This window comes from Terribacillus sp. AE2B 122 (genome assembly GCF_902497585.1).
GTDB classification, from domain to species: Bacteria; Bacillota; Bacilli; order Bacillales; family Amphibacillaceae; genus Terribacillus; species Terribacillus saccharophilus_A.
Map to the genome: position 1 here is coordinate 4,074 of NZ_LR700953.1, position 50,972 is coordinate 55,045.

Genomic DNA, 50,972 nt, shown 5'->3' on the forward strand with positions numbered 1-50,972 from the left:
TATATCCTGTCGTTTAACACCTGCATCAATAGCTATTTGGATACTTTCCTCCAGATCAGCAATCATATCCGGAAGCAAATCATTATAATGCGCTTCTTCCCGATTGTGCATTAAAATGATTGGAACGCCCAAACGCGCTGCTACATTCGCCATATCAGCGTCATACTTTGCTCCCCATATATCATTAATAATCGATGCACCCGCTTCGATAGCTGCTTCTGCTGTTTTCGCCTTGTAGGTATCAATAGAAATCGGTAAATCTACCACTTCTCTAATGGCCTGTATTGCTGGAACGACGCGCGCGATTTCTTCATCGGCTGATACAGACTCATACCCTGGCCGAGTCGACTCCCCGCCAATATCCAAAATATCCGCTCCCTCGGATGCAAGCTTTTGCGCTTGTTTAACAGCAGCTTCTACATTTGTATAACTGCCTCCATCTGAAAAGGAATCAGGCGTCACGTTAATAATCCCCATTACAAGCGTTTGCTTAGAAAGATCATATTCTTTATTGCCTATCATGCGCTTCATATAACGTCAACCTCTCGTTCAATCTATCTCTATAGTGTACACGAATCCATGCATAAAAAAACACCCCTGCTATGATAGGCAGGGGCATTCTGTTCAATTAGTCTTCGAATTGGTAAAGTGGAGTAGAAAGGTAGCGCTCACCGTTACTCGGAACAACAGCTAATACTTTTTTACCTGCTCCAAGCTCTTTTGCAACCTTCTTGGCAGCAAAGATGGCAGCTCCTGTAGAAACCCCGCCTAGCAAGCCTTCCTTGGCAGCTGTTTCTCTGGCAGTAGCATACGCTTCATCATTCTCTACTTGAATGATTTCAGAATAAATATCCGTATCCAGGATTGTTGGAACAAAACCCGCACCAATACCTTGAATTTTATGCGGTCCTGGCTTTCCGCCTGATAGAACAGGAGAGCTTGCCGGTTCAACCGCGATGATGCGGATATCTTTATTCAATTCTTTCAGAACTTGACCTACCCCTGTAATTGTACCGCCTGTCCCGATTCCTGCTACAAACGCATCAAGGTCGCCTCCGAATTCAGCTGCAATCTCCTTACCTGTCGTACGTGCATGAATGGCAGGGTTAGCTTCGTTCTTAAACTGCTGGGGCATGAAATAGCCATGTTCCTTTTGCAATTCTTCCGCCTTCTGAATGGCACCTTTCATTCCTTCTGCTCCTGGAGTTAACACTAGTTGAGCTCCATAGGCACGAAGCAGGTTACGTCTTTCCATACTCATCGTATCCGGCATAACAAGAATCGCTTTATAACCTTTGATAGCTGCTACTAGAGCAAGGCCGATTCCTGTATTACCACTTGTCGGTTCGATGATTGTATCCCCTAGCTTCAAACTGCCGTTTTCTTCTGCATCTTCAATCATTGCAAGTGCAATCCGATCCTTAACAGATCCGCCTGGATTCTGGAATTCCAGCTTTACATAAATCTCAGCACTATCACTGTCCGCAGTACGATTAAGCTTAACGATTGGTGTGTTTCCGATCAATTCAGAAATGGATGATGCAATTGCCATGATTATTCCCCCTAATTCCCACTATTTTAATTGGATTTATTTAACTGTAAGCAAAATAATGCTAAAAGTCAATCCAAATGAGAGGGCTTCACCGAAGCAGTTCTTTTAATTCTTCTTCCGTAAACGTATACGTTTCATTACAGAAGTGGCAGTTTGCTTCCGCTCCATGGTCTTCATCGATCATTGCTTGGATCTCTTCGTTCCCAAGACTCTTAATTGCATTCTGGATACGGTCCTTGGAGCATTGGCAAGTAAAGCTAACCGGCATAGTATCGAGGAATTTAATATTTTCTTCTCCTATTAGCATCTCGAGGATTTGCTCCGGCGTTTTTCCTTCTCTGATCAATGTAGAGATCGGGGCAATAGAGCTGATCCGCTCTTCCAATTGTGTAATGATTGTATCATCAGCTCCCGGCAGCACTTGCAGAATAAATCCGCCAGCAGCAAGGATGGTATGATCTGGATTAACCAATACGCCCGCACCTACTGCAGAAGGTACCTGCTCGGAGTTGGCGAAGTAATAGGTGAAGTCGTCCCCGATCTCTCCAGAAACAATCGGCACTTGACCGGTGAACATTTCTTTCAGACCAAGATCCTTTGCTACACTCAATGTTCCGACAGTTCCTACAGCACGGGAGACATCCAGTTTTCCGATGGAGTTCAGTTCAAAGTCGACATGCGGATTCGTGATATATCCTCTCACTTCACCTTTTGCATTGCTGTCTACAATAATCGGTCCGACTGGTCCGTCACCTTCAACCTTTACCGTCAGCTTGTCTTCTCCTTTAAGCATCACGCCCATCATTGTGCTTATTGTCAACGTACGTCCAAGCGCTGCCGATGCTGTTGCCCATGTATCGTGACGGCGACGTGCTTCTTCCACTAATTCTGTCGATTGTATCGCATAAGCACGGATATTCCCGTTGAATCCTGTTGCTTTAATTAAATAATCACCCATGAGAGCAATGTCACTCCTTCTATATATACCAACCGTTATCGGCCTATTTTTTTCCACAAGGTATTGTATATCTTATCATAATCCTTCAGGTAAATCCTTTTATATGTTTACTATACCCAAACAGAGAAAAAGGCCTCCTAGAAGGAGACCTTTTCTTTTATGCTTTTGGACGATCATCTGAATCATCATTTGTTCGCGGGTTATCTTCAGGTATACCTGACTGATCCGGCGATTTGGAAACATCTTCATCGATAGCTGTGTCATCGGATGGAGTTGTTTCCTTTTCTTCCTGCGGCTGAATTGTGACAGTTACATCCTCGTCACTCTCTTTCAGCAGGCTGGTTTTCTTATCAGATTTGCTGCGTTCAGCGGCAATCTCATCCTCTGTAGGAAGGCGTCCTTTATCAAACAATGTTTGAATTTGGAAAGCATCCAATGTTTCGATCTCAAGGAGTGTTTGAGCAATAAGCTCAAGCTTCTCTTTGTTTTCAGTAAGAATCTGCTTCGCACGTGCATAACACTGATTGATGAAGTTCTGTACTTCCTGATCGATTTCATAGGCGATTGCATCACTGTATGTTTGTTCATTTTGAATGTCGCGGCCGAGGAATACATTACCGCCACTGCTAGTGAACTGCAACGGTCCGATCTTATCACTCATACCGTATTCGGTAACCATTTTACGGGCAATACCTGTTGCTCGCTGGAAGTCATTATGAGCTCCGGTACTTACTTCACCGAAGATAACCTCTTCTGCTACTCGTCCGCCGAGTAATCCGGTGATCTTATCAAGCAATTCTGGCTTGGTCATGAAATAACGGTCTTCTCTTGGAAGCATGACAGCATAACCGCCAGCTTGGCCTCGAGGAACGATGGTAACTTTATGCACCATATCTGCATCATCAAGCACCATACCGATAACAGTATGTCCGCTCTCATGGTAAGCAACGATATTACGTTCTTTCTTAGAGATAACTCGGCTTTTCTTCGCTGGACCTGCAATAACACGGTCGATCGCTTCATCAACGTCGTCCATGATAATTTCCTTACGGTCACTTCGAGCTGCTACGAGTGCAGCTTCGTTCAATAGGTTCTCCAAATCCGCACCGGAGAATCCTGGAGTACGCATCGCGATTGTACGCAGATTGACGGACTCATCAAGCGGTTTGTTACGGGCATGTACCTTCAAGACTGCTTCACGTCCGACTAGGTCAGGACGGTCAACTGTAATCTGACGGTCGAAACGGCCTGGACGAAGAAGGGCTGGATCAAGAATGTCTGCACGGTTTGTTGCAGCGATGATGATGATACCTTCATTAGCACCGAAACCATCCATTTCAACAAGCAATTGGTTCAATGTTTGCTCACGCTCATCGTGACCCCCGCCTAAACCGGCTCCACGCTGGCGTCCAACTGCATCAATCTCATCAATAAAGATGATACATGGTGCATTTTTCTTCGCGTTCTCAAACAAATCACGTACACGGGATGCTCCGACCCCTACAAACATCTCTACGAAGTCCGAACCACTTATAGAGAAGAACGGCACGCCAGCTTCTCCTGCTACCGCACGAGCAAGCAATGTTTTACCTGTACCTGGAGGTCCCACAAGAAGGACACCTTTCGGGATACGTGCTCCTACAGCGGAGAATTTGCGCGGATCTTTCAAGAAGTCGACAACTTCGACAAGCTCCTGCTTCTCTTCATCAGCTCCGGCTACATCACGGAACTTCACTTTTTTCTTCTCTTCATTGTACATCTTCGCTTTGCTCTTACCGAAGTTCATCACCCGGCTTCCTCCACCTTGTGACTGACTCATGAAGAACAAGAAGATTAGCACAAGCAGCAAGATAGGGAGAAGGGTTGTCAAAAGAGTCTGCCAGAAGCTTGGCTGCGGCTCTTCTTCTGCATTCATCTTAACGCCTTGTTCATTTGCAGTGTTGATGATTTCACTCATCAACTGTTCATTCTGAGGTACCTCAGTCTGGAACTGCGTGTTATTCTCCGTCTCGCCTCGTACCGTATAAATATTATTAGTAGGCTGGACGGTCATGCTTTGTATATCACCACTCTCAAGCGTGGTTCTAAACTTGTTAATGTCGTACTGTTCGATTTCGTTCGTCTGATTCTTGAATAAGTTGATCACACCGATAATGACTACAAATATAATTATAACCATTAAGGTATTGCGGAACACTTTGCTCATTGCCTACCTCCTCCCAAACGAGAAAACTATAGTAAATACTACCATATGCAAAACCTGCTATACAACTAAATACCCTTTACCTTATGTAAAAGGAAGATGATCCATACCGGTACCGTTTATTCAGTACGGGCGCCGCCATATACTTCCGGTTTTAAAACCCCGATATACGGCAAATTACGATACTTCTCCTGATAATCCAAACCATAGCCGACAACGAATTCATTTGGCACATGGAAACCGACCAAGTCCGCCTGGATCTTCGCCGTACGTCCTGAAGGCTTATCAAGAAGCGTGACGATTTTAATCGATTTCGCTTTCCGGTATTTGAACAAATCCACCAGATAGCTCAAAGTAAGACCACTGTCGATGATATCCTCAATGATCAAAAGATCTCTGCCTTCTACTTTTGTATCCAAGTCCTTGACGATTTTTACTTCACCAGAAGATGTCATGCCGCCGCCGTAGCTGGACACATCCATGAAATCCATCTCCAAATGTGTATCCATATGGCGGAGTACATCGGACATGAATGGAAGTGCGCCTTTCAATACACCGATAGCAAGCGGGAATGAATCTTTGTATTCCTCTGTAAGCCGCTTGCCGATCTCAGCGCATTTCGCTTCAATCTCTTCCTTCGTTATCAGTACTTTCTCAATCTCATCATGCATTGCTCGGTCCTCCTGTTTGTTCCCCTTTTTTCGCTTGGTAGCACAGACGCAAATAGCTGCCTGATTCTCCTGTTGTTCTGCCTGTTTCCCCTTTTCTTAAACCGATAAGCCATAAAATGGTGCCAGTCGCATCCTCCACAATCGGCCAGTCCCGCCTATTAACAGCCGGAATTTTTTCATCAATGAAAATATCTTTTACTTTTTTGGTCCCTCTCATTCCGCGCAGCTTCATTTTGTCGCCATTTTTCCTTGTGCGGATCTGCAAAGGCAAGGTAACATCCGCAATGGGCAATACGAAGTCGTGGAAACCGTTTTCGGTTGAGTTTGGGGTAAAAGAGGCCGTTAATAGAGATCCATCAGGTAACGTGACGCTTCCGGGAGCGTGAAATGTATAGTGGAATAAGTCCTTCTCCTCATTACGGAAAGAAACCGTCATTCGGCTATAAGACTTTGTCAGTTGTAATCCTGCCGGAAAATCTAAAGAGCTGTTTGCTTTAGAGCTAGCTATCAGTTCAAAGAACTGCGCTTCGTGTCGATGGTGCAAGTCCACCGGAAGCGCTTGATACAGATACATCAATATTAGATGATACACTCTTCTTTGTAAAGCAATCGGGTATGTAAGAAATCGTTCTATTTCAAAGGCTGCCGCCTGTTTCCCGGCATCATATTCCACCACGTCAGTAAACATCTCCGCTGCCTGTCCTTCCAGATAAGCTTCATCTGCTTTAAGCGCTTCGCTAAAGCGCTGCGCATGCTGATGGAATGTCGGAAATTCTGTTTTTATTGGGTCGAGGACACGATGCCGGAAAAAATTACGAGTGTAATCTACTGTAGCGTTAGAAGGATCGATACGATACGGTATGTCATGCTGTTCACAATATTGTTGAATTTGCACTTTGCTGCACGATAACATCGGTCGGATGAGTTCTCCGCTAGAGAACGGTCGCGTAATATCCATGCCGCTGACTGCAGCAGGATTAGATCCGCGTGCCAGCCGCATCAAAATGGTTTCTGCTTGATCGTCCCCATGATGGGCAAGGAACATAACATCTGCCTTATAACGATTCATGCATTCCTCAAAATAGCGGTAGCGCATTTCCCTCGCTGCAACCTGGGTACTTTGCTGATGCTCTTTCTTCCACCCCGGAACATCTAAAGTTACAGTTTCAGATACAAGTCCCCATTTTTCACAGGTTTCCTTCACAAACACCGTATCTAACCTAGATTCCTCACCTCGCAAACCATGGTCGACACTTAAGGCGATGATATGCCAATTTCGACGCTGCTTCTGTTCCTTTAAAAAATGGAGCAGCGCCATCGAATCCGGTCCGCCAGATACACCTACCAGGATAGTTGTACCTTCCTTCCATAAACCATGTCTGTCCATAAATGCTGTCACAGTCTGTTCCATTTACCGTCATCCTTATGTAGTTGCTGCTTTTATCGTACCACTTATGCAGCAAGACAAAAAGTTTATTGCAGCAGATAAAGCACATAGCAGGCGATACCATAGAAACTTAACACTACGCACTCCCCCAAACCCGCCTTCCGTCGATTGCTCTTCGCTACTCGGGAAGGTGTTGCTGCAGAAGCAGGAGCCTTGTTCTTCATAAGATGCTTCACCAGATCCTGTTTCATTGCAGTGGCGGTAGTATATTTGCCTGACAATGCCTTCTCCAAAATGGGCCGTAGTTTTTCAGCACGGGAGAGCGCCTTTCGTATAGTGGATTTCGGCGTATCTCCTTTTGGAAATCTTCCGCTATTCATTATTTCCAAGGCTGTCATAGCAAGAGCGAATAAATCATATGTGGGTTCTGCTTTCCTGCTTCCCATACCCCAGTGGCCACGGTCATAAAACTCGGTATATTCCTTAATTGCACGCCCTAATTGGGTTGTTCCTCCTACATCTACCCATCGGAGCCGGACAGGATTTTCACTGACTACTAGATTATCTAGCTTCAAATCACCAAAGACCCATCCTGCCTGATGGAGATAATCCAGATCCTCCAGCAAACTCAGCAGCAATACCGGAAGCCACTCCACTCCTTTTGCTTTTATGTATGTATCAAGTCTGCTTCCCTGGATATACTCCATCACATAAAAGGTATACAGCTGACCGCTTGGACTGACATAGTCATCAGTATCAAACAAACAAGGTCCTAGGAAATGTCCCTGGACCTTTTTCAGCGATTGCAGTACGTTCATTTCCATCGTCATCGAGGTACTCTTATCACTGATTTTCAAGGCGGCATCGACGCCGTTTCTTTTTGTCAGATAAACAGTGCCGATTGCTCCGCTGCCAAGTTTTCGTATCAGCGGATAGTTTCCATTATGCCATTTGCCTGTTAAACGGATACCTGCATGTAAATCAGCTGCCGAATTCTTCATATTCGCTAATCCCGTCTGTACGCTTAGGCAGTGATTGGCGGCTGAATTCATGAATTGCTTCCCGCAGCGCAGGCCCTGTCGGCGTGACTCCGCCTGTAGCAAGCTTCGGGAATACAGAAGACACGTTTTCCAGGCGCTCTGTCCACTCCATTACTTTGACAGCAGGGTCCCTTTTTCCCGGGAAACCAAGTATGGCAAATTTGTTGTTGCCAAGACGTGCATTCATACTAATCGAAAGATCGATTAAGGCTTCCTTCACGACAGGAAGCTTATGGTGCATGCTTGCACTTGTATCTACAAGTATAAGCACTTCCAGATTAGCCGTTTCACTTATCTCTTCAACGACCTCTAGTACATCCCCTCTTTTTTCCGGCGGCAAATCGTCCAATGTATTACCCGGGCCCAAGATCTGCTTTAGTTCCCGATTAACGACCCCCTCGATCGTCTGGGTCATTGCCTGTTTCGTTACCATTTGGACTGTCTCTGTCAAAGCTTGCTTATAGATTAACTGACTGACACCGCCTCCTGCTTTTGCAATATTCTCCACTTCATCAAGGCTAAGTGAATGTTCCGTATGCCCTTCCTCCAGAATACCGATTACATTTACCGTAATATGTTGGGCATTAGCCAAGGCAGCGACCGCTGCTGGGTCTTCGCCGCGGTTGGAGCATCCATCTGTGATCAGCAGGATCTGTTTCAGCGTACTCGGTTTCATCGTTATCCCTCTTCTCCATTCGTTATCTCCATCATCGACGGGAAAGAGAGATATTATACGTTCGCTATGCCTCCTTTACTTTGTTTTTATAAGTAGGAATGGACGCCCAATCCGGCATGTTGCGATCAATTGCTGCCACCATGACTGTCATATCATCCTCTATCTCTCCTGCCTGGCGAACAACCTCTTCCAGGAGCAGATCAGCCATTTCCTGCGGCACGGTAGTCTTCATTTCCTTGATCTTTCGCTTCAGCCATATATCCATGTTCTCAACGTGCCGCGGGGCTTCGAAAATTCCGTCACTCATCATGACGAGCAAGTCCCCTGGCTGGAGCTGCTCCTGGACAACGTCCACATCCAGATCCTGTACGATGCCAATTGGTAAGTTACCAGACTCTATTTTAAGGACCTGATCACCGCGCTTGATGAAGCTTGGTGTCGATCCGATTTTAAGGAATTGGACTGCTGCGTCATGCAAATCGATGACTGCCAGATCCAATGTTGCGAATATCTCTTCGTTGGAGCGAAGCGAGAGGATCGAATTGATTGATTTGATTGCCACTTCTTCTCTGATTCCTGACTGTAGAATCTGCTGAAGCAGCCGCAATGTCTCGGTGCTTTCCTCATGTGCTCTGTCTCCATTTCCCATACCATCACTAATTGCAATCGCGTACTTGCCCGCCCCTAGTTCGATCGTGGAAAAACTGTCTCCCGACACGAACCCCCCACCTTTTGCCGCATGTGCAACACCTGTATCCACAACGAATTTCTTAATAGAAGAGAACGCTAGGAAACAGGACTTATCCGGAAACGGCGCTATTTCTTCCTTCGTCACGACGACAGTCTCCCCCAGAATGTCGGATAAAATAGGGCCAATCAGCTTCTGCCCCTCGCCATGGTATCCTTGTATGGATACATGCATCTCAATATCGATGCTCCCTTTCGTCAGGGAGAATACATCCAGCTTGTCCACGACTAAGCCAGCCGCCCGCAAAGCAGCCATCATCTCTACCTCTTGATGTTCATGGTTTTCCTTTTCCTTGACGATTTCTTTTGCAAAGTCACCCATTACCTCAGATACACCGTTAAGCTGATCGGCGACAAAGCGGCGGCTTTCCTGCACTTGCCGGCGCAGCATCTGATTAGCTTGATGGAAACTCAGCTCATGCTTCATCGTTTCAATCACTTTCTTTGATTTGACACAGTGAGATTCCAGATTCCGCTCTAGCAGCTTATTCGGCGGTCCCCCGTCCTCCATATCCTCCTTAAGACTCTCCATTAATTGATAGGTGCGATCAAACTGCTGCGCCCCCCAGCAGCGATCTTTTTTAAAGCACAGCTGACAGGTCTGTTCCGTAACATTGCCAAGCAGAAAATCAGTCTCTCGATTCCGAACGTCTTCTGCTGCCCGATCAGGTGTGGCGAAGCTTTTCGCTAATGCATCGAACACATTAGAGAACTGCTGCACCCGACTAGCCGTAACATCCCGTACTTTTTGCAGATATTGCTCCTGTTCTTGGGCTTGCTCAGTAGTACCGGGAACGAAGCGGGACATACGCCGGATCCAGCTGTCCGGCGTCAAAACGAGCAACAGAATACTAATAGCCGAGGCAAGCAAGGATGGATATACCTCCTGCATGCCCTGTTCCTGCCCATACACACCGATAAGTAAAGTACCGATAACGAGACCTATGCTCACCCCGAATTTCTTCCCATCCTTTAATAAACCGCCAAGCAAACCAGCAAAGGCTAATAGACTCATCTCATAGAGGCTGGCGACATTGGCAAGACTGAGGATCAAGCCGGCAACCACACCAACAGTCGACCCCATTGCCGCACCGCCGATCAAAGCCAGCAGCAAAACAAAGTAGCGGGAGAATATCTGTTCAACACCGGCCCCTTGTATTTGCCAGCCGATCGTACCGGTCAGTACCGAGGCTAGCAAAATGATCAAGCAGACTATCTCTTCATTCTTTAATGCCGGATAATATCTTTTAATGGATAATAACGGAATGCTTTGCATAAAGATGATAAAGAGTACAGAACCAAGAATTCCTTCGACACCGATCATCATCCAGTCAAAGCTGGACAAGGTACTTTCATAAGAGAGTGCCAGCATCCTCGGGAGGGAACTTGCCAGAAAGACGAGTACAGCCATGACCCGAATTTGGTGCGGTATCTTTTTACAAAGCAGAGCTAAGAAATAAAGGACAAATGCAGCACCTGCTATATAAAGGCCATGTGACCAATGATAGGTACTCGCTCCAGCGACTGTTGCCAATGTGATCTGCATCATCCTTTTCCTTCTTGTCAGCCAGATGGATGCCAGAAATGCTACAGCGAATGGGGAAACAGTGGTCAGTACTACAGCTCGTCCAAGTAAGAAGCCTACTAAAGCCAAAAGCCATGCTTTCTCTATTAATAGAAGTTTCGCCAGATCGAACCCCTTCTTCTTCCAATTTTCCAACCGCTTCTGCTCCACTCCATAGATGCCCCATTTCTTTCTTGATACTGTCTCCATTTCATTGAACACTCCTATCCTCATATTTACCGAGGCTCTGTGTACATACTATGGTAATCCCCGGGCAAACTCTTATTTGAATATAGTCATTTAACCACATCCCGTATTCACAATTTGTCAAAAGAACCGAGTGAGACCCAAAAACATTTCGACTTAATCCCATACCTTCTCACCGGCTTCAACACAGCTTGGACAGCATAAGCTTTTTTGCGGCAATTTTCCCTGTCGTAAAAGGCTCGGGTAACGTAACTCTTGTCAGAAAACTTTTATTTTTTATGGGAAGCGTTTTCCATAAAACTTCGATATTGCTTTTTTTTCAAAGAGGAGTAGAATAGTTCCTACTGAAACAGTTCGCATGCGAACTATTTTTTTGTTGAGGGGATGACAACTTTGACTGATGAGGAAAAAATCAGCCAAGTGATCCAATCGTTTCGATGTCTGAATCAAGCCTTCCACAAGCAATTTTGGCATAATGCTGATCAATTGGGTGTGACTGTCGTTCAGCTGCACATCCTAAAAGTATTAGCGGACGAGCCTGGAACTGGCTTGAATGATCTTGCCCATAAGGTGAATGCGAGCAAGAGTACAGTAAGCGAAACGGTGGAAAGGCTTGTACAAGCTGAATTGGTGAAACGGGAGCGCTCGACACACGACCGCCGCGCAATCGTTCTGTCACTAACTCCAAAGGGACTGGAGCAGAAAAAGACAGCCTACCGAACCTATTTGCAAAGATTGGGGAACATTTCAGACTTCAGCACGGAAGAAGTTGAGACATTATTGTCTCTTCACAGCCGTTTGCTACAAAAGATAACAACTCAAGGAGATGAAACAACATGAAAGATCGTTCCGCCTATGTTAGTCCGGAAACGTTAACCAGAGGTCCGATCGTCGCCATCTTGGTTCTAGGTGCATTCGTTGCTATCCTAAACCAGACACTAATGAACATTGCATTACCTGTCATGATGGTAGATTTGGACATAGAAGAAAATTCAGCTCAGTGGCTGACAACAGCATTTATGCTCGTAAACGGTATTTTAATTCCGATTACCGCCTTCTTTATGGAAAGATTCACAACTCGTAAACTATTTATCACTGCAATGAGCCTGTTCGCAATCGGAACACTTATTTGTGGAGTAGGACCTGACTTTACAACAATCTTAATCGGCCGTATTGTACAAGCAGCCGGCGCTGGTATCATGATGCCTTTACTATTTAATACTGTATTGAGCTTGTACCCAATTGAAAAACGAGGCAGCGCAATGGGTGTCATCGGTCTAGCGATGATGTTCGCACCTGCAATCGGACCTACACTTTCTGGTTTTGTAGTCGAGCACGTATCCTGGAGATGGTTATTCTTCATTATCTTGCCAATTGCTATCATCGATATCATTCTTGCAGTATTCATCCTGCGAAATGTAACGAAAACACAGAAATCATCAGTTGATGTCTTATCCGTCATCCTGTCTACTATCGGATTCGGCGGCTTGCTGTATGGCTTTAGTGTTGCCGGAGACAAGGGCTGGGATTCCGCACCGGTTATCACTACACTTGTAGTGGGCGGTATATCCTTACTTATCTTCATCATCCGACAATTGACAATCAAAAAACCAATGCTCGAGTTCCGTGTATTCAAATACTGGATGTTCTCTCTATCGACTACAATCAACGTCGTTATTACAATGGCTATGTTTGCAGCGATGCTATTGATTCCGATTTTCACACAGAATATGCTTGGTTATTCACCGCTTAAATCAGGTCTATTGCTATTGCCTGGTGCCCTAGTTTCTGCGATCATGTCACCGATTACTGGTAAATTGTTCGATAAAATTGGTGCTCGTCCGCTTGCATTGATTGGACTATTAATTACAACAATTACAACTTACTTCCTAAGTACGTTGACTATTGATACAACTTACACGTATATGATGACTGTCTATACCTTCCGTATGATCGGTGTATCCATGGTTATGATGCCAATCATGACAGCTGGTTTGAATCAGCTTCCTAAACGTTATTACGCTCACGGTACAGCTATGGCGAACACACTTCGTCAGATGGCCGGTGCAATCGGTACTGCATTGCTAGTTACGGTGTTCTCTACTCAATCAAAAGAACACGTTACAGACATGATTACGTCTGGTACACCACAGCAGCAAGCAACATTGCTTGGTTCCATCGAAGGTATCAACGACGCCTTCTGGATTGCAACACTTATCGCAGCAGTTGGTTTCATCCTTTCCTTCTTCCTGAAAAAGGTTCGCCCTGCAGATGAGATTGAACAGGAACAATCAACAGCTACTACAACACCTGTCGGAAAACCTTCCGAAACGCATTAATAGAAAAACCTGCATCCGTGAATGGATGCAGGTTTTTTTTATATATTAGCAAGATGTTCGGAAAGGTTATAATCATGTACCTTCCACTTTTCTTCGATAAACTGAATATTACTCAAGCAAGCGTTAACTAGATGTGTGTTCTCTGTATCAATTTCTCCATTAGAAATAGTAGATAGGATTGCTGATATGACGGCCCCGTGACAAACGAGCAGCACCTTCTTATCACCATACTTCGCATTCACTTCCTGCAAAGCCAGCATAACCCGTTTCACTAAGTCATCCCATGATTCCATACCAGGGAAGTCCCAGCTAGGATACTTTGCCTCCCGCTCTGCCCGCGTCAGTCCCTCTGCCTCACCAAAACCTCTTTCGACGAAACCTTCCATCTCTACAAGCGGCAGCTGTAATGCTTCATTAAGAATATCTGCTGTTTTTCTGGCCCGTTTCATCGGACTTGCTACAATCAGGTCAAAATCACTTCCAGCAAGAAAATCACGGGTAGCCTGCGCTTGCCTGATTCCTCTTTCATTCAGCGGTATATCTGTACTTCCTTGTACTTTTCCTAGCTTATTCCAATCCGTTTCTCCATGCCTGACAAGACAAATCATCCTGATCCCCTCCCCTAATCTATAGTCCTACTATACCGTATTATTCCTGCCAGACGGTACCAATAAATTTATTGTTGACATATAGTCCAGGCTGTTGTATTATATTCCTTGTGCTTCTAAACAATTCATTTATATGGCGGTGTAGCTCAGCTGGCTAGAGCGTACGGTTCATACCCGTGAGGTCGGGGGTTCGATCCCCTCCGCCGCTATCCTTAAACAAGGAATGCAAATTGCATTCCTTGTTTTTTTGTGTATAAAAAAACGGATGCTTTTCAGCATCCGATCAATCATTTTATATCTTAAGATTTGCATTTTATCAAATCCCAATATATAGACAGCAAGTTTAACCTTTTTTAGCGCCTCTGCCACCACGTTTTGATTCTGTGTGTTTCTTAAGGGACGCTAGACGGTCCTCTGAATCCTTCAGGAAGCGATTCATTTTTGCTTCAAAATTCTCGGGGCGCTCACGATGACCACCGCCATGTCCGGAACCTCTATTGTTGTTATTACGACGTGCTGGTGGCGGATTATCTTTCGCTTTCTTGATTGAAAGTCCAATCTTTCCGTCCTTCTCATTAATAACCTTGACTGTGATCATATCACCAACAGACAAATGTTCATTAATGTCTTTCACGTAATTATCGGCAACTTCACTAATATGCACTAGACCAGTAGAACCTCCTGGCAATTCTACGAATGCTCCGAAATTAGTGATTCCCGTTACCTTACCCTGATACTTGCTGCCTACTTCAATTGACATAAAAAAAATGCTCCTCCTTAAAGTTTGAAAGAAATATACTTCTTATATATTATATAAAAGCTTGGAAAAGGGTGTCAATAAGAGGGTTCCTCTTCAGTGATTTTAAAGATGGTTTCACCGTCTTTTGAGTAGAAATAGTTCGTTCTGGCGATTTCCAGTACATAACTCTTATCGTTCAAAAGTTCGATTTCCTCCTTGAGATCCTCTTCCTTCTTTTTCAAGCTGGCTAACTCTTCCTGCTTCTCTTCATATTCTGTCTGCTTAGAAGCATAAACACCACGCTGATGAATATGATAACCTATCATTAATCCAAGCAAAACAACTGCAAAAGCGGCGAACAAGATCAAACGCCGAAAGAGTCTTTTCTGTTTTTTTCGCTGCCGTTCTGTATATGCATCGTATTGTCTCGTGTAGCTGGACTCCATCTTTGTTACATTTCGTTTCTTTCTTGCCACGCCATTTTTACCTCCTTGCTTTGCGCAGTGAATCAAGTGCTTTCTTTGCTATATTCTTCATTTTACTATAGATACCTGCTAATTTGGAGTAAATTTTTCGGTACTTTTTTGGCGTCATTCTCCACACTACACGCCCAATCAGGCGTATTGGATAGAAAAGGATTACTAGAACCAATCTTATCAATCTCCATAAAAGCGTCACTACTCCTCCTGTCAGCAGTAGGAGCCCTTGGAGCAGCAAACGGATTGGCGTCAGGATAAGAACCTGTAAAATCCGTCTGACGATCAGGATGGTCCGCCGGATGACACGGATAAGCCATTCGAGCACCCGCCGATAGCTTGTCTGGAATAAAGCTCTATATCCTGCAAAACCACATAACAAAGCTAAAAGAATATAAAAGCGCATTTCCCCCTGATTCACTTGAAACAGCAGGAAAAACAAGAGCAAAGTCTGCAGCAGCCAAAAGCCGCATTCCATGATGTAACGCATGAAGACCTGCTTCTTCCAGTGTCGTTCGAAGCGGCGGAACGTATCCATGGCTGCACCAAGATAGACCCCGCCGGCAATCATCGACACGATGGTTAGGAATTGGACCGTGAGCGTCATTTGAAGAGCTTGCTAAAGATTCCTTTAGCCTTCTCCCCATGATGCTCATCCAAATAGGATAGCTCTTGGATTTTGCCTTTGATTGATACCTTCCCCTCCTGCAGATCAAGGTTCTTCATATGCAGGTTGCTCCCGCGAATGATCATATAGCCCATCTCAGTCTGGAGCAGGAATTCTTCGCTATCGAAGCTGTCCACTTCCTTCACGCCGCTGATCTCGAGCGATTTCCGATTAAACATCTTTATATCATGATCCGCTTGGGTTTTCCGGGTTTGATCCATCATTACCGCCTCCCTTTATCCCTAACAATCTATGAAGACAGGGACAAGGTTAGAACGGGTTTATTGTACAGGCTCTTCCTTTTTCACTGTGTACAGTGTCGCAGCATCTTCCTTCTTAACTGCTTCCTTCAGCTGCTGTACCTCTATCGTAAGCAGCTTCTGACCGAAGCGGATTGCCATCTCATCTCCAACCGCTACATTCGTTGAAGCCTTCGCCTGGACGCCGTTGATCGTAATACGGCCTTGATCGGCCACTTCTTTTGCTAATGTCCGGCGTTTGATCAATCGTGAGACTTTTAGAAATTTATCTAAACGCATATTATTCACTTCCCTTATCCGTACTTTTCTTACCCTCTATTACTTGATGCAACGCAATTTCTGGATTTATTTTATAATAGCCCGCATATGAAGCAATAGCAAACAGAAGCTCTCCAACGACCTTTTCATCCACCTCTGCCTCTGAAGCTCTTCTGCTAAACTCCGCCAGCAACTGCGCTAAATTAGATGGAGAAGGTTTCCGCTTGCCCAACTCTGCTGCTTTCATTAGCTCCGGCTTCATTGATTCTTCCACTTGCTCAAAATCATTCTCTGCTTTTTCTTCCTGCTTAATAGCTTCCCAGCTCTTGCTCAGCTCTTCTTCTGTTTCCAAGACTGCCTCTCCGAAAACGTGTGGATGACGGCGAATCATCTTTTCGGTCACACTCCGAATGACGTCTTCAATAGAGAAATAGCCATCATCTTCACCGATCTGACTGTGCAGCATAACCTGGAGCAGTACATCTCCGAGTTCCTCAATAAGATTCTCATCATCTTCCTTATTGATAGCATCAATCAATTCGTAAGCCTCTTCGATCAAGTATCTCCGTAAAGATTCATGTGTTTGTTTTTGATCCCATGGACAACCGCCTGGACCTCGCAGTGTCTGGATAACCTCACGTAATCGGTAGAATTTGTGGTTCATCTCCAGGGAGACTGCTGGCGGTACATACACACTCATCAAGTTGCTGAATTCTACACTCCTGTCCAAGTCCTCCAGCATTACAGTTTTGATACTCTCATCCGAGCTGCCTACTGCATCTACAATCGTAATCGGATATTCCGGCGGTAAATCTTCCAATAACTCCAGTTTTACTTCCGAAGCTACCATTTGGTCATACACCTGACAGAAGATGAGATGTTGTCTGTATTCCAACTCATCACGTTTGAATGACGTAGCGTCGACGAACTGAAAACCATCAATCGGATCAATTCTCAGTGCAGAGAATAAATCATCTAAAAAGCTCTGTCCTCCGATAATCTTAACGTCCACTTCTTGTTGAGCCAATAGCAGCTGAACTGTCATTTCAGCCAGCATCGGATGACCAGGAACTGCATAAATCAACGAACCTTCCTCAGCTTGTCGGAATAGAGCATTTGCTATCTCTTCGTAGACCGATTGAAAATCTGGATTGTTTTCGTAAATTTCGTCATAGGAATGGAACTCTACCCCTTCTTCCTCCAGTGTTCTGACAACAGGATGATCCTTCGTTCTTACAAAGATAGGCTCACCATGTTCTTTTAATTTCTTATATATTCCTAGTGACAACTGATTTATATCGCCACCACCAAGACCGACAACTTCAATTGTATGTTTCATTTTTCTTTTCTCCCTTCCAAGCGCAGTAAGTATTTGCTAAATGGCAACGATTCTAACTCTGCCCGATTGAATGCTCCTGTCTTAATCAAGGTTATTCCATACAATAAAGCACCTACGATGACTGCAAACAATACATACGCTAATAACAAAATTCGTGTTTTCACGTGAAACAATTCGACGGCAGCTACATATAAAAGTCCGACAGCGACAAGCATAGACAGTAATCCGACAAATAGACTTTTCCATGGAAGCTGAAATAATTTAATCTCCGGCAGATGCTGTTTAAGTAAAAACATATTACACGCTAATATGCATGCCACAGTAATTACAGTCGCCAATGATGCGCCCATGATTCCATAGATCGGTACGAGCCATTCATTCAAAAACCATTTTAGAAGAAAACCGGCTGCGATTATAGCAGCTGTTTGCTTCCACTTTCCTAAAGTCTCTAACATCGAAGCTGTCGTCAATGTAAGCGAACAAACAAAGATCGTCAGCGTGAATACTTGCAAAGAATATGTACCGACATCATCCTTAAACAACAGTTCGTTGACTAGCGGAAACAGAGCGACCAATCCAGCCGTTGCTGCGATTGATAATAGGAAGCTGAGCTTCCACCCGCTATGCAGCAAATGAACAACAGCTTTCTTCTCACTTATCAGCTGTTCCTTCGTTATGGACGGCACGAATGCTAGTGCCAGAGAGGAACCGACAACGATGCCTAATTGGACTAGCGGCTGTCCTCGATCATATATCCCTTTCCATTCACGTGCTTCATCCAAATTCAAACCATGATCCAGCAATCCGGAAACAAGCGTGAAAGCATCGGCAAACTGTAATAACAGCAATAGCATATAGTTTAGACAAATAAAAAGGCCGTATACGAGGATTGTCTTAATGATATGTGCCCACGGAAGGCGCTGCTCTACCGATGAAATAATCGGCTCTTTCCTCATATAAAGGCAAAGTATTACGATACCAAAGCATGCCCCTATTAAAGATGCCAGTGCAGCTTTAGCTCCTATGTCGTACAAATCACTCCCTGAACGGACAAGCAGGAAAGTGACCGCAAGAATCAAACCTACACGGACAAGCTGCTCCACTACTTGTGAAACAGCTGTCGGCGTCATATTCTGCTTCCCTTGATAAACACCTCGCAGAATCGAAGTAAAGGGCACTGCTAAGAAAATGAAAGATGCTGCTTGGAGTGGTTTCTCCAAAGCTGTATCACCCATCAACCCAGCAATTTGCGGTGCTGCCATATACAGCAAAGCAAATGTAATCACAGCCAGTCCAAGTAAGAAAACTCCTACCGGTAAATAAAACGAACGAAGAGACGGCGATGTGCTACGGTACCGATCAGCAACTAGCCTGGACACCGCTGCCGGAATACCGTATAGAGCCAGACTTGCTGCTATCCCAAGGAATGGATACACCTGCTGATAGATATAGAATCCCTTATCTCCTACTATATTTTGAAACGGGACTCGATAGCCCGCACTTAAAATCTTACTGATCAAACCAGCGACAGCCAGCACAAAAGCACCATGAAACAGCCGCTTCATCCCTAACCCCATCCGATGATTCCTCCAAACTTTTCCTATTGGGATTATACCATATAGCATATCCTGCTTTAACTTTGAGCAAGATCCAATACGACTTGTCTCCGTTAAAGAAATATGCTGGATAAGAGGTGAAAAGCATGTATAAGGAAGTTATCAGAAATAAAAAAGCAGTCTATTACTTTTCAGGAGGCGCAATATCCCAAATCGGTGATATCTTATCAGGGTTAGCCTTCCTGTTTCTCGCTTATCGTTTGACTGGATCCAGTATCCATACAACAATGGTTGCTATTGCAGAAACTACGCCATACCTTCTTTTCGGATTATTCGGCGGAGCTTTGGCAGACCACGTCAACAGAAGAAATCTAATGGTGATCATTGACCTATTAAGACTGATTATCCTTACTATAATCATCATTCTCTACATACAGGATTGGTTAACCTACCCTCACCTTCTGGTTGGAAGTTTCCTGCTTCAGTGCTGTGGATGTTTTTTTAATCCGGCTCACCGAGCTGTGCTCCCTGAGATAATCCCAGAAGAAAAACTGTCTACCGCCAATAGTGCCTGGGACACCATTCAACGTACTGCATCCTTAATTGGTCCGATAATCGCAGTCTGGCTGCTGGCGAGTGCTGATATTATCTACTTTTTTGTAATAGATGCAGCTTCCTACACTATCAGCGCTCTTTGCCTTTCTCGTTTGCCGATTATGCCTACGTCTAGTAAGGAAGGCAGACTGTCTATCGTATCCCTTTATAGATCCGTATTCGATTTCTTTAAATGGATAAGTAAGAAGTCCGCTCTCATGCATCTATTTATTACCACCTTCTTCGTGGTCTTTTTCAACACTTGGGTATGGCAGGTTGGCATATTACTTGCGTTCGAGGAAATCACACACAATGGAGAATCATGGTATAACGCACTACAGATCGTATTTGGCATCGGAGCAACAATAATCAGCATTATAATTCCGCTACTGATAAAAAGAATGGACATGAAAAAATATATTCTCGGATGCGTTATATGGGGTTCTGGAATCAGTATAATCGGTTCTGCTTACATGGTACCCTTCTTCTTTGTCGGCGCTATCCTTATCGGTATAGGTCTTCCTATAAGCAGCTTGACCCGGGTGTATCTTATACAGACCCATGTACCAAAAGTGATGCTAGGAAGGGCATTCAGCTCTAATGCTGTACTCCTGTATGCAGCAAATACGCTGTCACTGGCACTTTATGCCGGCTTATTACCCTTCCTATCCATTCGCAGCCTCATCCTGGTAAGCGGAGCAGGTATATTAATAATTGTTTGTTTTTATATGTTAGTTATGGTTTTCCGAAAAAAACCAGGAGTCTGACCGTAAATACGCCTGAATACTGCGTGGTAAGAAGATACATTCTTAAAGCCTACTTGCATGGCGATGGAAAGGATGGAATCATCAGTTTGACGGAGCAGCTTCTGGCTTTGGATAACACGATATATTTGAAGCCAGCTATAAGGAGACAGACCCGTTTCCTTTTTAAATAGATGACTGAATTGATATTTCCCTAACTGCGTCAGCTGCACCATGTTGTCCAATGTCCAGTCTTGCTGATAACTTTGTTTTAAAGCATCCAGAACGACGTGCACGGTTGGTTCATACCCTTTAATGTCCCACTTATTACTATGAGATCCTGGAACAAGGCGGAGCAGAACCATCGCCAGCTGGATCCAGCTGTTCTCCAGCCACAGAGCTCTTTCCTTTTCTGCAGCTGCCATCCTCCAATATAGATGAGTCGTGGAAAACCATTGTTGAAGAAGTGGGTGTTTACATACCACTAAAGCGAACATAGGATCAACTGTACTTCCGCTCAGTTCCTCTGCTACCTCTGTTACAAAAGCTGGCTTCAGTTCAACAATCCACTTTTCCGACGTATGGCGGAGCTGTTTATGTATCTCATGCGGATTAAGGAGCATGGCCTCACCATCAGACAGTAGCATGTTATGTTTCTGAAATCGGTAGGCGGCATGACCGCTAGGGCTGAAAATCAATTTATACGTATCATCATCCCGCCAGTTTCTTTCACCGAGCATTGTTGTCCGGTTCAATAAGAGACCATTCGTATGCTCCTCTATCATAAGCTCTCCTCCTCTTTTGGATTAGCTTAGCATAAAAAGAATCCCGCAACATAATCAGTTGCGGGATTCCACCTTTACTATTCCATCTGTCTTGCAAGGAAATTAGCAGCTGTTTCTGCTGCTTTCTCTTCGACTTTGCTAAGTTCGCCATCATTACGGCTCACGATAATAACACAACCAATTGGGTCGCCGCTGGCAATAATCGGACTGACCACATAAGCTGCAATTTCTTCTTCCCTGTCTTCTACAAGATCTACACTGCCAGCTTGATTATTTATCGCAGTTGTCCTCTCCATCATTGCCTTTTCGACAACCGAACCAATGCCTTTATTCATGTATTCTTTCTTCGATTCTCCTGCAACTGCAATATATTCATCACGGTCACATATCAGGACTCCATGATCAATCGAAGTAAATAATGCTTCCGCGTATTCTTTTGCGAAGTCACCCAACTCACTAATCGGAGAGTATTTCTTTAAAATAACCTCACCATCACGATCCACAAAGATCTCCAGCGGATCTCCTTCTCTAATGCGCAGTGTCCGGCGTATTTCCTTCGGGATAACAACTCGTCCCAAGTCATCGATTCTACGTACGATTCCTGTAGCCTTCATCTTCCAATGCCTCTCTTTCTGTATCCTAAGCTGCTCTGGGGTATTTTCTACTTATTATGAAGAAAAGAAGAATTCACCAGTTGTGAAGTTAGTATGATACACATCGGCATTACTATACATTTCCTGCGCAATTTTTAGTAACGTAATTTAGCTGGCCCGCTTTAGTTCGCGTATGGCTTGAATGAACTCTTCAGCTATTTCATATCGTCGTCCATAAGAGTTTCGATCCCAATTAAAGACGATTTTCAATTTCTTATCCTCTGTACCAAGCTGGACCATCCGGCCGTATTGATTTGCGAATTCGAACAGCTTGCTGCCGTCAACATGCTGACTCATATCGGAATCGACCAAAATCTCCATACGCTGTTTTTTCTTCTTCTCGCTGATGCTTTCGATTTTTTCGCGTTTGGCATACATCTTCAAAGAAGTGACATGGAAGAGGTTGCCCACTTCTTCAGGATAGTCACCAAATCGATCGATCAATTCTTCCCGTAAATCATGAATTTCCTCTTGAGATGTACAGCTCTGGAAACGTTTGTACATATCGATTTTCTGTTTCTCGTCTTTAATATAAGATTCCGGAATATACGCATTGATATCCAGATCAAGTTCGACCTCGAATGGTTTGATTTCTTCTGCAGGTTTACCTGCTTTCCGTGCTTCCACTGCTTCCGTAAGCATCTGGGAATACATATCAAAACCGACGGAATCGATAAAGCCATGCTGCTGAGACCCAAGCAAGTTGCCTGCTCCGCGGATAGTCAAATCCCGCATCGCAATTTTGAATCCTGATCCGAGTTCAGTGAATTCCTTGATTGCCTGCAGACGCTTTTCCGCCACCTCTGTTAACACTTTATCCTGCTGGTAAGTGAAATAAGCATATGCCACACGATTAGAACGTCCTACTCGACCGCGTAATTGGTATAGCTGACTAAGTCCCATTCTGTCTGCATTATCAACAATCAATGTGTTCACATTCGGAATATCCACACCTGTTTCGATAATGGTTGTGCTGACAAGAACATCATATTCTCCTTCAAGGAAGGCGAGCATGACACTTTCCAGCTCAGATTCGTTCATTTGTCCGTGCGCAAAGGCGACTCTGGCATCATCAACCAAAGCTGCAATCTCCTGTGCTTTACGCTCGATATTTTCTACCTTGTTGTAAAGGAAGAATACCTGGCCATCACGAGCCATTTCACGTTCAATAGCCTCGCGGATAAAGACTGGATTGTACTCCATCACATACGTTTGAATCGGGAACCTATTTTCAGGTGGTGTCTCGATAACGGAAAGATCACGAACACCCAGCATGGACATATGCAATGTACGCGGAATTGGTGTTGCAGTCAAAGTCAGAACATCCACATTCGTCTTCAGCTGTTTTAGTTTTTCTTTGTGTTTTACACCAAAGCGCTGCTCTTCGTCTACTACTAATAGGCCCAGATCTTTGTAGACAATGTCCTTGGATAATAGTCGATGAGTACCTACGACTACATCCACTACGCCGCTTTTCAGATCTTTGATTACCTCATTCTGCTGCTTACGCGTGCGGAATCGGCTCATCAGCCCTACATTGACTGCGTGGTCCTGAAATCTTTCCAGAATTGTCTCATAATGCTGCTGTGCCAAAATGGTTGTTGGCACTAAGATTGCTACCTGCTTACCATCAGCGATCGCCTTGAATGCTGCACGGATAGCCACTTCCGTTTTCCCATATCCGACATCACCACAAAGCAGCCTGTCCATTGGCCGTTCCCGTTCCATATCCTTCTTGATTTCATCAATGGTACGCAACTGATCTTCGGTTTCTTGATAAGGAAATGCCGCTTCGAATTCTCGCTGCATCTCGGTGTCTTCTGAAAATGCATAACCTTTGGAAGCTTCTCTCTCGGCATAAAGCTTGATCAGTTCATCCGCAATATCCTCCACAGATGATTGGACCCTGCTTTTAACCTTCTTCCACTCTGTTCCGCCAAGCTTGTAAAGCTTTGGTTCTTTTCCTTCTGATCCAACATATTTTTGCACAAGATCAATCTGATCAATTGGCACAAATAACTTATCGTCTCCGGAATAGCGGATCAGCATGAAATCCTTGCGCAGATCCTGCACCTGCAATGTCTCAATACCAACATAGCGTCCAATACCATGGTTTGCATGGACAACGTAGTCGCCTACAGCCAGCTCCTGGTAGCTCTTGATCCGCTCTGCGTTAGATATTTTCTGCTTCCGCTTCGGTCTTGCTGAACGCTTTTTAAATAGTTCGTTCTCAGTCAGTACTGCCAATTTGTGAAAAGGCAGCTCAAAACCGCTGCTGATATTACCAATCAAGATAGTCGGTGTGTTCACCGGTAAGGAAACACGCTCTGCAATGACTGCTTCCATATCGTAGTCAGCTAGAACAGCCTGAATTTTCTCTGCACGCTGCTGGGTAGGTGCCATTAAAATAGTAGAATAATTGCTCTTTTCCCACCGCTCCAGTTCATTTTTCAGCAAATGCATCTGTCCATGGAATTGCTGCATAGCCCTGCATGTTACATTCACAATATTTTGAGGCTGTGTATTCGGTATATGACGCAGGAATACGCTCAAATACAAACGTGGCTGCTTCATTTTCTGCAGTACTTCATGCCAGTCAAACGATAATTTCAGCTGTCTGACAGTTTGATGCGCTTCCAGCAGACTCTGATGCCATTCCGCTTCCTCTTCATCGAGCCGATTAGCTGTTTCTTGGATTCGGCTCATTTCATCAAGGATAATATAGCCACCTTCACCAAGATAATCTAACAGACTAGCTGGCTGCTCATAGAAATAGCCTGCATACTTGGCCATGCCCTGAAATCGCTCTTGCTGGCGTAGCCTTTCAAGATCCTGACTGACAGCCTCAAGAACTTGCTGCTTATGTTCATCCGCCTGCAGCTTGCTTATTGTTTCCCCTAGTGCTTTCTCCAACCGATCTGCTGCTCTGGCGATGTCCTCACTATCGATGAGTAATTCCGTAGCAGGACCCACTTCGACCGAGTCTTTTTTCTCCAACGAGCGCTGTGTGTCTGAATCAAAATAACGAATGGAATCGACTTCGGTATCAAATAATTCGATTCTGATCGGATTGGATTCCGTTAACGGATAAATATCCAATATCCCTCCGCGCAGACTGTACTCTCCTGGCGAAGCAACCATATCAGTACGTTCGTATCCCATATCGACCAATGCGCGTAAATAGTGCTCTAAATCGATTTCTTCCCCAACACGAAAAGCCAGCTGATAGCTTTCCCATTTAGCTGGTTGTGGCAGTATTCTTTTTAGTGCTGCAGCCGGAGCTACTAGGATACCATTCTCGCTATGTTTCCAATTCCGCAACGCATCCAAACGTTGTGATCGAAGCTCCGGACTGGAGATGGCAATTTCGGATGCTAATAATTCATTCACAGGATACAGGTACACATTTGAATGCGTACTCAGCTCCAATAAATCTTCATAAAGTGTTTGCGCCTGAGTCAGCTGATGGGTGACCAGGATTACCTTTCGCCGTATGGAGTCCTGCAGCGCAGTTGCCAGTACTCCCCTTGCTGAACCAGACAATCCTGTCAAAAGCTGTTCGTCCATCCCAGACTTTATCCCATTAATGACTGATTGTATGTCATCCTGAGTTGAGATAAATTGCTTGATCTCTTGCATAATGCCTCCTTCTGCTAGTACATGTCATAAGCAAAAAATGCCTTGGTTCACGCACCAAAGCTTTGTATGACAACATTATTTAGCTTTACGTTATTGCATGAAATGATCCAGCTCATGATAATGCGGATTTCGCTGCAGCGCATTTTCGCAATCCTCACATGCTACCTGACAGACGATATGACCCGAATCGATCTGCACCATTTCCTGATAGTCTGCCGCGGATAATCGATCCCATCCGAGCGCCTTAATATCCACCTTATATTCATCCAGCTCTGCTAGCTGTGTTTTACAATGACGACAACGATAAACGATAGCCATAGTTACGCCTCCGGGACTTAGAATTGACTCTGTCAAAGTCTGCCCGAAAGCGCATAGATTCATACTTATCTTGTTGCAGTGTATGAATCAGCGATTGAAATCATTCATCACGTTCAGGAAAGGTTCCTTCAGCCAAGTTTCTGTGGCATCTGCCGCCTTCTTAACACTATCGACGATGTCTGGTATTTCTTCCTTGTGGAAGCGCTGAAGAACATAGTCTACAACAGGCTGCTGACTGACCGGACGGCCAATGCCGAGTCGCATACGCTTGAATTCTTTTGTACCTAAATGCGCAATCAAAGAACGGATCCCATTATGACCCCCATGACCGCCTTTTTCCCGCAGTCGTACTTTTCCTGCTGGTAAATCCAAATCATCATAAATGACAACGAGATCCTCAAGATCTACATTATAATAATCCATTAGCGGACGAACGGCTTCACCTGATAGGTTCATGAAAGTTATAGGCTTTACCAAAATTACCTTTTCCCCATTTATCAAGCCGGTCGCATATACACTATTGAATTTTTTATTTGTTAACGGCAAATTGTGCCGATGCACTAATTCATCAATTGCAATGAACCCTATATTATGCCGTGTCTGATCATATTTCTGACCCGGATTCCCAAGTCCAACAATCATTTTCATATTTATAAACGCCCTTTACTCATAATCCATTCCAAAAAAACTATACCTTAACAGAAAATAAAATACAAGAAAACCGAAAAGCGGAAGAAACCGGTTAGAAACGGAGAAGTAAGGGAGAAAGCCCGGAGTGAGGCGTATTTTCCTTACGCAGGGATTTATCACTTACGGCGCAGTTTCTGGTTTCTGAAGCTAGACACCACCGAAAAGCGGAGAAGAACGGTTAGAAACGTAAGGATAGGTGAGAAAGCCCGGAATGAGATGCTTTTTCTCATGCAGGGATTTATCGCCTATACCGCAGTTTCTGTTCTTCGCAGCTAGACAAAACCGAAAAGCGGAGAAGAACGGTTAGAAACGGAGGGATAGGTGTATTCACCGTTAACACCCCACTGCTATTCTCCTTCTCCGACAGTAAGGATAAATCCTTCATTCCTGCACAAAAAGCACATCAAGGATGCTTGCTTTCCATCCTTGACATGCTTTGCCTATACTTTCTATCATATCCTTTGCCTGTAAGGAATAATCCTACTTCATTAAAACTTTACACTTTTTTCAAATTGTTTCACCATTGTAAAAAGTAATAAAGCAATAAAGGCAATCGTTGTAACGAGTACAGCTGCAATAGGCATAGTACCCTTTCCCGTACTCAGTAGCTCTGTTGCCAGGTTGAGGAGATTTGAAGGCAAATAAATGGCTATATCAGGTATTACTGTCGACAAGAGAGCGATACTAGCCAGTATTAAGATAGATATGCCAGCTACTCCTCCACTGCGACGAAGAAACGTACTAACAAACAACGTGACTGTTATAACTAGCACAATCCATAAACAATAAATCACAAAGCTTTTCCATACGGAACTAAGCGACACATCAGAAAAAAGGATGTTTGTATAATACCATGCGGCTCCATAGGAGATTGTAAAGGCACCAAGATGAAGCATTACAAGCATCGTCCACTTACTGAATATATAGGTGGCAGTATTTACAGGTCTGGAGAACAGCTGCATAAGAGAGCCGTTATTTCTCTCCTGTACAATTACATTCATACACGCAAGCACAATAATTGCCGTTCCAATCGTATGTAGCTGAGACAAAGTCCCTGCCAGAACTTCAGCACCGCTAGGGATTGGAAGTTCAATTACTGCTCCTGGCGGCAGACTATTAGAATTCTCCAAAATTGTTGGCATAAAATATAAACTGATTGGCTGAAGAAGTGTCACTAACAGGATGACAGCAGGCAGCCAAACCAGCTTCTTTTCTCTCCAAGCCTCTACCCATTCTTTATGAAACAGCACATTGAATCTCTTCAACCTTCCATCACCTCTATGTAATGTTCTTCTAAGGTTTTTTCTTCTGCCCCGAAATACCTGACTCCTATGTCTTGCTGGATACATTTTTGCAGTAGCATATTGGGCGTAACATTATGCCGCAATGTTCCGATGATCTTCCTTGATTCCTTTATATCTATCTCTTCATAAAGCTCCAGCAATCCTTCAATCTGTAAAGATTCTAATGTTTCCAAGCGATAGCGTTCTCTTAGCCGATTCCCCTTCCATTCCTTCATGTCTTCATAGGATATACTTTGACCTGATTTCATAATTAATGCCTTATCACATATCTGTTCCGCATCATGCAGTACATGTGTAGAAAATAGAATAGCCATATCCTTTTTCAAATCCTCCAATATATCCATGACATCAATTCTTCCAGCTGGGTCAAGAGCGGATACAGGTTCATCAAGCAAAAGAATTTTCGGCTCATGCATGATTGCTTGCGCTAAGCCGAGACGCTGTTTCATCCCTCCAGAGAAAGCTCCTATCTTCTGTTTCTGTGCTCCTAACAATCCTGTCATTTCCAATACACGCAAGCTTCGTTCTTTTATAGTTCGTTTAGTCATCCCAGATAATGTTCCAGCTAAAATGAGATATTCTTTAGGGTACATCCAATCGAAGAAGGTGGGATATTGAGGCAGAAATCCAATTTTATCTTTGTTAAGTACTTTGTTATCACTCATTATCAACCCAGCAGTTGGTGTGATTAATCCAGCCAGCATATGTAAAGTTGTTGTCTTACCCGCTCCATTTGGTCCTAAAAGCGCAATACACTCATTTTCCCTCAACTGAAGACTTAGGTTTTTTACCGCGACATGTTTTCCGTATCGTTTCGTCAATCCTTGTGCTTCTAAAATAGTCATTTATATGCATCCTTTCTTTGCCCAATCACGAAATAAAGGATAGGTCCGATGATACTGATACAGAAAATAATTACTATCCAGACCCATTTGGGTCCCAGCGTTTCTTCTGCTCGAATACAACTGATCAATGCAATAATGAGTAAAAGAAACTGGATCACGATAACAGGCAACAACAATGTCACAATGTTCTCCATCTTCAGTACCTCCTTTTATCTTTACGAATGATAAATACATAATATAAAAGAAGCGGTGTAGGAAACTGAATCAGTCCGACAATCCCCCATGCCCATGCATGAGTACCTCTTCTTTTTGCATCCATGTACAACCAGATTCCTTGTGCCAGCAATATAGGAATTGCTAAGATAATAATTTTCAGTTCATTCGAAGATATCATGTGACCCTTCCTTTGCTTCTTTCAACTAGTAATAGGATGACAACAGCAATAATTGAAATGAGCTGCATAATGTAGAAAGCCCAAGTGATATGCACGGCCATAAGCATGTACAAGGATAGCAACACACATGCTAGAATGATGAACCTGCATAGTTCTCTGCGCATTCTTTCTCGATATCTCTTCTCACCCGAGCTTATCTGCTGCTGCATCTCATCCGTTTCAGGAACATCAATATGTAATTTTGCATCCATTTCATCCCAGGTTTCGTCCATCTTCTTCATCCATTCATCTTGTTTCATCTGACCACTCCTCTCTTAATTTCTTTAACGCATAATGAATACGGGACTTTACTGTCCCTTTTCTTAATTTTGTCATTGCACTAATTTCCTCAATTGAATAACCATAATAATGACGAAGCAATATTAACGTCCTAGTTTCTATAGATAACGATGCAAACAGATCCAGATGCAATGACCAATCCATATTGCCTTGTTCTAATTCCCATTTCATTTTTCGTTTTTCATTCTCCGTCAGCTGCAGTTGTCTTTTCCTATCTCGCTTACTTTTCCGTTGTTCATCCAAATATAAGCGAGTTGCGATAGATATAAGCCATGTAGAAAATTTAGATTGATAACGAAATTTCGGCAAATTGATATATGCCCGAATCATCGTTTCCTGCAGCAAGTCTTCTGTCATTTCTTTATTCATCGTGAGTTTAAAAAGATAACGATATAAGAACGTATAATATTGCTGGAAAAGCTGACTGAAAGCCGATTTGTCTTGTTTGGCATTTTCAATCGATATGGTTTCCGCTGATTCCTCCATCTCACTCCCCCTTCCTTCTCTGACTATATGACGTTTTAGGAATTTGAATGGTTCAATCAAAATAAAAAAAAGCTGTGCCTTTTCAGGCACAGCTTTTTGTAATCACTTAATCTTCTTTATCGTTCTTAGATCCTTCTTCGATTGCTTCTACATCATCCGCGTCACCAGTAGTTGTATCATCTGTTTCAATCTCTGCAGTAGGTGCAGTGACTGTAGCGATTGTTGTATCAGCATCCGTTAGGATTTCATAAGAACCATCTGTTGGCAGGTCGCCAACACTGATGCTGTCACCGACTTCAAGTTTGGAGACATCGACTGTAATCTGATCTGGAATGTCGTTCGGTTTTGCACTGATTTCCAAATCATATAGTGGCTGCTGAAGAACGCCGCCTTCACTAGAACCAGGTGCTTCACCTTCAAGCTGAATCGGCACTTCTACATTACGCGCTTCGGACATATTTACTACATAAAAGTCCGCGTGCACTAGACTACCTTTCAAAGAATCTGTTTGATAGTCATGCAGCATGACATCTACTGTATCGCCTTTAACATCAAGGGAAATAATTGCGTTTTTCCCTTGATCACGAACAGTTTTCAGTAAGTCAACGCTATCTACCGCGACACTTACAGGATCTTTGCCATTTCCGTACACGACTGCTGGAATGATACCTTCTTCACGCAGTCCTCTAATATAAGATTTAGTATTGTTTTCTCGTTTGTCTGCTTTAAGTTTTACTGCCATCGTAATCACCCTCCATAGTTTTTAGGCGTCTACAAAGTATGATTCCCTTACGATTCCAGTATTAAACATTAATCAATCAAACAGGATACTTACAGATTGCTGTTCGTGAATACGAATAATTGCTTCACCGAACAATGGCGCAACAGAAAGCTGCGTGATATTTTCAATTTGCTTCTCTTTTGGAAGAGGAATTGAGTTTGTCACAACAAGCTCTTTTATTTGTGAATTTTGGATTCGCTCGATTGCCGGTCCGGATAGAACTGGATGAGAACATGCTGCGTATACTTCTGTCGCACCTTTTTCTCTCAATGCATTAGCAGCTAGCGTCAATGTTCCAGCTGTATCAATGATATCATCGATGATGATTGCAGTTTTGCCTTTGATCTCTCCGATGATGTTCATCACTTCTGCCACGTTTGGACGAGGGCGGCGTTTGTCGATGATTGCAATTGGCGCTTTCAAACGATCTGCCATACGGCGAGCACGGACTACACCGCCGTGGTCAGGAGATACAACGACGATATCTTCCAAGTTCTTTTTCTCGAAATAATCGGATAGAATTGGAACACCTACCAAGTGGTCGATCGGAATATCGAAGAAACCTTGGATCTGCGGTGCATGCAAGTCCAATGCCAAGACACGTGTAGCTCCGGCAGTCTGCAGGATATCAGCGATCAGTTTGCTTGTAATTGGTTCACGGGCACGGGCTTTACGATCCTGACGTGCATAACCGTAATAAGGCATGATGATGTTAATTGTTTTAGCTGATGCACGTTTTAATGCATCAATCATGATGAGCAGCTCCATCATATGCTGATTGACAGGTGCACTAGTAGACTGGACAACATAAACGTCACAGCCGCGGATACTTTCTTCGATATTGATCTGGATTTCGCCATCGCTAAAGTGGGAAACAGTGATTTTACCCAGTTCTACGCCAATGTGGTCTGCAATTGACTTAGCTAACTCCGGATTAGAATTCAAAGAAAAAACTTTTAACGATGGATCATTATAAGGCATGTCGAGTAACCCTCCAAAATTATTTATTCTTTAGATAAGAATTTTTGTTTTCTTGTCTTGCTCTGGCAATCGATAAAGCATCAGCTGGTACATCTTTTGTTATGGTCGAGCCTGCTGCCACAAGGGCACCTTCGCCGACCGTTACTGGTGCAATCAGGTTCGCATTACAACCGATAAAGGCATTGTCCTCAATCTTCGTCAGATGTTTATTCTTTCCGTCATAGTTCACTGTTATTGTACCACAACCGACATTAACATCTTTACCAACTTCAGCATCACCGATATAGCTAAGATGAGAAACTTTACTTCCCTCACCGATAGACGCTTTCTTCACTTCGACGAAGTTTCCGATCTTCACATTATCTCCAAGCTGTGCTTGAGGGCGAATATGAGCGAATGGTCCAATATTGACATCATTTCCGATTTCACTGTCATGTGCTAAACTTTGCTTCACAACTGTGCGGCTGCCGATTGTGACATCCTTCACTTCTGAGTTCGGACCAATGATGGCATCTTCTTTGATAACTGTCTTTCCAAGAATCATCGTGTTTGGCAAAATTGTTACATCCTGCTCGATAACCGCATCTGTACTGATATACGTTGAATCAGGGTCAATGATTGTTACGCCATTACGCATATGCTGTTCATTGACACGACGCTTCATAATCTGTTCTGCTTGAGAAAGAGCTACCCGATCGTTTACACCCATTGTTTCGTCAAAATCAGGTGTCTGATAAGCGGTTACAAGCTTGTTATCTTTTTTCAACAGCTCAAGTACATCCGGAAGATAATACTCACCTTGGGCATTATCATTCGATACATTATGCAATGCTTGGAATAATAGCTTATTATCAAAGCAGTATGTCCCTGTATTGATTTCATCCACGAGAAGCTCTTGGGCATTCGCATCTTTATGCTCTACAATACGCAGAACCTCTCCAGAGTCATTGCGAATGACACGGCCATATCCTGCTGGGTCCGGCGCTTTTGCAGTCAATACTGTTGCACTCGCTCCTTGCTGTTCGTGATGATTAAGCAATGCTTGAATCGTTTGGCCTGTAATAAGAGGCGTATCTCCGCTTAAAACGACAGTAACACCCTCATTGTCTTTCAAGAACTCTTCCGCTTGCAGAACCGCATGTCCTGTACCAAGCTGTTCCTCTTGAAGGGCATATTCACTCACATCTCCAAGTTGGGCTTTTACGTCTTCTGCTCCGTGCCCGACAATGGTAATTAATTTATCTAATTGTAAAGAATTCAACTGGTCAGTAACATGCTGTACCATTGGTTTACCCATAACAGGATGCAGCACTTTGTACAGCTTCGATTTCATCCTGGTGCCTTTCCCGGCAGCAAGGATGACTGCATATCGGTTTGACATGCGAACCCTCCATTCTTTTTATCCTCTGTAAATATATCTTAAAATAATTGTCATTTCAACAGGCGCAGCGCTCGAATTCAAGTAATTCGAGACGTTTTTTTCTCCAATCAACTGGATTGTGAGCATAAAAATAACAGCTATCCCATATGTTAGAACAGCTGTTAATTTTACCTTTATAGAAGATGACGTCATTGTCATCTATTGAGCTCATATCAAGAAGCGCCAGCGGCTTCCTCATACTCCACTTCTATTTCTTCTCCTGCACGATGATATTCCTGCAGCACAGCATCCTGTATCTTGCTCCGGGTACCAGAGTTGATTGGATGCGCTACATCGCGGAATTCACCGTCTGGTGTACGTTTGGAAGGCATAGCGACAAACAAGCCGTTATTCCCTTCGATGACACGAATATCGTGTACAACAAACTCTTGATCCATTGTAATAGAAGCGATAGCACGCATTCTTCCCTCGGTATTAACGCGGCGTAATCTTACGTCAGTAACTTCCATTATGCTTCACCACCCTTACCTTATTTAGAACTTATTACCAGTAATTCTACATAAAGCTGGAAACTCCTGCTCCCAATAGAACTTTTTTAAAAATAAATCGGTAAGGTGGAAAAGCCGGATTAGTTAAAGTAATTACCTTTTTGTACTTCGACCCGCTGATTACGTACATCAACGTTTTGGATCTTAATTAATGACGTGTAATCTTCTACTACACGTTCTTCTTCTTCGTCCTCTGCTTCAGCCAATACGCCTATAGCAGTAACATTTGCATTGAATTCCTGCAAAAGACTCTTCATTCCGTTTATGGTTCCGCCTGCTTTCATGAAGTCATCCACAATACAGACATTGGCTTGATCCGGGATACTGCGCTTGGACAAAACCATCGTCTGAATTTTCCTGGATGAACCAGAAACGTAATTCACACTCACTGTCGAACCCTCTGTCACCTTCGGGTCTCGTCTAACAATGACAACGGGGACATTCAAATATGCAGCAGCTGCATAAGCAATCGGAATACCCTTTGTAGCGACAGTAACCACTACATCAATTTCACGGTCATGGAATGCCGTTGCAAAAAGACGACCGATCTTATTAACTGTTGCTGGTTCTCCGAGTATATCGCTCATGAATAGATATCCCCCAGGAAGAAGCCTGTCCGAATCTGCCAGCTTTCTGCATAGCTCATCAATGAAAGCAGCACTGTTCTCCTTGGAGTATACCGGGATGTAGCGAACACCACCAGCAGCGCCGGATACAGATTGCAAGTACCCAATACCTTCATGTTGGAACATATCATTTATAATCGACAAATCCTCGCTGACGGAGGATTTGGCAGCAGCGTACGTCGTCGAGAAATATGGCAAAGACACCAATTGTTGCGGATGATCCATTAAATAATTCGTCATCGCAACCAAACGTTCACTTCTTTTCATCTCTACACCTCAAAACCGAATGTTATTGTTAGATAATAACATTCTCGTACGGATTTAATCAAGCTCCGTTCGCCCTCCGAGCATCCGTACAACATACACTTGTTCACAGAATCCTCTTAAGCTGTTGTAGATCCGATAAGCGCGGCTCTCCTGGGATACGAGAGAGAAGACAGTCGGTCCGCTTCCGCTCATCAGTACCGCATCAGCTCCTGCTTCAACCATTTGCTGTTTAATTTGTTTTACTTCCGGACAAAGTTTAAGCGTAACTGGCTCGAGTACATTACCCACCTTGTCACAGATTGATTGAAAATCGCCTTGCTCAATAGCTTCGACCATTCCCTCTGTATCAGGATGCTGTATATGATCGATTTTTAACTGCTGATAGATCGTCTGGGTGGATACACCAATTCCCGGATTAGCAAGTACAACCCAGCAAGCCGGCGGAGCTGGAAGCTCCTTAATCTTTTCTCCACGTCCAGTTGATAATGCTGTAGAACCGTATACACAGAAGGATACATCCGAACCAATTTTCGCACCGAGCTCAGCCAGCGTATCCAAGGATAGCTGCAGATTCCATAGTGTATTCAGACCGCGCAGTACTGCCGCTGCATCACTGCTTCCTCCAGCAAGCCCAGCTGCGACCGGTATCTGTTTGTCTATGTATATCTTGACACCTTTTTTGATATTATATGTATCCTTGATCAATTGCGCCGCACGGTAGGCAAGATTACGCTCATCGTTCGGAACAAAACGATTGTCCGATTCGATTTCGATCTTGTTCTCCTGTAACACGATTAACTCTATCCGGTCTGCCAGGTCGATCGTTGTCATAACCATCTCTACCTCATGATAGCCATCCGGGCGTTTATACAGTACGTCCAACGAAAGATTGATCTTAGCTGGCGCCTTTTCGAGCAAATACATGTCATGTCACCTACTTTAGTTGAATTTCTCCAAAATTGTATCATAAAAAGGAAGTACAGGCTATTCTGCCTAAAAAGAAGAAGCCCTCCTCTTCATAAAAAAAGAAGGGCTTCACTTTATTGCTTATCGCGCATCGACTGTTCGGCCATGGCAATGGCATACTTGACCATGTTCCCGGCGTCGCGGGAACGAATGCCGCCCCAGCCTTCCTTTTGTACGGTGTCGTAAAATCCAAGTTCCTTTGCAATTTCCTCTTTTAGTGCATCAGACATGATTCCTCTTCTTCTGCCCAAAGAAAACAGCTCCCTTCAGAGATTATCACGACATCCTTATTTTCTGCCCAAGACCGTACGCTATGCCTGTCAGATGTTTGCAAATAAGACAAAATAAAAAGCAGGGGACTAAGCCCCCGCTTTCATTTATGCGTTATTTCGCAATTTCGTTTAAATCATCCGTATCAAAATCTAATTCGACTGTTTCGGTTAAGACATCTGCATAGCTATAGGAGACACGCTCAAACGCATTTTCATCTTGATCAAGTTCTACGATGAATACAGCTGGATACGTTTCCGCAAGTACTCCGCAACGTTCGATGGTTTTCTTTCTCCCACCATTAGCTTTCAATTTTAAACGTTTACCAATTTGTCCTTCGAGACCCTGCTTAATTTCCACTAATGTTTTAGCCACTGCACTCCACCTCACTGATCTAATCATAGCATATTTTAGGTATAGAGTCAAATAAAACTTTTTATTATAACAGCATACCAATTTTGATGTCAATGAAAAGATTAAATGTTTCTTATTTCACTTTATTCTTTCAAATCCATACAAAATTATGCATCAGTGGTAAATTTACGATAAGGCAAGGGTCTAGGCGTCTTCTTTCTCCTCGTCTGGATCCACGAAAGGCAACCCTGTCCGAAGCAGGCCGCGAGTTTCAATTCCACCAAGGCCGCGTTCTCCTGTCAGTGTATTTCGGAGTGCATCCCATACGCCCACTTTTTCCATAAACGGCGTGAATGCGATTTTGGCAACAATATAAACCGGGTCCAAGGCATGGATATTAATCCTGCTTGGAGAGCTTGCAAAATTCGCCCCTGCACGTATCAAAGATTCAAAATGAGATTGGCAAGCGCCAGCAAAGATGATTAATTGATCTAGATGCGGATACAAGCGACGCGCCTCTCTTACCGTTTCGACGAAATACTGGGAATTTCGATAGGCACGGATATCCTGCTTATCTCCTTTGTTTTTCTGAAAGGCATCATGTCCTGTAATGACAATAATATCTGGCTGAATCTTTTCCAATAGGGAAGCAATTTGAAGTGGCATTTCTTTTTCATTCAGGTGGACACCATGTACTTGGATGCCGAAGCGCTGATAAAAATCGATGCACTTTTTTAAATATGTCTTATCTCCATCTATGTGGAGTACCTTTGCAGGAATCTGGAAGTAATTTGGGCTATGCTGATAACCTGAGGTTGATTCATAATCCCGCTTATCCTTCATCAGCAGGTAATCCTGGCGAAAGAGGCGGTAGGAGTAATCTTCTTTATCCTGCCATGTTTTCTTGCGTTTCGTTATTTCACGTGTTCCAGTCTTTACAAGGTCATCCTTGGGGGCGTCTGCGATGAGTCGCATATCTTCTCCATGCAAGATGACCTTATTGGCTGTAAAGCTGGATACACGGAACATTAAATCGTGCTGATATGATATTCTAGTGACGATATCACCAATCGCCAAATCCATTCCGTTCACCTCACCCACCAAAGCTTTCTCCTACAGCGTATGATGGATGGGCAAAAATGTTCAGCCTTTAGCTGTAAAGGTATTCGCTAAAGCAGCGAATTCCTCCATCGAAAGCGATTCTCCTCTTCTTGTGCCATCGATTTCAGCTTCGTTCATGATTTCTTCGAGCTCGTCTTTAGAAAAACGAGAAGAAAAATGCCTATTCAGATTGTTACGCAATGTTTTTCGTCGCTGGCCGAATGATGCTTGAATCAGGTCGAAGAAGAATTTCTCATCCTCTACATGAACTGGGGGCTCACTGCGTACTGCTAGATGAAGAACAGCCGAATCAACATTTGGCTGCGGCATGAACGCTGTTTTCGGTACAGTCATCACGACGGCAGCTTCTGTATAATATTGAACTGCCAGCGATAAGGAACCATAGCTTTTCGTATTTGGAGAAGCGGCCATGCGGTCAGCTACTTCTTTTTGGATCATGACCGTTATGCTGGAAATCGGCAGATTCCGCGTAAGCAGATTCATCAATATCGGTGTTGTAATATAATATGGCAGGTTTGCGACGATTTTTACTTTTTGGTCGCCGAAATACTGCTGTAGCTCCTGCTCGACATCTGCCTTCAAAATATCCTCGTTTACGACTTTAACATTGTCATATGGTGAGAGTGTGTCCTCCAGGATAGGCAATAGACGCTGATCTATCTCAAAAGCCAATACTTTATTTGCTGCGATAGCTAGCTGCTCTGTCAATGCACCCATCCCTGGTCCAATTTCAATCGCACCAACATCTTCTGTTACTCCTGCATGATGGATGATATTCCTCAGGATATTTGTATCAATCAGGAAATTCTGCCCGAGGCTTTTCTTGAAGGAGAAATTATATTTCTTAAGCAGTTCCTTCGTCCTTGTCGGTGTGGAAATATGCCGTTCATTCGTCATTGTCTTCCTCCTGTATAATTTGCTGCATCGTTTCGACAAACAATTGCTCTGGTATCCGGAACATAGCAAGCCGTTTGAGAAGCTGCTTGCCATTTGTATGGCCGATAGACAGTCTTTCTCCAAGCTTTTCCCGCCGCTGTTTGGCTCTTGGTCCGCCAAGGAGACCGTATGCTATAACAGCTTCCCTGGAGATTTCCGGTTCGTACATCTCGCTCATCTCATACACTTGCTCCAAGGCTGTCCGAATTGACTCAGCTGAAGCGTGCTCAATACCTATTCCTTTGTTATTACGTGCACGCGCTTTATCCTTTGACAGGAACGCATGCTTACATCCAGGCACTGCCTGGGAGACAATATGACGAATACGCTCACCGGGATAATCAGGATCAGTAAATATGATTACGCCTCGCTTCGCTTGTGCATGTCTTATTTGTTCAATGATACCAGCATGTATAGCAGATCCGTTTGTCTCAATTGTATCCGCCTGGATCGCCTGATTTATCTTAGCTGTATCGTCTTTACCTTCAACAACAATCACTTCTTTAATTTGCACGTTATACCCTCTATAATTTGATTTGATATAGTCTTTCTGCATTTCGCATTGTCAGCTCTGCCAATTCCTCGTACCCAATGCCTCGCAGCTCAGCAATCTGTTCAGCTACAAGCTTCACATAAGCAGGTTCATTGCGTTTGCCACGGTTAGGATGCGGTGCCAGATACGGACAATCTGTTTCAATCAGCAGCCGATCTGCGGGTACCATTTTCGCTACTTCCTTCGGTGCCTTAGCATTTTTGAAAGTGACAGGCCCGCCTAGGGAAATATAGAAGTTCATGTCCAGAAACTCCTGCACAAGATCCGCTTCATCACTATAGCAATGCATGATGCCTCCGACTTCAGCTGCATTTTCTTCCTTCAAAATCGGAATGATGTCCTGTGTTGCTTCCCGATTATGAATGATAATCGGCAGCTTAACGCGTTTAGCCAGCTGAATCTGCTTTCGCAGCACATCCTTCTGAATATCCTTTGGTGACTTGTCCCAGTGATAATCCAGACCCATTTCGCCAATCGCCACAACTTTTGGATGTGACGAAAGCTCCTCAATCCGATCAAGATCAGCATCTGTCATATCAATCGCATCAACAGGATGCCAGCCGATTGCTGCATAGACGAAATCGTATTTCTCCGCAAGCTCGATCGCCGAGGTGATTCCTTCCTCATCACAGCCAATAACTACAAGACGGGATACGCCCGCATCCTTTGCCCGCTGCAGCATCTCTTCACGGTCTTCAGCAAACTGCTTATCATTAATATGAGCATGTGTATCAAATAACATAGCATGATGTCCTTTCTATCTGTTAAAAAAGGAAAAACGCTTGCGTGCAAGCGTCTCCCCCTTGTTTATTATTTTACGATTGATCCATTTGGCAAATTCTGCTCCACTGTTGCCAGCGCAAGCTTGCCGTCTGCACTTTCACCGGACAGAATCATCCCTTCGGACATCTCCCCGCGAAGTTTAACCGGCTTCAGATTTACCACACAAAGCACTTTCTTGCCGACAAGCTCTTCTGGTGTATAATGCTCTGCAATACCAGAAATAACCTGACGCTTCTCTGTTCCCAAATCAAGCTGGATCTTCAATAGCTTATCTGCTTTCTTCACTTTGTCAGCAGCAATAACCTCCGCCACGCGGAACTCCAGCTTCGCAAAGTCCTCATACTGCACTTCCGGAAGTGAAGCCGCTTCCTGCTCCTTTTTCGGCTGTGCTTTTTTCTCTGGTTCAGGAATTTTCATCATGTTCTTAATTGCTTCCACTTCTACCTTTGCATCCAGACGAGGGAAGATCGGTCCTTCTTTCTTCACTTGACGACCTGTTTTTACTTCTGTTGTCAGAAGCGTATCCCAGTCTTGGCTTGCTTCTTCTACACCAAGCTGCGCAAAGATCTTAGCTGGTGTTTCCACAAGGAATGGGCGAAGCAAAATGGCTACTTGGCGCAGCACTTCTGCCAGGTGAGCAAGCACGTTTCCAAGACGATCCGCTTGGGCTTCGTCTTTTGCCAGCACCCAAGGCTTCGTTTCATCGATATATTTATTTGCTCGGCTGACTAGCTGCCAAATTTTCGCAAGAACAACGGAAAACTCCATGTTCTCCATTCCGTCTTCTACTTCCTTGACAGTTTGTTTCGCCATTTCTTCGAGCGCCTGCTCGAATTCCGTCTCTCCAGTAACATAAGCTGGCACAATATCTTCTTTGTATTGGCTGATCATAGCTACTGTACGGTTCAGCAAGTTGCCAAGGTCATTTGCCAGGTCAAAGTTCGTACGATCGACGAAACCTTCCGGTGTGAACACACCGTCTGCACCGAATGGCACTTCACGAAGCAAGTAGTAGCGAAGCGGGTCAAGACCATAGCGATCCTTCAGATCAACCGGGCTCACGACATTTCCTTTTGATTTACTCATCTTGCCGTCTTTCATTAGAATCCAGCCGTGTGCGAAGACTTTCTTCGGCAGCGGCAGATCCAATGCCATTAGCATGATCGGCCAGTAAATTGTATGGAAACGGACAATTTCTTTACTCATCAGATGAACATCCGCCGGCCAGTATTTCTGATAAAGACTATCATCTTCAGAACCATATCCAAGTGCCGTAATATAATTGGATAGCGCATCAATCCATACATAAATAACATGCTTCGGATTCTCAAGCACTTTTGGTCCCCATTCAAATGATGTACGGGAAACTGCCAAGTCTTCCAAACCAGGCTTGATGAAGTTGTTAATCATTTCATTCTTCCGGCTCACAGGCTGGATGAATTCAGGATTTTCTTCATAATACTTCAGCAGGCGGTCAGCATACTTGCTAGTCCGCAAGAAATAAGATTCCTCTTTTACGCGATCGACCGGGCCGCCGCAGTCCGGACATCTGCCATCGTCCAGTTGTGTTTCCGTGAAAAAGGATTCACAGGAAGTACAGTACCAGCCTTCGTATTGATCCAGGTAAATATCATCCTGTTCCAATAGTCTAGAGAAGATTTTCTGTACCGTTTCCTTATGACGCGGTTCAGTTGTGCGGATGAAATCTGTATTAGTAATCTCAAGCGTCTTCCATAAAGCTTTAATATCTTTTACGATATTGTCCACATATTGCTGTGGTGTTACACCTTGCTCTTCTGCTTTGCGCTGGATTTTCTGACCATGCTCATCCGTACCTGTCAAATACGCGACATCATATCCGCGCAGACGCTTATAGCGAGCCATCGCATCACCGGCTACTGTCGTATAGGCATGACCGATGTGCAATTTGCCACTCGGATAATAGATTGGCGTTGTAATATAAAACGTTTTATTCTCTTTCTGCATCTGCTTACCCTCCATTAAGAAAAAAGCCCACCTGCGTGAGCTACTCGTATCGCTATTACACTTATCTCTATTGTAGCGACTTTCCGACATAAATTCCAATCCAGCAGAAATTTTTTTCTTTCCTGATGCGACATAAAAATAAGCACATATACGTATTTCTATGGTAATAATCCGACACATTAAGCGAATGTGTCGAATTCTGTCGAGTATTCGACAGAACTCTCCTATCATCTTTCTATTTAAATATCCCTATTTAATTCACTCTTTTTACATATACAACCATTATAATAGTATTAAATACCCAATATATTCCCTTTCTTCTGTTTTTGCTACCAGCAACATGCTAATCTTCAATATTTTTGAATTGACACTTATGTAAATCACTGGTACGATAATCAATAGTTAAATTGTCGAATAATGACGAATAAACATATATAAACACCCGAGAGGAGAAACATTATATGAAATCAACAGGTATTGTACGTAAAGTCGACGAATTGGGAAGAGTTGTTATTCCAATCGAATTGCGTCGTACACTAGGAATCAATGAGAAAGATGCTTTGGAAATCTACGTAGATGATGACCGCATCATCCTTAAAAAATACAAACCGAACATGACTTGCCATATTACTGGTGAGATCTCCGATGACAACTTGTCTTTGGCTAACGGTAAACTAGTTCTTAGCCGCGAAGGTGCAGAAGAGCTAATCAACGAAATCCAAACACGTTTGAACAAATAATAAAAAACCGCTCCGGTTGGAGCGGTTTTTCTTTTTACTCAACATGATAAGCTTGATACACGTCTCGTTTAGGAAGCTGACGATCTACAGATACTTGCTTGATCGCTTGCTTTGAGGGCAATTCTTCATTTTCTATATACCAATCGACATGCTCTTGCACACTCATGTCCTGCCAAAAAGTCTGAACTTCTTCAAACTGCTCTGATTCTGAAGCTCCTTCTACTACAAGGCAGAACTCACCTCTCACTGTTTCAGAGGAAGCCCATTCCTTAGCTTCTTGTATAGTTCCTCGCAGAAACTCTTCATAGCGCTTTGTCAGCTCTCTGCCAAGCGCTATTCTTCTGTTCCCAAAAGCCTCGTCCAAGGCAGTGAGTGTTTCCTTCAAGCGGTGCGGACTTTCATAGAAAATCAGAGTTGCCGCCACTTTTCGCAGTTTCTCTAACTCCCCTGTTAGTTCCTTCTTCTTCCGAGGCAGGAATCCATAAAACTGATAAGCATCTGTGGAAAGACCTGACCCGACTAATGCGACAAGCGCCGCATTTGCACCAGGCAGTACGACGATCGGATAGTCAGCTGCTGCCGCTGCTTGAACCAATTCCTGACCCGGATCGCTAATAGCCGGCATACCAGCATCACTAACCAAACCAACATCTTTCCCCTCTTCCAGCAAATCGAGAAGCATCTGCTCTCGCGCTTTCCTATTGTGCTCGTGGTAACTGATTAGCGGTGTCGGAATCTCAAAATGGTTGAACAGTTTCTTCGTATTCCGTGTATCCTCTGCTGCGACAGTATGTACTTGTTTTAAAGTTTCCAATGCTCTTAACGTAATATCCTGCAGATTGCCAATTGGCGTTGGAATAATGAACAGCGTGCCTGTCTGATGTTCTTCAAAGCTTTTCTGTGATTGCATACGATTTTCCTCCTTCCTGGACAAGAGCCCATTTTCGATGCTTCGGAAGCTGTTTGATTCTGTATTCCTCCCGCAGAGCAGCTTGCCTTGAGTCAAAAAAACGGATATAAACAAGGATGAATGGACCCCTGCCTTTTGTATATTTTGCCCCTTTACCGGTGGCATGCTGCTTTAAACGTTTCGCGAGTGCATTTGTGTATCCAGTATACAGACTTCCGTCCTTGCACTTCAGCATATAGACCATATGCTCACTTGCTGCCATACAGGATTTCCTCTAATTCTTCTGTATATCCTCCAGCTTCCTTGTGAGAATATAGCGGCGGAAGAATCTTCAAACCAGGATTGCCATTGCGAATCCCCTCTATCAGGAGGATATTAGCCTCTTTCCCAGGCTTCGGATAGACAAGCCGCATCCGTTTTGGTTCGATTTTCTGTGCCCGCATACTTGTGACAATATCGAGCAAGCGATCCGGACGATGAACAAGGCTAACCTTTCCACCTGGTTTTACGAGTTTACGGCATGCTAGAATAACATCATCCAACGTACACATAATTTCATGACGCGCAATGGTCAAGTGTTCATTTAAATTCTGCTCGTTTTTGCTAGGAGTCTTGAAATAAGGAGGGTTACATGTAATTGCATCAAAAGGACCATTTCCTAAAACAGCTGGCATCTCTTTCAGATCACCATGTATCATCTCCACTTGATCCTCCAACCCATTCAGCGCAACATTCCGCACTGCCATATCATAAAGACGCTCCTGAATCTCGACACCTGTTACCTGCGCTTTTGTTCTTTTGCTGAGCAATAAAGGAATCACAGCATTACCGGAGCATAAATCCAATATTCTTCCTTTTGAAATTGGGATTGCTGCAAAATCAGCCAGGAGTACTGCATCCAATGAAAAGGCAAATACAGTCGGGCTCTGAATAATGCGCATGTTTTCATCAGCAAGCAAATAATCCAGCCGCTCATCCCCTTTTAATTCCACCATACACTTAATTCCCTTCTTGTTTTTTTACAAAAAAGGACCTTCCCTACTAATTGTAAGAAAGGCCGCCACATCATTTATTCTTATTCAAGAACGTCAAACAGAACAAGCAATCTTCATTACGTCTCGGACTGCCGAAATGCACATTACAGATATGGAAACCTTCTTCATATAAACGCGCCAGGTTATCATATCCTTCGCCAATCTGCGCATCCTTGGACGGTGAGCCAATGCTTCCGGCTTTCTGTTCCTGTTCAGCTTGGCCATCTAGACGATTGCGCAGGTGATGGTTTTCTACCGTCAGACGGTTATTCTCTTCCAATAACTCCGCTACATGACCCTTTACATCGCCCAGCTGCTTATACAGCTGTCCGATTTGCTCTTCCATCTGTGTGACATGCTCCAGTATTTCCTTCTTGTTCACCGTCTCTCCACCCCATTATTCCATGGCTTGCGTTGAGATAACTCCTTCTTCGATCAGTTCATCTAAGGTATACTCAATAACCCGTTCCTTTTCCGGCACTTCAATCTGAATCAACCGTTCCAAAATGTTCAAGCCGACTACCTTACCCGATCCGTAAGAAGTCCGAATCGCTTCACCCAAATCCGGAAGCTCACGTTTCGCCTCTTCATACTCATCATTTTCATACTTCAGACAGCACATCAGCCGTCCGCATAGACCGGAAATCTTCGCTGGATTCAACGATAGATTCTGATCCTTCGCCATCTTGATTGATACCGGCTCAAAATCACCCAGGAAAGTGGAGCAGCAAAGCATTCTGCCACAAGGACCAATACCGCCTAGCAGCTTCGCTTCATCTCGCACCCCAATTTGTCTAAGTTCTATTCTAGTCTTGAAGACTGCAGCCAGATCCTTCACCAGGTTCCGGAAATCGACCCGGCCGTCTGCTGTGAAGTAAAAGATGACTTTATTTCGATCGAAGGTATATTCGACTTCGACCAGGTTCATGTCAAGCTTATGCTCTCGAATCTTCTTCTCACAAACCTTATGTGCCTGCGCAGCGTTCTCTGTATTTTCCGCCACGGTAAATTTATCTTTGTCTGTTGCGATACGAATTACCTTTTTCAGAGGAAGGACGACATCCTCTTCATCCACTTGCTTATCTGCAAGCACAACTCGTCCGAATTCTACGCCGCGAACAGTCTCTACAATAACATAATCGTCCAAAGCAACCGAAAGTTTGCCCGGATCGAAGTAATAAATTTTACCCGCCTTTTTAAAACGGACACCAATGACTTGCATCTACCCATTCACCTCTGCATCTGAAGTGTCAATTTTTCCATAACAAGTGCAGGATGGACATTCTGGTCTAATTGGCGTTTCGCTTCCATAACGGACTGCAAGCTATCAGTAGCTCGCTGCCTCGTCCAATGGCGAAGGCTGTTCTCAAGCCTGTCTTTCTCCTGTATATAGATAATGGAATCCGGCCTGTCAGCATAAAGATAGATAATGTCTTTAAACCACAATAATAGCAGATGTAACGCCAGCTGCTGCAGCTCGCGATCCTTCATCACAGGCATCCATTGACTATGGATAAACAAAAGCGCTTCGTTAGGCCTGGTTTCCAGCACTTCTACTAATTGTACCACTAGTTTTCGCGCTTTAGCAAACCACTCTTGACCGGAAATCTCCATTGCTTCCTCATAATTCTGCGTCAGCTGGGACAAAAGTCGGGCTGAAGATTGCGGAAGACCTTCCGAAATCAGCAATTCCTCGAACTGTCCTGCATGCAAAGGCTGCAGTGCGAGGATCTGACACCTGGATTGAATTGTCTGAAGTAATGCTTGGCTATTTTCCGTCAATAGGATTGCTGTTGTATGAGCACCAGGTTCCTCTAGAAACTTGAGTAGGCGATTGGATGCATTGGCTGTCATCTTATCTGCGTCTTCCATTACGTATACCTTGCGATCGGATTCCATACCAGTATAGGAAAATTCCTTTTGCAGCTGGAGAATCTGATCGTTTTTTATAGAGGCACCATCTGGTACAATCCAATGGAGATCCGGATGGTTGCCAGAATCGATGCGGCGGCAATCCTTACATGCATTGCAAGGCTCTGCGTCCTTGCGGTTCTTACAAAAGATACTCTTGGCAAACAAGCGGCTCAATGCCGATTTGCCAGTTCCACGCGATCCTTGGAATATGTAGGCATGAGAAATACGATCGCGTTTCAGGCTGTTGACGAGCATTTTACTGACAACAGGCTGTTTTGTAGACATTTCAGCCCAATTTAACATAACGTTCTTCCTTTATTAGTTACTTCACGTGTAAAGATTGAAAAGGAGCCCTTTGATCTCTCCGATCAAACCGAGAACACCGATTTGCTGCTTCTCCTGATCCATCAGAATTTCCGTCAGCTCCATCAGCTTCTCATCGATCAGCCGCACAGTCGTGAGCTTCCTGGACCCATGCTGGTTCCAGGAATGCTCATGGTGCAGTTCCATCCCATTGTCCTTTACATCTTCCATGAACTTCTTAATCTTGCGTTTATACAAAGCAAGCTCCCGGAACGAACGCGTACGCGCGAGCCGTTCTCCTTGCTTGGTAATGTCCGTGATCAGCTGCTGCAGTTCCTGTACCTGCAGTTTCCTGCTTTGGGACTGCACCAGATCCTGGAACCTTTTCGGCTCAGCTGGTGCCTGTGTCGTATTCTTACGTGCAGCATCGAGCTGTGCACGTAAATCAGGACCGATTTTCAACGGTATTGTCTCCTTTGTTTAGAACTTTATAAAGGAATCGACAGGAAGCACGAAAACAGTAGCTCCGCCAACCTCTACTTTAACAGGGTTCGGGATATAGGAATCCGCATTGCCTCCCATTGGAGATATCGGCGCCACCATCTGATTGCGCTGACTGCAGTTGTCCTTGATAATATCTAGCACATCATCGACTTGATCATCCTCACAACCAACCATAAGCGTCGTATTCCCTGCTTTCAGAAAGCCACCTGTAGTGGATAGCTTAGTCGTCTTGAAATTCTGATCTCCGAGTGCATCTGTCAATCTGTTGCTGTCTTTATCCTGAATAATTGCTAATACTAGTTTCATCTTATTTCCTCCTCCATGTCTTTTCCATCACTTTTCTTTATCTTGCAAAAAAGCCATGATCGCTTGCACAGCATTTTCAGCTACGTCAGCAAGCGGTTTGGAAGCATCTAGTGTCACATAGCGGTCCTTGTATTGTTCCCGAAGAATCTGATACCCTTCATAGACACTTTCATGGAAGGATAATGCTTCTAAGTCCAATCGATTCTGTTCTCTACCTTTATTCTCCGAAATTCGTGCTAATCCTGCTTTTGGTGAAATATCAAAGAATAATGTCAAATCCGGCATGGTAGTTTCAACAGCAAATCGATTGATCTCCATCACTTCCTCCATCCCAAGACCGCGTGTATAGCCCTGATAAGCCAAGCTGCTATCCACAAAACGATCGCATAGTACGATCATTCCCTTTTTCAGCGCCGGCCACACCTTTTCAACCAGATGCTGTCTTCTGGCAGCTGCATAAAGCAGTGCTTCTGTACGGCCATCCATGCTAGTATTGGCTGGATCCAGAATGACTGCACGGATTGCCTCCGCTATCTCGATCCCGCCCGGCTCACGTGTGGCAAGTACCTGATAGCCTTGTTCTTCTAAACGAGCTGTTAAAAGCGGTACCGCAGACGTCTTGCCCGCCCCTTCTCCGCCCTCCAGCGTAATAAACAATCCTGTCAAAATAATTCTCCTTCGTTTGTGCCTCTATACGTAAGCATCCCTTCTTCGATATGTTCATTTTGAAAAGAGATGCTGCTATTCTTCCACAATTGTATCATTTCCACATGCTGTTTTGTAACGATTTCTCCTTTTGCCAGTACCGGTATACCTGGCGGATAAGGAATAATTGATTCTGCTGCAATACAGCCGACAGCCTCGTCCCAATTTATAAAGACTGGCTGCTGCTCTTCCATCTCTGCATAACTTACAGCAAGCTCCTGTATCGGTTCAGAGAAAAGATGAGCTGCTTGGACAGGGCTGATAGATGCTGGTTCCTTCATATCTTCTATAGCTGTTCTGACACGATCCAAATTGTCTTCTGATAGTATTTCTAATCCATGGACAAGCAAAATATGCCGATCAGTTACTAATTCTGGATAGATACCGGATGACTCCAGCATATTAGCAAGCTGTCTCGGCTGATAACCCTGCCCTACACGTAAAACGATTTTTAGCCAGTCACCATCCTGGCTCTCCACTTCCCATAAATCCGACGCAGAAAGCAGTTTACGAAAAGCTTCAACAGCAGTATAAAGCTTATTCATATCCTCCGCTGTACGAGTAGCTAAGTACTTCCTGGCTGTATCAAGTGAGGCAAGCAGCAAATAAGACGGACTGCTTGACTGCAGCATCCGCAAGTAACGATCAATAGAAGCGATGGAGATAATCTCGCTGTTCAGATGAAGATAGGAACTCATCGTGAACGCTGGCGCCATTTTATGAGCGGACTGGACGACAACATCTGCTCCAGCCTCTAAAGCGCTTAAAGGGAGTGTCTTGGCGGTCTTTAAATGAACCCCATGGGCTTCATCCACTAAAACAGGTACCCTGCTCGCATGTGCCATCTCAACGATTTCTTTCAAATCAAATACCGAACCGAAATAGTCCGGATACGTTAATATAAGTGCTTTTGCCACCGGATACCTTTGAATTGCCTTTTGTATCGTATCCTTCCTGGGGTGAGTATATCTCTCTTTCTCTTTATCATATGCAGGCGCCAGAAAAACGGGCTTTGCTCCAGCGAGCTCCAATCCGTTCAGTATCGATTTATGACAGTTGCGCTGCACGAGAACTATTTCATTTCTTTTGATGCTTCCGAGAATCATTGCTACATTTCCAACTGTACTTCCACTGACTAGGAAACGCGTATGCTTTGCGCCAAAATAAGACGCAGCTAGTTCTTGTGCTTCTGCTATAACCCCTTCAGGAGCATGAAGATCATCCAGCCCCGTTAGTTCCGTCTGATCGAGTAATGCAGCGGTTCGAAAGAATGATTCCTCTTCAAAAAGCTTTCCATGTTTATGCCCTGGTACATGGAACGATATTGGATCTTGTTTAGCGAACTGTACTAACTTATCATATAGCGGCGTATCTAACTGATTCATCTCATTCTTCCTTTGAGCTTTTTCACTTATTATACGCACACATATAAAAAGAAAAAAGCCTAGCTTAGGCTTTAGTGAAATGTCATTTGGTTCAGGTTACGAAGTTTCTTCACAAAATAGTGATATTGAACTTCCTTCGGTTCTGTCTGGACGATTTTCTGTTCACATTCTCTGCAGATAAATAAGCGATAAAGATGTATACCTTCTTGTTTTTCTTGGTCACAAATACCGCATAAGCATTTTTTGCTCAACATTCTCCACCTCCGTTAGGTTAGTTTCTCCTAAACTAACGAACATCATACCTGCTAATCTTGTAATCTAAGTTTATGTTCAACTTACAGAGATGTTGTTTGTACGGTTTGTACGTATTGACGTTGTCATATGAGGTTCTGATTCCCTTTTATAAACTATAGGAGAATAGGAAACTTGCTAATAAAAACTGCAACAGGCAGCGCAGATGGACAAGCAGGTTGGGACTATCCGAAAAAGTCTTTTCAAAAAGGCTGATTTTTTTTACACTAAAGTAGAACATACGTTCGTTTTTGGTTGAAAGGGGGAACATAATGATGTGCAGCAAGGAGAAACCCGAACAAGGAAAATTTCATCCAAATGCAGCCTTGATGCAAGGATTCCTGAAAGATGAACAGCACCGCGTTGTTTACGAACAAGCAGAACGTTATCCTTCCGAGGCAAACCTGCAAAAGCTTAATGCTGCTTTTCAGCAATTTTATACAGAAATACAATTAACCAATTATCTTACGATGACACTTAGCTATTATGCGAGAAATTACAGCAAACAAGCAGCTGTACTTCAAGGCAGAGAATTAACAGTCCTTGATCAGCCAGCAAGCGAAGAGCAAGAAACAAGTAAAAAGGAGATGCTCGTAGCCAAGGAAGATCAGACTGTGTACAGCTGGGAACAGGCCATTCATGATCCAGCTCTCTTAACTGCTATTCAGGACTTGCCTACTAAACAGAAACAACATTTAGAGCTGCATTTTATCCATCAGCTGACTCATACTGAAATTGCTGAGAAACTGGACATCTCCCAGCAAGCTGTTTCAAAGTCAATTCAATCTGCACTTAGGAAACTCCGTTCAGTCTTGCCGGAAGGAGACGCGCCATGACGACAGAAACCATTATTTCTATGATCGGTAACCTTGGCTTTCCTATAGTAGTCTCATTTTATTTGCTCATACGTCTTGAGCAGAACATTAAGCGCCTGGAGCAAACACTGCAGGCGCTAATAGAGCAGATTCAAAAAGGAGGAAACTAAAATTGAACACATTACTTGAACTTACAATTAAAGCAAAGGCTGAAGATAAGGCAGCACTGGAAACTATGCTTATCCGATTTCAGCCAAAGATCCGGAAACTGAGCAGTTCTGCACCATATGCATGGAAAGAAGACATGGAGCAGGAGCTGTATATCCAGCTAATCAAAGCCATTCATCGATTTGAAATTCAAGAGGTGGAGCCTCAGTGGAATTTCTCTCATCAATTTCATTCCGCAATATAAAAAATCCCTGATCCTAATTGGATCAGGGATTTCATCTTGCCTGGCAACGTCCTACTCTCGCA

58 protein-coding genes, 1 tRNA gene and 1 pseudogene are annotated in these 50,972 nt (G+C 43.9%); 8 read left to right on the top strand and 52 right to left on the bottom strand.

Going from position 1 to position 50,972, the window contains the following annotated elements:
• From folP to spoIIE, 9 genes and pseudogenes are all read right to left on the bottom strand, one after another.
• Positions 1-531 (bottom strand): annotated as a pseudogene (folP, locus tag AE2B122_RS18325) (dihydropteroate synthase); the annotation flags it as partial.
• Between the two features lie 97 nt (positions 532-628).
• Positions 629-1,552: a cysteine synthase A gene (gene cysK, locus AE2B122_RS18330; RefSeq protein ID WP_095220783.1), complete on the bottom strand. Its 924-nt coding sequence runs from the start codon at positions 1,550-1,552 to the stop codon at positions 629-631.
• Between the two features lie 88 nt (positions 1,553-1,640).
• Entirely contained in the window at positions 1,641-2,510 is an 870-nt protein-coding gene (hslO, locus tag AE2B122_RS18335; RefSeq protein ID WP_095220782.1) for an Hsp33 family molecular chaperone HslO, read from the bottom strand.
• A gap of 157 nt (positions 2,511-2,667) precedes the next feature.
• Positions 2,668-4,716 carry an ATP-dependent zinc metalloprotease FtsH gene (gene ftsH, locus AE2B122_RS18340; protein WP_175074971.1) on the bottom strand — a complete coding sequence of 683 codons (2,049 nt, stop codon included), beginning with the start codon at positions 4,714-4,716 and terminating at the stop codon, positions 2,668-2,670.
• A gap of 116 nt (positions 4,717-4,832) precedes the next feature.
• Positions 4,833-5,384 (bottom strand): hypoxanthine phosphoribosyltransferase, encoded by a 552-nt coding sequence (gene hpt / locus AE2B122_RS18345; protein ID WP_175074972.1) that lies wholly within the window; start codon positions 5,382-5,384, stop codon positions 4,833-4,835.
• Positions 5,377-6,795, bottom strand: coding sequence for a tRNA lysidine(34) synthetase TilS (gene tilS, locus AE2B122_RS18350; RefSeq protein WP_175074973.1), 1,419 nt, complete (start codon positions 6,793-6,795; stop codon positions 5,377-5,379). Before tilS ends, hpt begins: the two co-directional genes overlap by 8 nt.
• 62 nt (positions 6,796-6,857) lie before the next feature.
• Positions 6,858-7,772 carry a serine/threonine-protein kinase gene (locus AE2B122_RS18355; protein WP_175074974.1) on the bottom strand — a complete coding sequence of 305 codons (915 nt, stop codon included), beginning with the start codon at positions 7,770-7,772 and terminating at the stop codon, positions 6,858-6,860.
• Entirely contained in the window at positions 7,753-8,487 is a 735-nt protein-coding gene (locus tag AE2B122_RS18360; RefSeq protein WP_095220777.1) for a vWA domain-containing protein, read from the bottom strand. The genes AE2B122_RS18355 and AE2B122_RS18360 overlap by 20 nt, the downstream gene beginning before the upstream one ends.
• 64 nt (positions 8,488-8,551) lie before the next feature.
• A complete protein-coding gene (spoIIE, locus tag AE2B122_RS18365; RefSeq protein ID WP_095231855.1) occupies positions 8,552-11,008 on the bottom strand; it encodes a stage II sporulation protein E in 2,457 nt (818 codons plus the stop codon).
• Positions 11,009-11,398: 390 nt separating this feature from the next.
• Here spoIIE and AE2B122_RS18370 point away from each other — a divergent pair, with 390 nt between their 5' ends.
• On the top strand, positions 11,399-11,845 hold the full coding sequence (locus AE2B122_RS18370; RefSeq protein ID WP_051748206.1) for a MarR family winged helix-turn-helix transcriptional regulator: 447 nt from the start codon (positions 11,399-11,401) through the stop codon (positions 11,843-11,845).
• Positions 11,842-13,344, top strand: coding sequence for a DHA2 family efflux MFS transporter permease subunit (locus tag AE2B122_RS18375; protein WP_095220773.1), 1,503 nt, complete (start codon positions 11,842-11,844; stop codon positions 13,342-13,344). Before AE2B122_RS18370 ends, AE2B122_RS18375 begins: the two co-directional genes overlap by 4 nt.
• Before the next feature lie 38 nt (positions 13,345-13,382).
• Here AE2B122_RS18375 and AE2B122_RS18380 read toward each other — a convergent pair whose 3' ends face one another.
• Positions 13,383-13,958 (bottom strand): histidine phosphatase family protein, encoded by a 576-nt coding sequence (locus tag AE2B122_RS18380; protein ID WP_095220772.1) that lies wholly within the window; start codon positions 13,956-13,958, stop codon positions 13,383-13,385.
• A 129-nt stretch (positions 13,959-14,087) separates the two neighbouring features.
• Here AE2B122_RS18380 and AE2B122_RS18385 point away from each other — a divergent pair.
• Positions 14,088-14,161, top strand: a tRNA-Met gene (locus AE2B122_RS18385).
• A 134-nt stretch (positions 14,162-14,295) separates the two neighbouring features.
• Here AE2B122_RS18385 and AE2B122_RS18390 read toward each other — a convergent pair.
• The 7 genes from AE2B122_RS18390 to AE2B122_RS18420 form a co-directional block, all read right to left on the bottom strand.
• The gene (locus tag AE2B122_RS18390) at positions 14,296-14,712 is read right to left on the bottom strand and encodes a S1 domain-containing RNA-binding protein (RefSeq protein WP_038562403.1); all 417 of its coding nucleotides are present in this window, start codon (positions 14,710-14,712) and stop codon (positions 14,296-14,298) included.
• Positions 14,713-14,786: 74 nt separating this feature from the next.
• The gene (locus tag AE2B122_RS18395; protein ID WP_095220771.1) at positions 14,787-15,167 is read right to left on the bottom strand and encodes a septum formation initiator family protein; all 381 of its coding nucleotides are present in this window, start codon (positions 15,165-15,167) and stop codon (positions 14,787-14,789) included.
• Between the two features lie 7 nt (positions 15,168-15,174).
• Positions 15,175-15,774: a spore cortex biosynthesis protein YabQ gene (gene yabQ / locus AE2B122_RS18400; RefSeq protein WP_095272887.1), complete on the bottom strand. Its 600-nt coding sequence runs from the start codon at positions 15,772-15,774 to the stop codon at positions 15,175-15,177.
• Entirely contained in the window at positions 15,771-16,055 is a 285-nt protein-coding gene (gene yabP / locus AE2B122_RS18405; protein WP_095224708.1) for a sporulation protein YabP, read from the bottom strand. The genes yabQ and yabP overlap by 4 nt, the downstream gene beginning before the upstream one ends.
• 60 nt (positions 16,056-16,115) lie before the next feature.
• Entirely contained in the window at positions 16,116-16,373 is a 258-nt protein-coding gene (locus AE2B122_RS18410) for an RNA-binding S4 domain-containing protein (protein WP_038562415.1), read from the bottom strand.
• A 1-nt stretch (position 16,374) separates the two neighbouring features.
• Positions 16,375-17,691: a MazG family protein gene (locus AE2B122_RS18415; RefSeq protein WP_175074975.1), complete on the bottom strand. Its 1,317-nt coding sequence runs from the start codon at positions 17,689-17,691 to the stop codon at positions 16,375-16,377.
• On the bottom strand, positions 17,688-19,268 hold the full coding sequence (locus AE2B122_RS18420) for a polysaccharide biosynthesis protein (protein ID WP_175074976.1): 1,581 nt from the start codon (positions 19,266-19,268) through the stop codon (positions 17,688-17,690). Before AE2B122_RS18420 ends, AE2B122_RS18415 begins: the two co-directional genes overlap by 4 nt.
• A 125-nt stretch (positions 19,269-19,393) precedes the next feature.
• On the opposite strand from AE2B122_RS18420, the gene AE2B122_RS18425 reads away from it, so the two are divergent.
• Positions 19,394-20,608, top strand: a complete 1,215-nt coding sequence (locus AE2B122_RS18425) for an MFS transporter (RefSeq protein WP_175074977.1) — start codon at positions 19,394-19,396, stop codon at positions 20,606-20,608.
• Here the strand turns inward: AE2B122_RS18425 and AE2B122_RS18430 are convergent.
• The 24 genes from AE2B122_RS18430 to metG form a co-directional block, all read right to left on the bottom strand.
• The gene (locus AE2B122_RS18430; protein WP_175074978.1) at positions 20,566-21,369 is read right to left on the bottom strand and encodes an AraC family transcriptional regulator; all 804 of its coding nucleotides are present in this window, start codon (positions 21,367-21,369) and stop codon (positions 20,566-20,568) included. The two genes, AE2B122_RS18425 and AE2B122_RS18430, sit on opposite strands and share 43 nt — an antisense overlap.
• A 77-nt stretch (positions 21,370-21,446) precedes the next feature.
• Positions 21,447-21,983 (bottom strand): stage V sporulation protein T, encoded by a 537-nt coding sequence (spoVT, locus tag AE2B122_RS18435; RefSeq protein ID WP_095220764.1) that lies wholly within the window; start codon positions 21,981-21,983, stop codon positions 21,447-21,449.
• A 147-nt stretch (positions 21,984-22,130) separates the two neighbouring features.
• Positions 22,131-25,661 carry a transcription-repair coupling factor gene (gene mfd / locus AE2B122_RS18440; protein ID WP_175074979.1) on the bottom strand — a complete coding sequence of 1,177 codons (3,531 nt, stop codon included), beginning with the start codon at positions 25,659-25,661 and terminating at the stop codon, positions 22,131-22,133.
• A gap of 90 nt (positions 25,662-25,751) precedes the next feature.
• The gene (locus tag AE2B122_RS18445) at positions 25,752-25,979 is read right to left on the bottom strand and encodes an anti-sigma-F factor Fin (RefSeq protein ID WP_175074980.1); all 228 of its coding nucleotides are present in this window, start codon (positions 25,977-25,979) and stop codon (positions 25,752-25,754) included.
• A gap of 87 nt (positions 25,980-26,066) precedes the next feature.
• Positions 26,067-26,627 (bottom strand): aminoacyl-tRNA hydrolase, encoded by a 561-nt coding sequence (pth, locus tag AE2B122_RS18450; RefSeq protein WP_095220761.1) that lies wholly within the window; start codon positions 26,625-26,627, stop codon positions 26,067-26,069.
• 530 nt (positions 26,628-27,157) lie between these two features.
• Positions 27,158-27,934, bottom strand: a complete 777-nt coding sequence (locus AE2B122_RS18455; RefSeq protein WP_095220760.1) for an ABC transporter permease — start codon at positions 27,932-27,934, stop codon at positions 27,158-27,160.
• A complete protein-coding gene (locus AE2B122_RS18460) occupies positions 27,931-28,818 on the bottom strand; it encodes an ABC transporter ATP-binding protein (RefSeq protein WP_095272868.1) in 888 nt (295 codons plus the stop codon). The genes AE2B122_RS18455 and AE2B122_RS18460 overlap by 4 nt, the downstream gene beginning before the upstream one ends.
• Positions 28,815-29,012 (bottom strand): PLDc N-terminal domain-containing protein, encoded by a 198-nt coding sequence (locus AE2B122_RS18465; RefSeq protein ID WP_095220758.1) that lies wholly within the window; start codon positions 29,010-29,012, stop codon positions 28,815-28,817. The genes AE2B122_RS18460 and AE2B122_RS18465 overlap by 4 nt, the downstream gene beginning before the upstream one ends.
• A gap of 2 nt (positions 29,013-29,014) precedes the next feature.
• Positions 29,015-29,212, bottom strand: a complete 198-nt coding sequence (locus AE2B122_RS18470) for a transcriptional regulator (RefSeq protein WP_371809692.1) — start codon at positions 29,210-29,212, stop codon at positions 29,015-29,017.
• Positions 29,209-29,511 (bottom strand): YxlC family protein, encoded by a 303-nt coding sequence (locus tag AE2B122_RS18475; RefSeq protein WP_175074981.1) that lies wholly within the window; start codon positions 29,509-29,511, stop codon positions 29,209-29,211. The genes AE2B122_RS18470 and AE2B122_RS18475 overlap by 4 nt, the downstream gene beginning before the upstream one ends.
• Positions 29,498-30,037 carry an RNA polymerase sigma factor SigY gene (gene sigY / locus AE2B122_RS18480; RefSeq protein ID WP_095220756.1) on the bottom strand — a complete coding sequence of 180 codons (540 nt, stop codon included), beginning with the start codon at positions 30,035-30,037 and terminating at the stop codon, positions 29,498-29,500. Before sigY ends, AE2B122_RS18475 begins: the two co-directional genes overlap by 14 nt.
• Before the next feature lie 106 nt (positions 30,038-30,143).
• The gene (locus AE2B122_RS18485; protein ID WP_175074982.1) at positions 30,144-30,779 is read right to left on the bottom strand and encodes a 50S ribosomal protein L25/general stress protein Ctc; all 636 of its coding nucleotides are present in this window, start codon (positions 30,777-30,779) and stop codon (positions 30,144-30,146) included.
• Between the two features lie 72 nt (positions 30,780-30,851).
• On the bottom strand, positions 30,852-31,799 hold the full coding sequence (locus AE2B122_RS18490) for a ribose-phosphate diphosphokinase (protein WP_095220754.1): 948 nt from the start codon (positions 31,797-31,799) through the stop codon (positions 30,852-30,854).
• Positions 31,800-31,818: 19 nt separating this feature from the next.
• Positions 31,819-33,180, bottom strand: coding sequence for a bifunctional UDP-N-acetylglucosamine diphosphorylase/glucosamine-1-phosphate N-acetyltransferase GlmU (glmU, locus tag AE2B122_RS18495; RefSeq protein WP_175074983.1), 1,362 nt, complete (start codon positions 33,178-33,180; stop codon positions 31,819-31,821).
• A gap of 212 nt (positions 33,181-33,392) precedes the next feature.
• A complete protein-coding gene (gene spoVG / locus AE2B122_RS18500; RefSeq protein ID WP_038562451.1) occupies positions 33,393-33,689 on the bottom strand; it encodes a septation regulator SpoVG in 297 nt (98 codons plus the stop codon).
• Between the two features lie 119 nt (positions 33,690-33,808).
• The gene (purR, locus tag AE2B122_RS18505) at positions 33,809-34,621 is read right to left on the bottom strand and encodes a pur operon repressor (protein ID WP_095272865.1); all 813 of its coding nucleotides are present in this window, start codon (positions 34,619-34,621) and stop codon (positions 33,809-33,811) included.
• A 54-nt stretch (positions 34,622-34,675) separates the two neighbouring features.
• Positions 34,676-35,545 carry a 4-(cytidine 5'-diphospho)-2-C-methyl-D-erythritol kinase gene (ispE, locus tag AE2B122_RS18510; protein WP_175074984.1) on the bottom strand — a complete coding sequence of 290 codons (870 nt, stop codon included), beginning with the start codon at positions 35,543-35,545 and terminating at the stop codon, positions 34,676-34,678.
• Between the two features lie 116 nt (positions 35,546-35,661).
• Positions 35,662-35,838 (bottom strand): small, acid-soluble spore protein, alpha/beta type, encoded by a 177-nt coding sequence (locus AE2B122_RS18515; protein ID WP_038562461.1) that lies wholly within the window; start codon positions 35,836-35,838, stop codon positions 35,662-35,664.
• Between the two features lie 133 nt (positions 35,839-35,971).
• Complete coding sequence (veg, locus tag AE2B122_RS18520; RefSeq protein WP_038562465.1) at positions 35,972-36,232, bottom strand: biofilm formation stimulator Veg; 261 nt, start codon at positions 36,230-36,232, stop codon at positions 35,972-35,974.
• A gap of 183 nt (positions 36,233-36,415) precedes the next feature.
• On the bottom strand, positions 36,416-37,294 hold the full coding sequence (gene yabG / locus AE2B122_RS18525; protein WP_095220775.1) for a sporulation peptidase YabG: 879 nt from the start codon (positions 37,292-37,294) through the stop codon (positions 36,416-36,418).
• Positions 37,295-37,354: 60 nt separating this feature from the next.
• Complete coding sequence (gene rsmA, locus AE2B122_RS18530; protein ID WP_095220750.1) at positions 37,355-38,230, bottom strand: 16S rRNA (adenine(1518)-N(6)/adenine(1519)-N(6))-dimethyltransferase RsmA; 876 nt, start codon at positions 38,228-38,230, stop codon at positions 37,355-37,357.
• Positions 38,220-38,783: a ribonuclease M5 gene (rnmV, locus tag AE2B122_RS18535; protein WP_095220749.1), complete on the bottom strand. Its 564-nt coding sequence runs from the start codon at positions 38,781-38,783 to the stop codon at positions 38,220-38,222. Before rnmV ends, rsmA begins: the two co-directional genes overlap by 11 nt.
• A 10-nt stretch (positions 38,784-38,793) precedes the next feature.
• Complete coding sequence (locus AE2B122_RS18540) at positions 38,794-39,564, bottom strand: TatD family hydrolase (RefSeq protein ID WP_175074985.1); 771 nt, start codon at positions 39,562-39,564, stop codon at positions 38,794-38,796.
• Between the two features lie 68 nt (positions 39,565-39,632).
• Positions 39,633-41,591 carry a methionine--tRNA ligase gene (gene metG, locus AE2B122_RS18545; RefSeq protein ID WP_175074986.1) on the bottom strand — a complete coding sequence of 653 codons (1,959 nt, stop codon included), beginning with the start codon at positions 41,589-41,591 and terminating at the stop codon, positions 39,633-39,635.
• Between the two features lie 461 nt (positions 41,592-42,052).
• Here metG and AE2B122_RS18550 point away from each other — a divergent pair, with 461 nt between their 5' ends.
• A complete protein-coding gene (locus tag AE2B122_RS18550) occupies positions 42,053-42,331 on the top strand; it encodes an AbrB/MazE/SpoVT family DNA-binding domain-containing protein (RefSeq protein WP_038562480.1) in 279 nt (92 codons plus the stop codon).
• Positions 42,332-42,365: 34 nt separating this feature from the next.
• Here the strand turns inward: AE2B122_RS18550 and rsmI are convergent, their stop codons facing one another.
• The 11 genes from rsmI to AE2B122_RS18605 form a co-directional block, all read right to left on the bottom strand.
• Positions 42,366-43,241: a 16S rRNA (cytidine(1402)-2'-O)-methyltransferase gene (gene rsmI, locus AE2B122_RS18555; RefSeq protein WP_175074987.1), complete on the bottom strand. Its 876-nt coding sequence runs from the start codon at positions 43,239-43,241 to the stop codon at positions 42,366-42,368.
• Complete coding sequence (locus AE2B122_RS18560; RefSeq protein WP_095220745.1) at positions 43,219-43,503, bottom strand: GIY-YIG nuclease family protein; 285 nt, start codon at positions 43,501-43,503, stop codon at positions 43,219-43,221. The genes rsmI and AE2B122_RS18560 overlap by 23 nt, the downstream gene beginning before the upstream one ends.
• Entirely contained in the window at positions 43,490-44,236 is a 747-nt protein-coding gene (locus AE2B122_RS18565; protein WP_095272863.1) for a tRNA1(Val) (adenine(37)-N6)-methyltransferase, read from the bottom strand. The genes AE2B122_RS18560 and AE2B122_RS18565 overlap by 14 nt, the downstream gene beginning before the upstream one ends.
• Positions 44,237-44,306: 70 nt before the next feature.
• Positions 44,307-44,657 (bottom strand): DNA replication initiation control protein YabA, encoded by a 351-nt coding sequence (yabA, locus tag AE2B122_RS18570; protein WP_095220743.1) that lies wholly within the window; start codon positions 44,655-44,657, stop codon positions 44,307-44,309.
• Positions 44,658-44,672: 15 nt separating this feature from the next.
• Entirely contained in the window at positions 44,673-45,497 is an 825-nt protein-coding gene (locus AE2B122_RS18575) for a stage 0 sporulation family protein (RefSeq protein WP_095224685.1), read from the bottom strand.
• 8 nt (positions 45,498-45,505) lie between these two features.
• Entirely contained in the window at positions 45,506-46,492 is a 987-nt protein-coding gene (holB, locus tag AE2B122_RS18580; protein WP_095220741.1) for a DNA polymerase III subunit delta', read from the bottom strand.
• Positions 46,493-46,516: 24 nt separating this feature from the next.
• Positions 46,517-46,954: a YaaR family protein gene (locus tag AE2B122_RS18585; RefSeq protein WP_175074988.1), complete on the bottom strand. Its 438-nt coding sequence runs from the start codon at positions 46,952-46,954 to the stop codon at positions 46,517-46,519.
• Positions 46,955-46,972: 18 nt separating this feature from the next.
• Positions 46,973-47,302 (bottom strand): cyclic-di-AMP receptor, encoded by a 330-nt coding sequence (locus AE2B122_RS18590; RefSeq protein ID WP_038562504.1) that lies wholly within the window; start codon positions 47,300-47,302, stop codon positions 46,973-46,975.
• 27 nt (positions 47,303-47,329) lie between these two features.
• Positions 47,330-47,968, bottom strand: coding sequence for a dTMP kinase (gene tmk / locus AE2B122_RS18595; RefSeq protein WP_175074989.1), 639 nt, complete (start codon positions 47,966-47,968; stop codon positions 47,330-47,332).
• Entirely contained in the window at positions 47,965-49,392 is a 1,428-nt protein-coding gene (locus tag AE2B122_RS18600; RefSeq protein ID WP_175074990.1) for an aminotransferase class I/II-fold pyridoxal phosphate-dependent enzyme, read from the bottom strand. The genes tmk and AE2B122_RS18600 overlap by 4 nt, the downstream gene beginning before the upstream one ends.
• Positions 49,393-49,463: 71 nt before the next feature.
• A complete protein-coding gene (locus AE2B122_RS18605; RefSeq protein WP_038562512.1) occupies positions 49,464-49,646 on the bottom strand; it encodes a sigma factor G inhibitor Gin in 183 nt (60 codons plus the stop codon).
• Positions 49,647-49,955: 309 nt separating this feature from the next.
• Here AE2B122_RS18605 and AE2B122_RS18610 point away from each other — a divergent pair, with 309 nt between their 5' ends.
• The 3 genes from AE2B122_RS18610 to AE2B122_RS18620 are packed head-to-tail and all read left to right on the top strand — an operon-like array spanning position 49,956 to position 50,910.
• Positions 49,956-50,519 (top strand): sigma-70 family RNA polymerase sigma factor, encoded by a 564-nt coding sequence (locus AE2B122_RS18610; protein WP_175074991.1) that lies wholly within the window; start codon positions 49,956-49,958, stop codon positions 50,517-50,519.
• The gene (locus tag AE2B122_RS18615; RefSeq protein ID WP_084160723.1) at positions 50,516-50,668 is read left to right on the top strand and encodes a YvrJ family protein; all 153 of its coding nucleotides are present in this window, start codon (positions 50,516-50,518) and stop codon (positions 50,666-50,668) included. The genes AE2B122_RS18610 and AE2B122_RS18615 overlap by 4 nt, the downstream gene beginning before the upstream one ends.
• A 2-nt stretch (positions 50,669-50,670) precedes the next feature.
• The gene (locus AE2B122_RS18620) at positions 50,671-50,910 is read left to right on the top strand and encodes a helix-turn-helix domain-containing protein (RefSeq protein ID WP_095220735.1); all 240 of its coding nucleotides are present in this window, start codon (positions 50,671-50,673) and stop codon (positions 50,908-50,910) included.
• Positions 50,911-50,972 lie beyond the last annotated feature (62 nt).

Bases quoted from the DNA above. Each gene is read 5' to 3' on its own strand.
- ispE (WP_175074984.1), bottom strand. From the start codon at position 35,545: ATGTATTTGCTCGAAAAGGCGCCAGCTAAGATCAATCTTTCGTTGGAC.
- AE2B122_RS18490 (WP_095220754.1), bottom strand. From the start codon at position 31,799: ATGCCTTATAATGATCCATCGTTAAAAGTTTTTTCTTTGAATTCTAAT.
- metG (WP_175074986.1), bottom strand. From the start codon at position 41,591: ATGCAGAAAGAGAATAAAACGTTTTATATTACAACGCCAATCTATTAT.
- AE2B122_RS18560 (WP_095220745.1), bottom strand. From the start codon at position 43,503: ATGGCAGCAAGTGAGCATATGGTCTATATGCTGAAGTGCAAGGACGGA.
- sigY (WP_095220756.1), bottom strand. From the start codon at position 30,037: ATGGAGGAATCAGCGGAAACCATATCGATTGAAAATGCCAAACAAGAC.
- AE2B122_RS18375 (WP_095220773.1), top strand. From the start codon at position 11,842: ATGAAAGATCGTTCCGCCTATGTTAGTCCGGAAACGTTAACCAGAGGT.
- AE2B122_RS18475 (WP_175074981.1), bottom strand. From the start codon at position 29,511: ATGAAACAAGATGAATGGATGAAGAAGATGGACGAAACCTGGGATGAA.
- AE2B122_RS18390 (WP_038562403.1), bottom strand. From the start codon at position 14,712: ATGTCAATTGAAGTAGGCAGCAAGTATCAGGGTAAGGTAACGGGAATC.
- AE2B122_RS18540 (WP_175074985.1), bottom strand. From the start codon at position 39,564: ATGTTATTTGATACACATGCTCATATTAATGATAAGCAGTTTGCTGAA.
- AE2B122_RS18600 (WP_175074990.1), bottom strand. From the start codon at position 49,392: ATGAATCAGTTAGATACGCCGCTATATGATAAGTTAGTACAGTTCGCT.
- AE2B122_RS18355 (WP_175074974.1), bottom strand. From the start codon at position 7,772: ATGAAGAATTCGGCAGCTGATTTACATGCAGGTATCCGTTTAACAGGC.
- AE2B122_RS18590 (WP_038562504.1), bottom strand. From the start codon at position 47,302: ATGAAACTAGTATTAGCAATTATTCAGGATAAAGACAGCAACAGATTG.
- AE2B122_RS18485 (WP_175074982.1), bottom strand. From the start codon at position 30,779: ATGGCAGTAAAACTTAAAGCAGACAAACGAGAAAACAATACTAAATCT.
- ftsH (WP_175074971.1), bottom strand. From the start codon at position 4,716: ATGAGCAAAGTGTTCCGCAATACCTTAATGGTTATAATTATATTTGTA.
- AE2B122_RS18605 (WP_038562512.1), bottom strand. From the start codon at position 49,646: ATGTTGAGCAAAAAATGCTTATGCGGTATTTGTGACCAAGAAAAACAA.
- pth (WP_095220761.1), bottom strand. From the start codon at position 26,627: ATGAAAATGATTGTTGGACTTGGGAATCCGGGTCAGAAATATGATCAG.
- AE2B122_RS18420 (WP_175074976.1), bottom strand. From the start codon at position 19,268: ATGGGGTTAGGGATGAAGCGGCTGTTTCATGGTGCTTTTGTGCTGGCT.
- AE2B122_RS18615 (WP_084160723.1), top strand. From the start codon at position 50,516: ATGACGACAGAAACCATTATTTCTATGATCGGTAACCTTGGCTTTCCT.
- AE2B122_RS18415 (WP_175074975.1), bottom strand. From the start codon at position 17,691: ATGAAACATACAATTGAAGTTGTCGGTCTTGGTGGTGGCGATATAAAT.
- AE2B122_RS18425 (WP_175074977.1), top strand. From the start codon at position 19,394: ATGTATAAGGAAGTTATCAGAAATAAAAAAGCAGTCTATTACTTTTCA.
- yabP (WP_095224708.1), bottom strand. From the start codon at position 16,055: ATGGATCAAACCCGGAAAACCCAAGCGGATCATGATATAAAGATGTTT.
- AE2B122_RS18550 (WP_038562480.1), top strand. From the start codon at position 42,053: ATGAAATCAACAGGTATTGTACGTAAAGTCGACGAATTGGGAAGAGTT.
- spoVT (WP_095220764.1), bottom strand. From the start codon at position 21,983: ATGAAGGCTACAGGAATCGTACGTAGAATCGATGACTTGGGACGAGTT.
- AE2B122_RS18410 (WP_038562415.1), bottom strand. From the start codon at position 16,373: ATGCGTTTAGATAAATTTCTAAAAGTCTCACGATTGATCAAACGCCGG.
- rsmI (WP_175074987.1), bottom strand. From the start codon at position 43,241: ATGCAATCACAGAAAAGCTTTGAAGAACATCAGACAGGCACGCTGTTC.
- AE2B122_RS18465 (WP_095220758.1), bottom strand. From the start codon at position 29,012: ATGGAGAACATTGTGACATTGTTGTTGCCTGTTATCGTGATCCAGTTT.
- hslO (WP_095220782.1), bottom strand. From the start codon at position 2,510: ATGGGTGATTATTTAATTAAAGCAACAGGATTCAACGGGAATATCCGT.
- purR (WP_095272865.1), bottom strand. From the start codon at position 34,621: ATGAAAAGAAGTGAACGTTTGGTTGCGATGACGAATTATTTAATGGAT.
- hpt (WP_175074972.1), bottom strand. From the start codon at position 5,384: ATGCATGATGAGATTGAGAAAGTACTGATAACGAAGGAAGAGATTGAA.
- cysK (WP_095220783.1), bottom strand. From the start codon at position 1,552: ATGGCAATTGCATCATCCATTTCTGAATTGATCGGAAACACACCAATC.
- AE2B122_RS18565 (WP_095272863.1), bottom strand. From the start codon at position 44,236: ATGGTGGAATTAAAAGGGGATGAGCGGCTGGATTATTTGCTTGCTGAT.
- AE2B122_RS18430 (WP_175074978.1), bottom strand. From the start codon at position 21,369: ATGATAGAGGAGCATACGAATGGTCTCTTATTGAACCGGACAACAATG.
- AE2B122_RS18610 (WP_175074991.1), top strand. From the start codon at position 49,956: ATGATGTGCAGCAAGGAGAAACCCGAACAAGGAAAATTTCATCCAAAT.
- rsmA (WP_095220750.1), bottom strand. From the start codon at position 38,230: ATGACGAATGAACGGCATATTTCCACACCGACAAGGACGAAGGAACTG.
- AE2B122_RS18470 (WP_371809692.1), bottom strand. From the start codon at position 29,212: ATGATATCTTCGAATGAACTGAAAATTATTATCTTAGCAATTCCTATA.
- holB (WP_095220741.1), bottom strand. From the start codon at position 46,492: ATGTTAAATTGGGCTGAAATGTCTACAAAACAGCCTGTTGTCAGTAAA.
- tilS (WP_175074973.1), bottom strand. From the start codon at position 6,795: ATGGAACAGACTGTGACAGCATTTATGGACAGACATGGTTTATGGAAG.
- AE2B122_RS18445 (WP_175074980.1), bottom strand. From the start codon at position 25,979: ATGGCTATCGTTTATCGTTGTCGTCATTGTAAAACACAGCTAGCAGAG.
- AE2B122_RS18575 (WP_095224685.1), bottom strand. From the start codon at position 45,497: ATGCAAGTCATTGGTGTCCGTTTTAAAAAGGCGGGTAAAATTTATTAC.
- AE2B122_RS18360 (WP_095220777.1), bottom strand. From the start codon at position 8,487: ATGAAACCGAGTACGCTGAAACAGATCCTGCTGATCACAGATGGATGC.
- glmU (WP_175074983.1), bottom strand. From the start codon at position 33,180: ATGTCAAACCGATATGCAGTCATCCTTGCTGCCGGGAAAGGCACCAGG.
- spoIIE (WP_095231855.1), bottom strand. From the start codon at position 11,008: ATGGAGACAGTATCAAGAAAGAAATGGGGCATCTATGGAGTGGAGCAG.
- spoVG (WP_038562451.1), bottom strand. From the start codon at position 33,689: ATGGAAGTTACTGACGTAAGATTACGCCGCGTTAATACCGAGGGAAGA.
- mfd (WP_175074979.1), bottom strand. From the start codon at position 25,661: ATGCAAGAGATCAAGCAATTTATCTCAACTCAGGATGACATACAATCA.
- AE2B122_RS18460 (WP_095272868.1), bottom strand. From the start codon at position 28,818: ATGACTATTTTAGAAGCACAAGGATTGACGAAACGATACGGAAAACAT.
- yabG (WP_095220775.1), bottom strand. From the start codon at position 37,294: ATGGATTTGGCGATTGGTGATATCGTCACTAGAATATCATATCAGCAC.
- yabQ (WP_095272887.1), bottom strand. From the start codon at position 15,774: ATGACGCTCACGGTCCAATTCCTAACCATCGTGTCGATGATTGCCGGC.